The organism is Nocardia sp. NPDC049707, assembly GCF_040674855.1.
In the GTDB taxonomy this organism is placed as follows: domain Bacteria; phylum Actinomycetota; class Actinomycetes; order Mycobacteriales; family Mycobacteriaceae; genus Nocardia.
The window spans coordinates 166-56,958 of record NZ_JBFANN010000029.1; the positions used below are offsets into that span (position 1 = coordinate 166).

Below are 56,793 nucleotides of genomic sequence, written 5' to 3' on the forward strand. Positions count from 1 at the left end.
CGAACGGGTCGCTCGTAAGACTCGCTCCGTCGTGGACGGTGAAGGCAGATCGTTCAGCACCTGATGCACACGCACCGGGCAGTCGAGTTCCGTGCCTACGGCGCATGCGCTTCGACGACTCGGACGCGAGACGGGCCGCGAACGGGTCGCTCGTAAGACTCGCTCCGTCGTGGACGGTGAAGGCAGATCGTTCAGCACCTGATGCACACGCACCGGGCAGTCGAGTTCCGTGCCTGCGACGCATACGCTTCGACGACTCGGACGCGAGACGGGCCGTAGCTCCTCGCTCGTGAGACTCGCTCCGTGTAGTCGCTAGAGCAGGAAAAGTGCTTGTGCGTCAAGAAGACTAGACGCAACACGGTGTCGAGATGTCTAGACTTCGCACATGTCGGCCGATGACGTGGCGCGCGTTTTCGCGATCGAAGATAAAGTCGAGCGACTCAAGGCGGCCACCGATGGGGTGGCGGCGGCCCAACAGACCATCAACGAACTGACCCGTATCCGCAGGGCGGTGATCCGGGAACTTCATGCCGAAGGCTGGACCTTCGCCAGAATCGGTGCGGCGGCGGGACTTTCCCGTGCGCGAATCCATCAGGTGAGCACCCAGGGTCCCGCACCGGAAGGTCTGTTCTTCGGGCACGGATCGCTCACGGTAATCGCTCCGGAGGTTCGCGGTCGCCGAGTGCTCGGCGCACCGGATCCGAGTGCGGCGCAACGACTCGTGGTGCTACTGCACGAACTCGGCTTCACGGCAACGGTCGAGCACTTCCTGCCGGGCCGACCCGTGGACCTGAACCGCGACGGACTGATCGTGCTCGGCGGGCCCGAACTGTCCCCGAGCATCCGTCAACTCATCGCGGCGGATCCGCGACTGCGGCGCGCGGTGGCACGGGCCGGCGACGCTCGGCGCGGCATCGAGGATCGGGCGGCCCGGCGGGTATACCGGCCCGGCGGACCGGAACCGCACGATATCGCCTATATCGCCCGCCTCCCGCGTCCCGATGGACGCGGCACCGCCCTGATCATCGACGGCCTGCATCCGCCCGGTTCCCTCGGCGCAATCCGTTTGCTCGCAACCAGATTGGCCACGCTGCACGAACGCGCTGCCGCACATTTGTTTTCGGTGCTGGTCACCATCCGCTACGACCGTTCCACCGGCGAGCCGGTCGATGCCGATCTGCTCACACCGGTGTACCGGCATGATGCCGAGCCCAGAGCCATCTCCCGCCTCAGACGCTGAGTTGTCCGATTTCCGGAAACCTTGTGACAACAGGTTTTTCGATACTTTGAAGTACGGGCACTTGTACCGACGCCGACGGTGACGCCCTGGACATGCAGGTGTATCGCTTCCGCATCCCCGTACAACAACGTCCAGTCGCATCAGGCGCTCGATGATCGAACACCCGGCTTCGCCTACATCAGCTCGGACCGACGCGAAACCGCTGGATAAGCGGCGTGCGGGGGGGACGCGTGAGCGCACACGCCGGAAATACACTGGCATGAGCATGCCTGCCACCGGTTGACTGACGATCATGCTGCCCCTCGATGTTCGCCCGCTGTTCCCGCGGGAACGCCACGCCCTGCTGGAACTGCTCGGTTCACTCGACTCGGCACAGTGGGCCACCCCCACCGTCTGCCCAGGCTGGGCGGTGCGGGACGTGACCGCCCACATCCTCAACGACTACATGCGCCGGCTCTCGGGAAATCGCGACGGCCATCCCGGCACCGGCTTCGCCGCCGGGGAGTCACTGCCCACCTACCTGACCCGCATCAACGACGAATTCGTGCAGGCAATGCGGCAATGCAGCCCGCAGACCATGACCGACCTGCTGACCCTCCTGGGTCCGCAACTCGACGCCGTGTGGGCGACCACCAACCCAACCGGCCCCGCCTACCTGGACGTGTCGTGGGCCGGCGACACCACCACCCCGGCATGGCTGGACATCGCCCGCGAGTACACCGAGTTCTGGGTCCACCAACAACAGATCCGCGATGCCCTCGCACACCCCGGCGCCGACAGCCCAGCATTGATGCAACCGGTACTCGTCACCTTCCTGCACGCACTGCCCGTCGCGTTGCGCAACCAGGTACGTCCACCGGGCACCGCGATGACCTTCGAGATCACCGGCCCGGCCGGCGGACAGTGGTCGATCATCAGCGACGGCACCGGCTGGGACCTCACCACCGCACCGGCAGGGAACACCGTCGCGTCGGTACGCATGGACCAGGACACCCTGTGGCGGCTGGCCAGCCGCGGCATCACGACCGAGCAAGCACGCCAGCGAGCCCACCTGCACGGCGATCACGCCCTCAACCACGCCGCCACCAACCTGCTCGCAATCGTCGCCTGAACACAACCGCCCGCGGCATGGGTGCTGCCGATTGTGTCGGCACACTAGCCTGGCAACCCAACGATGTGCGGGAGGGAATCGCATTGGCCATATCTGGGTGACCGTGCCTGCCACCGGATGCCGAGCACGACGTCTCTGGCTCGCTCACGCGAGCGCTCCGCCGTTCGAAATGTATTGCGGCTACGGTTATTTCAGGCTGCGGCGCAGGCTGGGCGCAGCGTATTCATCGGCGGGCGGTCGGCGAGGGAGACCTCCGTGCTGTGCGCGGTGAAGGCATCGCCGATCAGGTGGAACTGGGTCAGGGCGGCGCCGGAATCTTGGATGCCGCTGCGGTTGAGGACGGTGCCGAGGATCTGACGGCTCATGACGCCGAGATCGGCCAGCGGGCGGTTGCGGTGGGTGCGCACACCCAGATTCACCTGACCGATCGCGGACAGGCCGAGGCGGTCGTAGGTGTCGAGGAGCAAGCCGATCTCCACGCCGTAGCCGGGGGCGAACGGCACCGAGGTGAGCAGTTCGCGGGTGCCGGCGTATTCGCCGCCGAGCGGCTGCAGCACCTGGGACAGTTCCGGACGCAATGCGGCGAGCAATGGACGGGCTACGAGTTCGGTGACGCGACCGCCACCGTGCGCGTCCACGGCACCGGCCTGGCGCAGCGGCCTGCGGTAGTAGGCCTTCACCAGATGCATATCGTCGACGAGCAGCAGCGGGCCGAGCAGCTTCGGCACGAAGGCCGGATCCGGGTCGATGAGATCGGAGTCGACGAAGGCGATAACATCGCCGCTGGTCACCGCCAGCGACCGCCACAGCACCTCGCCCTTGCCCGGCAACGGATCGAGTTCGGGGACAGCCTGTTCCCGGCTGATCACCTCGGCGCCCGCGGCCAGCGCGCATTCGATGGTGGTGTCCGTCGATCCGGAATCGAGCACGATCAGCTCGTCGACCAGGGTGCCAACGAGCGGTCGAATACTGGCCACCACAGCGGCGACGGTGTTTTCTTCGTTCAGTGCGGGCAGCACCACCGAGACAGTGCGTCCGCGCTTGGCGGCGATCAGTTCGTCGACCGTCCAGTCCGGGGTGTCCCAGGTATTCGTCGTCCCCCAGACGGGGCTCTCGTGGTGGTGGAAATTCATACCAGACCTCGCAGGGTTCGTGCGGGGGGCCGGATGCCCTGTATCGCGGCGATCATGTCCACAACGCGCCGCGTTTCGGCAACCTCGTGCACTCGGAAGACTCGGGCCCCGGCGGCCGCCGACCATGCTGTTGCCGCCAATGTGCCCTCCAACCGTTCGGATAGACCGACACCTAAAGTCTCCCCGATGAAATCCTTGTTGCTCAGCGCCATCAAGACTGGCCATCCGGTATTTACAAGAACGTCGATTCCCCGCAACAACTCGAGCCCGTGATAAGTGTTCTTGCCGAAATCATGGGTCGGATCTATCAGAATCGAATCCCGACGAACCCCGGCCGCGGCCGCCTCCTCGGCGGCGCGCCGCACGGTTTGCGTTACTTCTGCCACCACGTCGGCATAGCGCACCCGATGCGGACGGGTGCGCGGGAGCGCCCCGCCGGTGTGGCTGCACACGATGCCGACGCCGCGATCGGCGGCCACGTGCACCAGATCCGGATCGGCGCCCGCCCAGGTGTCATTGATCAGATCCGCCCCCGCAGTGACGGCGGCCTCGGCCACCTCGGCGCGCCAGGTATCGATGCTGATCAACAGCTCCGGATACTTCTCCCGGATCGCCGCGACGAACGGGACCACGCGACGAGCCTCTTCCGCCGCATCGACCACGGTGCCCGGACCGGCCTTCACCCCACCGATATCGACCAGATCGGTGCCGTCGTCGACGGCGCGCGCTACCGCATCCATGGCGGCCGCGTCGGAGAAGGTGGCGCCCTGGTCGTAGAAGGAGTCGGGGGTGCGGTTGACGATAGCCATGACCAGCGCCCGATCCGTCGCCACCGGCTTGCCGCACAAGGTTGGCAGCGGCGCTGCGGTGGGGCTGAACATGCAACCGACTGTAGCTTCCCCGCCTCCCCGGGTACTTGGGCCATACAAATAAGTGCCACTCGGTTCGCGTTCAGGTCCTGATCGAGGACTGGGCGGGCGGACCCGATGTGCTCACGGAACCAGTGATCTCGTGGTCAGCTCTTGGGCGCGCGAGCCGCGGCGACGTCGGCGGCGTATTCGTCGTAGGCCGGGATATAGCCGTCGGTGCGGCCGGCGAGCACATACAGCCTGCTGTCGGCGTCGAGCGCGTAACCCTGCTTGCGGAGTTCGACCTTGCGGCTCTTGAAGGTGGAGGTCTGCTCGAGTTCGGCGACGACCCGGATGAACAGCGGGACCGCATAGCCGGGCAATCGGGAGTAGGCCAGTTCGGCGAGTGCGCGGCCGTCGAATTCGGCGTCCGGGTGCAGCGTCACCGCCGCCATGCCCGCTTTGCCATCCGTGCCGGGGATATCCACACCGAAGACGACCGCCTGCGAGATCGCGTCGGATTCGGCGAGTGCTGCCTCGACCTCGGTGGTGGCGACATTCTCACCCTTCCAGCGGAAGGTATCGCCGAGCCGATCGACGAAGGCGATGTGGTGCCAGCCCTGATCGCGCACCAGGTCACCGGTGTCGAACCACACGTCGCCGTCCGCGAAACCGTTGCGAACCAGCTTCGCCTCGGAGGCGGCCTTATCGGTATAGCCATCGGCGGGCGAGCGGTCGGTGATCTTGGCCAGCAGCAGGCCAACCCCGCCGCCCGGCACCCGGCGCAGCCGACCGTCCTTGTCGCGCTTGGCCTTTCCGGTCGCATCGTCGTATTCGACGATGGCATAGGGCAGCGGCCCGAAGCCCGCGGTGCGATCCACCCCGAAGGCGTTGACGAAGGCGATATTCACCTCGCTGGCACCGTAGAACTCGACAATCCTGCCGATGCCGAAACGGCGCTCGAGCTCGTCCCACAGCTCGGGCCGCAGGCCATTACCGACGATGAGCCGGACCCGGTGCTGCCGATCGGTCGGCTTCTCCGGCTGATTGAGCAGGTAACGGCAGAGTTCACCGATATAGATGAACGCGGTTGCCTGCTCCCGGATGATCTCGTCCCAGAACCGGGAGGCGGAGAACTGCCTACCGAGCGCGAAGGTGCCGCCTGCGGCGAGCACCGAGGACAGCGCGACGGTCAGTGCGTTGTTGTGATAGAGCGGCAGGCAGCAATACAGAGTGTCGTTGCCGTGCAGGCGAATTCCGAGTCCGCCGAGTCCGGACATGCTCTTGGTCCAGCGCAGATGCGTCATGACACTGGCCTTGGGCAGGCCGGTGGTGCCGGAGGTGAAGATCAGGAAGGCGCGTTCCTTCGCGGTGATCTGCGCGCAGCTCGGCGGATCGGCCGGATCGGCATCCTCGGCCATTGTGTGCAGATCCTGTGAAAAGAGCACATTGGCAAGGGGTTCGGCGAGTGAGTCCAATGCCGCCCGGCATTCCTCGCCGACCACATTGAGCACGCTGTCGAGCAATCCGAAGCTGTGGGCGAGCACCTGGTCGCGCTGGTGGTGGTTCAGCAGGCCGACCGTCGCACCGAGTTTCACGGTGGCCAGCACCACGAACAGGGCTTCCGGACGGTTGGTCATCAGCACGCCGACCACGTCACCGCGGCGCACGCCACGGTCGGCCAGCACCCGCGCGTACCGGTTCACCTGCGCGTTGGCCGCGCCGTAGCTGAAGGTTGCGCCCTCGTACTTCAGGAACGGCCGGTTCGGATGCCGGTGCGCATTGCGCTGGAAGTACAGCCCGACCGACGATTTGTGATCCGGCCGCACCAGCATGCCGAGCGCACCGCGCACCATGGACGGTGCGTCGAATGCCATGGGCGGCAACCGCTTCACAATGTCGAACAGGCTGACCTTCGGTCGGGTCGCGGTGCCCACAGTGTCAGACCTCCTCGTCGAAAGTGGTACCCGGTTCCTGCACCGCCTCGGCTGCCCGCACCGGTTTCAACGCCGCGAAGGCCGCGGGCAGATCGTCGACCACGGTGATCCGGGCCATGGCCGACTGAGACACGAACTTCCGGTCGTACAGTTCATCCAACCAGTCGAAAAGACCTCGATAGAAACCGTGGTGGTCGAGTACGACCACCGGTTTATCGTGTTGGCCCAGATAACCACCGGTCCAGGTTTCGAAGAATTCCTCCAGCGTGCCGATGCCGCCAGGCAGGGCGAGGAAGGCGTCGGCGCGGTCCTCCATGAGCTGTTTACGCTGGCGCATGGTGTCGGTGACGATCAACTCGTCGGCATCGACATCGGCTACTTCCTGGTGCACCAAGCGTTTCGGGATCACTCCGACGGTGTGCGCCCCACCCGCGCGGGCACCGGTGGCGACCGCGCCCATCATCGAGACATGACCGCCGCCGGAGACCAATTGCCAACCACGCCTTGCGATCTCGGTGCCGACCCGAGCGGCGAGGGCGAGCATCGCCGGATCGGCGGTGCTGGCCGAGCAGTAGACGCAGACCGCATATCCGCGCTCGGCTGTATTCATTGATCGCTCGCTGCGCTCACTCACCACTGATCCTCCGTCCCAAGGGCGTCGGTATAGGTGGCACCGTCCGCGGTGGCCAGGATGATCTGCACGACCTCCTCGACGCTATCGGTCACATGTAGCAGGCCGAGGTCGCCCGGGGAGATCTTGCCGGAGCCGCCGAGCGAATCGCGCAGCCAGTCGACGAGCCCGGCCCAGTACTTGCTGCCGAACAGGATGATCGGGAAGCGGGTGATCTTGTGGGTCTGCACCAGGGTGAGCGCCTCGAACAGTTCGTCCAGGGTGCCGAATCCGCCCGGCAGGCAGATGAATGCCTGCGAGTACTTCACGAACATGGTCTTGCGCGCGAAGAAATAGCGGAAATTGATGCCGAGGTCGACCCATTCGTTGAGGCTCTGCTCGAACGGCAACTCGATGCCGAGTCCGATCGAGTACCCACCAGCCTCCGACGCGCCCCGGTTGGCGGCCTCCATCACGCCGGGGCCGCCGCCGGTGATCACCGCGAATCCGGCCTGTGCCAGCGCGCCGCCGATGGCCTTGGCAGCGTGGTATTCCGGATGCCCTGTCGGCGTGCGGGCCGAACCGAAGACGGTGACCGCGCGCGGCAGTTCGGCGAGCGCACCGAAGCCCTCGACGAATTCGGCCTGGATGCGCAGTACCCGCCACGGATCGGTATGCACCCAATCGCTGGGTCCGTGCCGGTCCAATAGGTTCTGGTCGGCGGTGCCACCCGGTTTGCGATCGCGGCGGAACATGATCGGTCCGCGGAATTTGGGTGTCGACTTCGGCGGGCTTGCGATCTCGTTATCGGCGGCTTCGGTGGACATGGCGCCCACGCTACCGGGCTGGTCCGCCTCCGCGAATCTATAGGCGGCTCCCCCGCCTCTCCGAACCTTTAGGCGCCAGACTCAGTCACGACAACCGTGACCTGTGCACCCAACACTGTCCGCTCTTGACAACGACACCGATCGCAAGCCAGCTCGATGTCAGCACATCGAGTTACCCATGTACTGACGAAATCAGCGGGACGGTACGGCGGAGTTGGGGACTCACTGGGTCAGGTAGGTGCGCAGGGTCGCCGCGACCGAGGTGATCTGGGCGACCGGGACGTGTTCATCGCGCTTATGGGCGAGATTGGGGTCGCCGGGACCGAAGTTCACCGCCGGGATGCCGCGGGCGGCGAAGCGCGCGACATCGGTCCAGCCGTACTTGGCGCGCACGCTGTCGGCGCCCACCACGCTGATCAAATCCTTGGCGGCGGGGGCGGACAGGCCGGGCAGTGCGCCAGCGGCAGCGTCGGTGAGCTCGAAATCGAGTTCGAGTCCGTCGAATACCGCGCGCATATGCTCGGTGGCCTGCGCGACGGTGCGGTCTGGGGCGAAGCGGAAGTTCACGTCGACCTCGGCCTCGTCCGGAATCACATTGCCCGCCACGCCACCACCGATATGGACCGCGGACAGGCCCTCGCGATAGACGCAGCCGTCGATATCGACCTCGCGGGCCTTGTAGTCGGCGAGGCGCTGGAGCACCGGGGCCATGCGGTGAATCGCGTTGTCGCCCTTCCAGGAACGCGCCGAGTGGGCGCGCACACCCTTGGTCGTGAGCCGGGCGCGGAGGGTGCCCTGGCAACCCGCCTCGATGACCCCGCCGGACGGTTCGCCGAGGATGGCCAGATCACCGACGAGCCAATCCGGGAGGTCTCGCTCGATGTGGTTGAGGCCGTTGTACTTCGCGGCGATCTCCTCGCAGTCGTAGAAGATCAGCGTCACATCGTGCACCGGTTCGGCGACGGTCGCGGCCAGATGCAGGAAGACCGCGTCACCGGATTTCATATCGACGGTGCCGCAGCCGTAGAGCTGACGCTCCCCCGCCTCGTCCACGAAGGTGCTCGGCACATTGTCGGCAATGGGCACGGTATCCAAGTGACCGGCGAGGATGACCCGAGTCGGCCGCCCAAGGTCGGTACGCGCGAGCACCACATTCCCATGCCGCAGCACCTCGAATCCCGTGGTCTGCTCGCGCAGCGCCCGCTCGACGATGTCGGCAATGGCCGTCTCGTCCCGCGAGACGCTGGGGATGTCGACGAGAGCCGCGGTCAGTGCGATGGGGTCGGCGCGCAAGTCGATGGTCACGCGCCCCAGCCTACGACCGCGATGTTGACCCGTAGCCATCGCAGCGGCGGTCACCGTCGCGACGTCGAACCAGACCGGAGGCCGCGCCGGGTGAGCGTCGAGTACGGGCTCGCCGGGCAAGCCTGGGATGGCGACATCGGCCGCTCGGGTGCGGACCGGTCGACGTGGCTCAGCACAGTCGTGGCGCGGTGGGTAACCTCTGATGACGTGAGCATTCAGGGAGCAGCAGCCGTCGGTATCGCCAATGTGACCGCGGACGGGACCGTATTGGATACCTGGTACCCGAATCCGGAGCTGGGCGCGTTCGGTGACACCGGGACCAAGCGCCTGGATGCGGCGCCCGCGGACTACGCGGCGCTGCTCGGATTCGACGAGGCACGCGGGGTGGATGTGATCGCGGTGCGGACCACGATCGCAGACCTGTCGGCCGCCCCGGTGGATGCGCACGACGTGTACCTGCGGCTGCATCTGCTCTCGCATCGGCTGGTAAAACCCCATGAGGTGAGCCTGGACGGGCAGTTCGGGCTGCTCAGCAATGTGGTGTGGACCAACCACGGTCCGGCCGCGGTGGAGGATTTCGAGGCGACGCGCGCCAAGCTGCGGGCGCGCGGCCCGGTCACGGTGTACAGCATCGACAAGTTCCCACGGATGGTCGACTACGTCGTGCCGTCGGGTGTGCGCATCGGTGATGCCGACCGGGTCCGCCTCGGTGCGCATCTGGCCTCCGGCACCACTGTCATGCACGAGGGCTTCGTGAACTTCAACGCGGGTACCCTCGGCGCCTCCATGGTCGAGGGCCGCATCTCCGCGGGCGTCGTGGTCGGCGACGGCTCCGATATCGGCGGCGGCGCCTCCACCATGGGCACCCTGTCCGGCGGCGGAACCACCATCATCTCCATCGGCGAGCGCTCCCTGCTCGGCGCCAACTCCGGCCTCGGTATCCCGTTCGGCGACGACTGCGTCCTGGAAGCTGGTCTCTACCTCACCGCGGGTACCAAGGTCACCACCCCGGACGGCACTGTGGTCAAGGCCGCCGACCTCAGCGGCCAGAACAACCTGCTGTTCCGCCGCAACTCGACCACGGGCGCCGTCGAGGTCGTGCCCCGCAAGGGCACCGGCATCGAACTCAACGCCGACCTGCACGCGAACGACTAGGCTCCCCGAATCTTCAGTCGCCGGACTCAGTCGCGGCAACTGTGACGTTGGCGGGTGGCGGTCGGGCTGTGGGCAAGTTGGCCTACCTACACCATCGCCCTCACCGGAAACCGCCCAGATGCGGCTGCTGCCCGACCCCCGGTGCCGGACCGTCGCACCCCAGGCGGGCGACTCGGCACCGGGACGATGGTCAGCGCACAGCCTTCAGTCGGTATCGCACTCGGCGGCGGCCAACTTGATCGCCGCAAGCTGTGCCTCGACTGTCACGAAATCGAAAATCACCGCTCCGGAATGGAACTCCCGCCCGAGGCCGTGCAGGAGGTCCATCCATTCCCAGCTGACCGCGATCTCCGCGTCGATGGGATCGAGCTTCGCACCGATCGCCGGTCCGGCCTTGTGCCGCAGGACGCGCAGACGCCATTGACCGAGGAAGCGTCGGAAGCGGTCCAGCGCCGCACTCGCCCGTTCGGTCTGCTGCGCGACTGTCGACAGTTGCGCATTCACCTCGCGCATCTGGTCGGCCATATCGCACAGCCCGATGGCGGTCGCGTCGCACAGTAGGGGTACCGCCTTCAGCGTGCGGGCCGGGGCCGCGCCGTCGACCACTTCGGCGGCGAAGGCCGCGACCATGCTGTTGTACAAGGCGGCCAACGAGATTCGGAACCGCAGCTCTGTCACCGCCGTACACAACCGGTCCAGTTCGGGCCCCAGGGTGTGCAATGCGGTGACCGCTTCGCTCATTGGTTCACCCATCACCCGGGCGATATTGAGCAGCACCGGATGCTCGTCGGCGACCCGCGCAGAGGCATCCCTGGCCGCGACAACGGATCGATCGATGCGGCGGGTGATGTCGGCGACCCGCGTTGCGGCGGCCATGAGCCGGCCGCACAGCTCCCGGTATTCGCCCAATCGCCCAACCATCTGAGCGAGCCTCGCATCCACCAGAGCGGTGCCCGCGAGCACGGAACCGATGGGCCCGGACACGTCCGGCCGCAGTGACGTCGCCGATACCAGATTGCCGCGGGCCGCGATCTCCGCGGGCAGAGCTTCGTGCATGAACTCGTCGTACGAGCGAAATCCGTGGCGACGCAGCGCTTCCTCGAGACCGGCCATACCGCTCGCGGCGATGCCACGGCGGTCGTTCCCGGAACGGCGCGATGCCTGCTCCGCGGTTCGCGCTTGCGCGTAAACCTGTTCGGCGAGACCGAAATACGGACTGCACGGAGCGAGCCGCACCGAGACATAGCCATCAGGCACCGGGCTCATCGTCGCGAACACCCAATACGCCGTTCCGTCCTTGGCCCGGTTCCTGACGAACGCCCCGACCGGTCGGCCATCGGCAAGCCGTTCCCACATCAGCCGGAACATTCCAGCAGGCATATCGGGGTGGCGGACGACATTGTGCGGCTGTCCGACCAACTCGTCGAGCGCATAGCCCGATACGCGGGCGAAGACGGAATTTCCCAGACCGATCACACCGCGCCGGTCAGTGGTGGAGAAGAACAGTTCCGTCGACCCCAGGACCAAGTCGCCCGCGTCGACCGGCGAGACCAGTTGATCCGCAACCTTTTCTGCATATGAAAGCACCGGGCAACCGTAGAGCAACGAGAATGCGGGACCGCAACGAGGCGGAGTGATGCACACCGCAATTCCGCTGAATTATACTGCGAGAATGCAGGATACGTCCCTTTGCAAGGGCATTCGGATATCCGACATCGGGACCGAAAGACAGTCGAATCAGTGACATAGGTCCCGTCGGTTACATCATCGCTTCTCGGGTCGAGCCGACTGGTTCGTCGTGCCGTTCGCGGATTTCGGCCGCGAACAATCACGGCTGGTTCGGCAGGTGTGATCCTGATCCGCAAAAGCGTCAGGCACAGGAGATTCCATAAGCGACCACGAAGGGAACATGATCATTTTATCGAGCGATGACCCGGATGAATCGATCCGATTCTACAACGACACGCTGGAATTGCCGCTGAAGTTCCGTGATGGCGCCCGCTTCGCTGCCCTCGACGTCGGCGTTGCAGTGCGGACTCTGCATACCCCGAGCGGCCAGGGGGGTCACACGCACTGACTACGCGGTGGCGTGGGTGGTGCCTGCTTCCAGGCCGAAGGCGATTATGCGGGTGGGGTGGATGCGGATCATCTCTCGGGAGACGCTGGTGATGTAGGGCTCTACGTCGGTCAACTGTTCCGCGGTGCCGCGGATTTCGAGGCAGCGTACGCGCCAGGGTTGGACGGAGGCGACATCGTCGACGACGAAGGCGATGCGGTTGTTGGTGGCGATATTGCGGAATTTCCAGGACCTACCCATATTCCAGCCCGCGATGTCGATGGTGCCGAGTTCGGCGTTGTAGCGGAAGCCGACCGGGCTGTTCTGGGGCGAGCCGTCGGGGCGTACGGTCGCCAGTCGGCCCAGGCGTTGGGTGGCCAGGTAGTCGATCTGTTCGGGTGTCAGCACTGCGCTCATACCGGCGACCGTAGAATCTGAACTCAAGTAGAGGTCAAGCCGGTGGCGCTGCAGTTCTCGTTCTCGGCGACACGTCCCGCAGTCGCACCCGACGGACCCGGGAACGGCGTTAGCCTGGTATATGGACGCTGTCACGGTAGTCCCTATCCCGAGCAACGAGCCGGTGCATTCCTATGCGCCGGGCAGCCGCGAGCGGGAACTGCTGATCACCAAACTCACCGAGATCGCCGCCGAATCCATCGATATTCCGCTGGTCATCGGTGGCAAACACCGGCCGGGCATCGGGACGCGGCACGATATCGTCGCCCCGCACCGACGTCGGCATGTGCTCGGCACTTACACCGACACCACGCATTCGGAAGCCCACGGCGCTATCGAGGCCGCGATCGCGGCGGCACCCGGCTGGCGCACCACGACCTTCGACGACCGGGCGGCCATCTTCCTGCGCGCGGCGGATCTGTTGGCCGGGCCGTGGCGGGAGACGGTCGCCGCCGCCACCATGCTCGGTCAATCCAAGACGGTGCAGCAGGCCGAAATCGATGCGCCGTGCGAATTGGTCGACTTCTGGCGCTTCAATGTGGCCTTCGCGCGCCAAATTCTGCAGCAGCAGCCGCAGTCGAGCGCCGGGGTGTGGAATCAGATGGACTACCGCCCGTTGGAGGGGTTCGTCTATGCGGTCACACCGTTCAACTTCACCGCCATCGCGGGCAATCTGCCGACCGCCCCCGCGTTGATGGGCAATACCGTGGTGTGGAAGCCCTCGCCGACGCAGACGCTCGCGGCCTTCTACACCATGCGGCTGCTGGAGGCGGCCGGTTTGCCACCTGGCGTCATCAATATGGTGACCGGCAACGGTGTCGAATTGTCGGAGGTCGCGCTCGCCGATCCGCGACTCGGGGGTATCCATTTCACCGGCTCCACCAAGACATTTCAGTTCCTGTGGTCCCAGGTCGGCGCGAATATCGGGCGCTACCACAGCTATCCACGCCTGGTCGGAGAGACCGGCGGTAAGGACTTCATTGTCGCGCACCCGTCCGCCGATCCGGATGCACTGCGTACCGCGCTGATTCGCGGTGCCTACGAATATCAGGGCCAGAAATGTTCGGCGGCTTCCCGCGCCTATATCGCACGCTCGATGTGGCGCACGATCGGTGACGATTTCCTCCAATTGACCCGTGAACTCAGCTACGGCGATGTCGCCGATCTGACGAATTTCGGTGGGGCACTGATCGATCGGCGCGCCTACGACAAGAATGTGGCCGCCATCGAACGCGCCAAGTCAGCGGGTATCGCCATTCCGGCGGGCGGCGCATACGACGACAGCGAGGGCTGGTTCGTCCGGCCGACGGTGCTGGTGGTCGACGATCCGCACGACGACGCCTTCGTCACCGAATATTTCGGTCCTATCCTCGCCGTGCACGTCTATGACGATGCCGAACCCGGCTCCTACGCCGCGGTATTGGCCGAGGTGGAGTCGGCGGCACCCTATGCACTGACCGGCGCGGTCTTCGCTCAGGACCGCAAGGCCATCGACCAGGCCTCGGCCGCATTGCGATTCGCCGCGGGCAACTTCTACATCAATGACAAGCCGACCGGCGCGGTCGTCGGTCAGCAGCCCTTCGGCGGTGCGCGTGCGTCGGGCACCGACGATAAAGCAGGTTCGCCGCTGAACCTGCTGCGCTGGGTCGCGCCACGCACGATCAAGGAGACCTTCGTGCCGCCGGGTGATTACCGGTATCCGCACATGGGGTCGGAATGAATCCACTGCGGCCGGTCATCCTCGCGGCCTCCGCTTCCCCGCGGATGCAGCGCATCCTGACCGGAATGCCGGTGACCGCGGAGATCGTCCGGCGCTTCGTGGCCGGCGAGGGCCGTGACGAGTTGATTGCGGTGGCGCGCGAGCTGCTGGCCGGCCGTCGGCTGATCAGCGTCGACTTTCTCGGGGAGAACACCACCGACCGGGCACAGGCCGATGCCACGGCGGCCGAATACCTTGCACTGATCAACGATCTGGCGGCATTGAACGGCTTCCGAGATATCGCGGCACGCACCGAGGTGTCGGTGAAAATGTCCGCGCTGGGGCAAGCACTGCCCGCGGACGGCCCGGCCATCGCCACCGAGAACCTGCGCATTGTGTGCACCAAGGCGGCTCAGGCCGGGGTGTGGGTCACTGTGGACGCGGAAGACCACACCACCACCGAGGCCACGCTTGCCGCGGTTCGTGAGCTGCGCGCCGAATTCCCTTGGCTCGGTGCGGTATTGCAGGCCCATCTGCATCGCACCGAGGCGGACTGCCGGGAACTGTCCGGCCCCGGATCCCGAATTCGTCTGTGCAAGGGCGCTTATCGGGAACCGCATACCGTCGCGTATCAGCGTTCCGCCGAAGTGAACGATTCCTACCTGCGCTGCCTGGAGATTCTGATGGGCGGCGACGGCTACCCGATGGTGGCCACCCACGATCCGGTGCTCATCCTCGCCGCTGAACGGCTTGCCACCGAAACCGGCCGTGGCCCAGACCGTTTCGAGCATCAGATGCTCTACGGCATCCGCGATCCCGAGCAGTTGCGGCTGGCCGCCGCGGGCAATGCCATGCGCGTATACGTGCCTTATGGCAGCCAGTGGTACGGCTATCTGACCCGCCGCCTCGCCGAACGTCCGGCCAACCTCACATTCTTTCTGCGCGCGTTGGTCAGCAAATCCTAGACAAGCGGCTGGCCGCGACGATGCCGCCTGCGCATATCCCACAGGCAGAGGTTCATCGGAAAGAGCCTGGCGAACTTCGGCAGTAGGCGGTGCACGGCACCGATCGCGCGCAGTAGTTCATTCGCGACGCGCTCGTGCCGCTCGCTCCAATCCATGTGCATCTCGGCGCGTAGGTGCGGCGGCAGCAGACCGGTCACCAAGAACCGCTGCAGCGGGGCGAATACTGTGCGGACCGGCCAGGCGACCATTTTCAGATCGATGAGATCATTGAAGTACGCGCGCGTGCGGTCATCCACGGATTTGGTCGCGAGATTGGCATTCCAGTACTCCTGGAAGGCCTTTCGGTCCCGGGGCCACATGTCCGGTCGCATCTGCAGGGTGGTGCCGAGCCGAGCGGCGTACTGGTAGAGCACATCCGCGATGTCCTCATCCATCGGTCCGTGCAGCCGCTCCTCCAGATCGACCAAGCCCCAGTACAAACAGGCGGCCACCCACAGTTGCAGTTTCGGGTCGAAGGCGTTGTATTTGATCGGAGCGCCGGGCTTGGAATGCACCGCGCGATGTGAACCGTTGACGGCCTCGCGATAATTCGCGCGGTCTTCCTCGGTGCCGAGCAGCGCCACCGCGAGATAGGTCAGCGTGGTGCGCGTCCGCTTCCATGGGTGCACATCGATCCGGCCGGATTCGACCGTGCTCTCCATGACACCGTAGGCGACCGGCCGCAGGCTCAGCTGCACGATGACATTCGCCGTTCCGCCGAGGAAGGCCGCGACACCGGTTAGGAACTCGTCCATCGTGAAGTCGTCGACAGTGCCGTAGCGGCAAGTAGGCAGCGGATCGGGCGGCTGCGCGGGTAGCGGCAAGGTCATCGTTGGCCTCGGCTTTCGGGGGTGATCACCGACAATCGAAAGGTGATGAGAAGAATTTACATTTACCTTCTCATCATCTCGATAGGCTGTCAAACGATCCCCGCACACGAGCGGTTTACCCAATCGGCTGCGGCGGCGCCCGTCGAACAAAGAACATCCGCACCGGCTTCGGCGGTCCGTCGGAGGCGTTAATGGGTGGCGCAAGCTGATGGCATGCGATGCTAGCGGTGTCATCGTGTCATGGAGCGGAAATAGGGGTGGAAGTTGTGGCGGCGTTGACCAGACTGCTGGCGATGGTTCGTAGCACCGGTCCGGAGGACCGCAATCAGACGCAGGTGCTGGACGCGGCATTGCTGGTGTTCCTGGACTTCGGTATCAAGCGGACCAGCATGGTAGAGGTCGCGCGACGGTGCGGGCTTTCGCTGGCCACGCTCTATCGGCGTTTCGCGAGCAAATCCGATCTCATCCAAGCCGTCGGGATGCGGCAGGCGCGCCAATTCGTCGAAGAGGTGGATGCGGCACAGCAGCGGCAGGTCGATCGCGATGCCGGGGCCGAGGAGCAGATCGTGGAGTTGTTCGTCGCCTTCCTGAACGGACTGCGCGGCAATAAGCTGCTCGACCGGTTACTGAAGACCGAGCCGGAGATTGTGCTGCCGTATCTCACGGTCAGGGGTGCGCCGGTGCTCGAACTCGGCCGCGACTATCTGGCCGAATTCATAACCCGACTGCAGGCGGAGGGCAAATTGCCCGAATACGATCCGGAACCGGTCGCCGAGATGATCGCCCGGACGGCGCTGTCCTTGGCGCTGACTCCGCAAACGGTCCTTCCGCTCGACGACGACGCCGCGATCCGCAAGTTCGCGCGCGACCATGTGGCGGTCTCGTTCCGGCTGTAATTCACCCACCCGTCGTCCCCATGAATCACACCAGGCGCAGGCCGAGCCGCCTGCGGATGCGCATATCCCACAGGTAGGCGTTGATCGGAAACATCCTGGCCTGCTTCGGCATTCGAGCGGTGATCGAGCCGAGGGCGCGCAGGATTCCCGCGAGTTTCCGATCGTCGTCCGCGGTCCAGGTCATGCCCATCTGGTCGCGCAGCCGCTCGGGCAGCAGCCCGGTGACCACGAAGCGGTGGAACCGGGCGAACGGTAAGCGGGCGGGCGGCGGCAGCATTTTCAGATCGATCAGCTCGTTGAAGTAGTCGCGGATCGGGGGATCGATGGTGGTCTTCGCGAGCTGCTCGGTCCAGAATTCGCCGAAGGCGACGCGGTCGGCGGGCCACGATTCCGGACGCATTTGCAGCGTGGTGCCGAGTCGAGATCCATAGCGGTAGAAGGCTTCCGCGTCAGCGTCGTTCATCGGGCCGTGCATGCGCTCGTAGAGATCGCGCGCGCCCCAATAGAGGCAGGCGGCCACCCAGAGCTGGAGTGCGGGATCGAAGGCGTTGTACTTCACCGGACTCGCCGCGGTCGACTTGACCGAGCGGTGCGACAGGTTCACGGCGTCGCGATAGGCGTCGCGTTCGGCATCGGTGCCGAGCATGGCGACCGAGAGATAGGTGAGGGTGGTGCGCAGCCGCCTGATCGGATGCAGCATGACCTTGCCGCTGTCCACGGTGCTCTCCAGCACGCCGTAGCCGACCGGCACCGTGCTGAGCTGCATGATGACATTCGCCGTACCGCCGAGAAATGCGGCGACACCGTCGAGGTGCCGCTCGATATCGAAGGCGTCCTCGCCAGGTATGTGCGCGGGTATGCGAAACGGGCCGGTCATCATCGCCCCCGCTCTCAGCTCGAGAAGGAATTACTTAAACGTTCTCACCGTCTCATGAGCGTGTCAACCGTCACGTTGTGGTCGAGGCGGCTCGCCGGGGGAACGTGGTGGTTCGATGTGGTGCCGAAGTAGCGTGAGCGAATGTCATTCGGTCCGCCGCTGCTGCTTCGTTCGCTCAATCCGCTCGCTGTTGCCGGGGGAGCGGATATACCGGATGCCGTCACCATCGACGGGGCGACATTGTCGCGCAGTGATGTGCTCGGTGCGGCGACGGCGGTGGCCGAGCGCATCGCGCGCGCCGATCGGGTGGCGGTACTGGCGCGACCGACCGTAACCACGGTGCTCGCGGTGGTCGGCTGTCTGATCGCCGGGGTGACGGTGGTGCCGGTGCCACCGGATTCGGGGACCGCCGAGCTGGCGCATATCCTCACCGACTCCGGTGCCCAGGCGTGGCTGGGGGCGGCGCCGGAGGGGTCGGATCTGCCGGTCGTTCCGGTGCGCATGCACGCGCGCTCGTGGCATACCTATCCCGAACCCGACCCTGCCACACCGGCATTCGTGCTGTACACCTCGGGGACCACCGGTCTGCCCAAGGGGGTCGTGCTGAATCGCGGTGCCATCGCGGCCGGGCTCGATGCGCTCGCCGACGCGTGGGCCTGGACGCCGAACGACATTCTGGTGCACGGTCTTCCGCTGTTCCACGTGCACGGGCTGATTCTCGGATTGCTCGGGCCGCTGCGGGTCGGCAGCCCGCTGATCCACACCGGCAAGCCGACACCGCAGGCCTATGCGGACGCGCGTGGCACGCTGTATTTCGGGGTGCCGACCGTATGGTCGCGCATTGTCGAAGATCCCGATGCGGCACGGAAATTGGCCGAGGCGCGGCTGCTCGTCTCGGGCAGTGCGCCGCTGCCGGTGCCGGTATTCGAGCGGCTGCGCGAACTCACCGGGCATGCGCCGATCGAGCGGTACGGGATGAGCGAAACAATGATCACGCTGTCCACGCGGTTCGATGGGGAACGCCGTCCCGGCTGGGTCGGCACGCCCGTCGCGGGTGTCGAGACCCGGCTGCGGGACGAGGCCGGTACGGATGTCCCGCACGACGGGGACAACATCGGTGGCCTGCAGGTGCGCGGGCCGATGCTGTTCGACGGTTACTACAACCGGGCCGAGGCGACCGCCGAATGCTGGACCGAGGATGGCTGGTTCAAGACCGGCGATGTCGCGGCGATCGATGTCGATGGTTGGCACCGCATCGTCGGCCGAGAATCGGTCGACCTCATCAAGTCCGGTGGTTATCGCATCGGTGCTGGCGAAGTCGAGACCGTGCTGCTCGGACATCCGGAGGTGGCCGAGGTCGCGGTGGTAGGCGTTCCCGATGCCGATCTCGGGCAGCGGATCGTCGCGTACGTCGTACTGCGCGGCGCCGCAACGGACTCCATCGATCAGTCGCTCATCAGCCATGTGGCCGAACAGCTTTCGGCGCACAAACGCCCACGCGAGGTCCGCGTGGTGGCTACGCTGCCGCGCAACGCAATGGGGAAGGTGCAGAAAAAGCTGCTCGGCTGAACGGAACTCCTCGCGCGCGCGGCGCATTCTGAAACATCCCGAATCCCATGGATTATCGATGTGACGCTATCGACTGCCCCGGCCCTCACGGTGGATACGGCGACAGGATGGTGCGCATCCAGTCGAGGGTGTAGCGCAGACCGTTGCCCAGGGGTGTGCTCGGTCGCCAGCCCAACAGCGCATGGGTACGGTCGAGGTCCGGGCTGTGCGCGGTTGTCGGCGCGATGATATCGGCGGGGGCGATCTCCACCCAGCCGCTACCGGCGAGGGCGACAGCGGTGCGGGCGAATTCGGCGGTCGTCACCGCGGTGGGGCCGCCGATGTCGACCGGGCCGGTCATGGTGCTGTCGAGCATCGCGACCAATGCGTCGACGGTGTCGGCGATGTAGACGAATGATCGCATATCACCGTCGATTACTTGCAGTGTCTGATCACGTAGAGCCGCGGCGCAGATCGTGGCCGCGACGCGGCCGTCGCCCGGCCACTGGTGTGGACCGTAAACCTCGAAGGGCCGCACGATGCCCACGTCCACGCCACCGTAATGGCGGGCGATGATCTCGGCGAGAAGGGTACACAACCTGTGTATGTGAAAATCGCCTGCTTGGCCGGTGTTTCGCAGGTCGCCGTCAATCTCGGGGCCGGATGCGACGACAATGCGCGCGTCGCGACTCGCGGCGAGGTCGAGAGCGGCCAGGGTTCCAGTCGAGGCCGTTCGAAGGGTATCCGTCGGCCGCCGGACGGTGGCTTTCGGACTCCCAGGGCAGGCGAGATGCGCGATATGGGTGATCGTGGCGAGGTCGTCGAATGCGCCGGGTGTGGTCACATCCGCGGTGCGGAGGGTGAAATGCGGGTGTGCCATGAGGTTTTCGACGGCCGCCCGACGGCCGGTGCTGAGGTTATCGATCGCGGTGACCCGGTCTCCGCGCGCGAGCAGTGCACGGCACAGGTGCGAGCCGAGGAATCCAGCACCGCCGGTAACGACGATGTGGTTACCGGTATGCGGGGATTCGTCCTTCATGGATGGGCGATCATTCACAAGGGCACCTCCCACCAACGGCCCCGACGTGCCGAATCAGGTGTGGCGTGCCCTGCCGCGACCAGTGTCGCGAACGCGGCCCGCTTTCGGGCACAGTTGTGTTCGCGGTGTAGTTGCATCGCGCGATGGGCGTCGGCGAGCGTCAGCGGCGGGGACGGCAGGTCGCATGTCCACGCCTTCGGCCACTCGACGGGACGTAAGGGGCACTGCGCGTTGACGCGCCGAGGTGCGGCGGGGCGGTACGGCCGGTCGACCGGCCATACGCATCCGAGTGCGATCACCACGACCACACCCCCGCCGAGTACCGCCACCACGCTGGACACCACATGCCACGGACTCACCGTCGCTCCCCCTCGCAGCCGTCCCCCAGAGGGGCGCGCATATCTTGCAGAAGGCCGTCGAGCACCCGCTGTAACAGCGTGAATTCCGTTGTGCCGCAGGCAGACAGCGATCCGTCGGTAAGCGACGGCGCGATGGGAAATTCGATGCCGCGCCGATGCGCGCGCTCGCGCGGACTCACTCTCTGCGGCGCGATCCTGCCATTGGCCACGAGGGTGTGGTACGCGACCCATTTCCAGGCACATGTCTCGATCCGGCACGCTCGATGTCGCCGCATCTGCTGGTGTGCCAGCTCGATTTCAGCGCTGCCGCAGATGGCCGGTGCAGTGGCGATCGTATCCTCGCTCAACACGCCGCCCTCGTTTCGGTACCGAGCACGGGCAGCGCGGTGCGTGCCCAAGTGCTTTGCGGGCAAACAGTTTCCAGGTCGTACCCGTGATCGCAGATCAGTGCGGGTTGATCGTTCACATGCGCCAGCTCGAAAACCACAATGACCTCGATCTCGAGGCCTGCTGCCACGGTGAGGACGTACCCGATCGGGTCGGGCTCGTCCCCTGGTGGACGGACGGTGTAAACGTATCGATACCCCAATATGCCTGCGTGCCTGCGTATTTCGCTGGCATGGCGAGGCGCGTGCAGTCCGGAGACATCCGCGCGAACGAACCCGATCGCCTTGGGCTTACCGGTGCACGGCGACGGCTCGATGGCTTGCGTGTGGGTCATGTGGGTCCCTCCCCGGAACCTGGTCGGTATACGAGATCTGTCAGGCGTCCGGGCAGGCGGAGACAACGAATCAGCGGGGTAGCGGATCGGCTCGTGAGGAGTTCACCGAGCCGAGGAGCGTGTCGTCGATGTTGTTGCGGTGCCGGCAGAATCGGGATGTTCTCACGTGTTCCGACCTGCGGTGACACCCGAACGCCTGACTCAGCACACCACCAATCTGTCGCGGATGCAGCACAATTGGGTACCCGATGAGAATTCACCCAAAAACCCACGGCCCAACCCGATAGTGCGGTACAACAGACCCGATTGCTTGACTGTTCCAATCCGTTTCCGCGACAAGGGGGAAGATAATGACTGGCACTGATGCCGACTCTGATGCCACGCCCAGCTCGACGTTACCGCGACGCCAGCTCGGCCGGTTCCTACACGACCAGCGCGACGCGAACGGCTTCACCATCGCCGCCGCCGCAAAGTTGGTCGACCTATCTGCATCGGCCTTACAACGGATCGAGGCGGGCCAGACCCAGAAAGTGCGCAAGCAGGATGTCCGCGCGCTCTGCGAGCTTTACGGCGTCGATCCCAGCGAGACCGATTCCGCCGTCGATTTGGCGGCTCTGGCCAGGACACAGGGCTGGTACCACGCGTACGGCGGCTTGTACTCCGATGCGTACAACATGTATGTCGGACTCGAAGCTGCTGCGCGGCAACAGATCACCTACCACGAGCACATTCCGGGTCTGCTGCAAACAGCCGATTACGCCCGCGCCATCATCAGCGCATACCCTGGATTCAGTAGCCGCGACGACATCGACCGTCGAGTGGAGCATCGACTGAAGCGACAAGCCATCGTTACCCGCAAGACAAACCCGGTGGCGCTGGAAGTCCTACTTCACGAGTCAGCCCTACACAGGGTGGTCGGCAACCGCAGGATCATGGCAGCGCAGCTCCGACACCTTGCCGAGATCTCGAAGTTGAATAACGTCACGCTGCGAATACATCCCTTCGAAGCGGGGCTGACTTGGGGAATGCCGTATCGCTTGTTCGCCATTCTGTATTTCGATGCAGGCACTCGGAATGACCCCATCGAGCCGCCAATCGTCTACCTGGAAGGCGGGCCGACCCCGGATGTCTACCTCGAGAAGCCTGAGGAGGTACGGCTCTATAGTGAGCTTGCGGCGGCCATTCGAAGCGTATCGCTGGATGAAGGACGGACCCGGGAGCTGATTCGCCGGGTGACGAAGGAGTTTGAGCGTGACCAGCACTGACCTATCCCAAGCACCCTGGTTCAAGAGCAGTCACAGTGGCAGCCAAGGCGCATGCGTTGAGGTGGCATGGCTCGCGGGCGGCGACGTCGGTATCCGCGACTCGAAGAACCCAACCGGTCCAGCACTGGTCTTCACCCCGGCCGAGTGGGACGCCTTCGCCGCAGGCATGCGGGAGGGCGAATTCACGGGAGCATGAAGCGTGAAAGCTAACCTGTCCCAGGCGAACTGGTTCAAGAGCAGCCACAGCGGCGGCCATACCGACTGCGTCGAGGTGGCCTGGCTCGCGGGCGGCAGCGTCGGTATTCGCGACTAGAAGACCGTGCTCACGCGACAACGAACTCCCTGGCAGGAGGTCAGGTTCCCGATCGGACACCGCCCAGGGGCCGGACTTCTGCCGCAGCGCGGGAGGTCGGTAGGAATGATGTTGCGCGCTGGCCTGCCGGACGTATGCGCCGATCACGGCCGCCCTGCTGTCGAATCCCGAAAAGGCTCGCCCGGTTTCTACGCCAGTGGCGACCAATTCGGGGCTCGCAGCGTATTGAAATTCGGCTACACCATGAACAATGGGTACGCCAGGCCAAAGCTCCGAGACTTGCCGAAAATTCCGGAGCTCGGCATTCGGAAGGCACTCCGGGGACGTCCGATCAATAGCGAAGCTGTCTTCGTACACGGCGAATGGCCGATTTGTGCAAGCTGCCACCGCCGCGCCCTGGTATTCCGCTGGATCGGCTACTTCCTTGTGCTGTGCGCGATGCTCACCATTGTGGCCCTGGTCGTTGCGCGACAACGGGATCTGGAGAACCTGCTACTTCCGCTGGCGTTTGTCGTGATCCCGGGTTGGCTTCCGATCGGCCTACTCCTCACCGTGGCCGTATTCGATCGTTCGTCAACCCACGTCCACGCCCGGATCACCGCCGACAGGCGGTACATCGTGATCCGGGCACATCCGCGCTTCGCGACCGTCGCAAGCCGAAAGAAAGACTCAGGACTTTGAATTCGCCGTCAGGCGCTGGGCGGCGGCCTCGATGCGTTCGTCGGAGGCATTCAGCGCAATGTGCATGCACTCCCCGCGCTCGGCCAAGTCACCGAGTGGTGCGAGCCGAGGAATCCAGCGCCACCGGTGACGACGATGCGGTTGCCGGTGTGCGCGGATTCTTCCTGGTCAGGCCGTGGCACCGTGGGGCATTGTGACCGGATCATCGACGACCTACGTCGTGGCGCTGCAGGTCACCGAGATAGCCCGGTGAGCACGACGTCGATGGCGCGGTTCAGGATGTCAGGCCGCACCGGTATCGTCGCTGACGCTTGAGCCAGCCCGCGGATCAGCAGATAGACCTCCTCGACCGTAACCGAAGGACGCACCGCGCCGACCTCCTGCGCCTGCCGCAGGACCTCGCCGACCACGACCTTCAGCCGTTTCGACGCGGTGGCTGCGCCGTCCGGGACCCCCTTGCGGTCGGCCAACGTCGAGACCAGTGTCAATTTCGTGGCGCCGGTTTCGATCATCACCCGCACCAGGGTGCGCCATGCCACGGCCGGGTCTGCGTCAACGACGAGCGCGTGGGCGCGTTCGGTGAGCTGATCGAAATGTCGCAGCAGCGCCGCCTCGATCAACTCCTCCTTGGTGGGGAAGTGACGAAAGACCGTGGCGATGCCGACGCCGGCCCGCCGGGCCACCTCCTCGGTCGATCCGGAGCCCCCGTGCGCACCGAAGACGTCCTCGGCCGCGGTCAGGATCCGTTCCCGGTTCTCCCGCGCGTCCTGGCGCATTCGGACCTCCCTTCAGTCTCCGGTTCGGCACTTTAATCCGGAGTCTGGACTTCGGTACAGTTACCGAAGTCCAGACTCCGATTATTTCAAAGGAACGCCATGCCAGAGCCGTCGACGCCAGCCGATGTTGTCCGCGCCGTTGCCGCCGGGGTCAACCGCTTGGTCTCCCGCAACCTCACCGAGCAGGAGAAACAGGCGCAACTGGATCATCTCGCCAGCCTCTACGCCGAACAGACCGATGTGCGACACCCCTTCGCACCGCTCGGCGACACACCGTTGCACACCCGCGCCGAGCTACGTCGCCACTTCGCCGAGGGACCGGCCCGGGTAAGCGGAGCCGACCGGTTCGAGCCGGTGGGGCAGGTCCACGAAACCGCTGATCCCGAGGTGGTCATCTACGAATTCAGCTACACCGGTTCGGCGAACGGCCGCCCTTTCTCAATCCCGTGCATCTTCGTGGTGCGGGTCCGTGATGGCCTCATCGTCGAATCCCGCGACTACAGCGACCACGTGGGCCTGGCCCGAGCCTTCGGCCGACTCGACAACCTGGCCACCGCACTGGTAGGTACTCCCCCGCCCGGTCCATAGAAGTCACCGGATGCGGCGAGAACCCCGACCCTTGCCCCGCCGCCGCATGATCAACGGGACGTGACGGAGCGTGTGTGCCGGGCCGACCACAGGCGGTCTAATGTTCTGGTCATGGAGACCGACACCTGGATGGCCATCGGGTTTACGGTCTTGGGGATTTTTCTGTTCGTCAACGGCATCTGGCAGCTACGGCAGGTGCGTGACCGTCGGCGGCATTGGAAGCGCCACCGGAGTGAGGTCATAGATTATGTCTGGGAATCGAGTTCGTCGAGTTCATCGATCCAATATTGGATTCTGCGATGGGTCGACGAGCACGGGGTGCCACGGACTGCCAAGAACCCGACCGGGAGTTCGGGCGGAACCCTGCGCAGCTTTCCGTTCCCGGTCGAGATCCTGGTCGATCCTGCGGACCCGGAGCGGGCTCAGATAGCCGGTGGCAGGCACTCGGGTGTTGCTGCGGGCATCGCCGCATTGGTGGTCGGACTCCTGTTCATCGGGTTGGGCACGCTACTCGGTGTCGTCGAAGCCTGATCGTCCTGACATTGCCGCCGAGCGGGCATCGACTGATGCCACCCGGAGAATTCATGGCCACCAGGCCGGACAAAGGGTGTCCACCGGCAACGAACGATTTATGGCATCGCATCGACGAAATGGCACCTGATGGTCGAATCACCTGGCAATACACCGATTCCGCCGTGATCGAGATTCGCGCCGTACTCATCCGCCGAGTGGGAACACTCGACATCTACCGAAGTCCATGACCCCAGCGGTGTGAGCTACATCGTGATCCGGGCACACCCGCGCTTCGCGACCGCCGCAAACCGAAAGAGAAACTCAGGACTCTGAGTTCGCCGTCAGGCGCTGCGCCGCGGCCTCGATGCGTTCGTCGGAGGCGGTCAGTGCGATGCGCACGTACTCCCCCGCGCCCGGTCCATAGAAGTCACCGGGTGCCGCGAGAATGCCGCGTTCGGCCAGCCAGTCCAGGGTGGTGCGGCACGGCTCGCCCCTGGTGGACCACAGGTAGAGGCCCGCCTCGGAGTGATCGATCCGGAAACCGGCGTCCTGCAACGCCTTTCGCAGCACATCACGACGCGCACGGTAGCGCTCCCGTTGCCGCGCTTCATGGGCGTCGTCACCGAGTGCGGCGGTCATGGCCGCCTGGATCGGGAACGGCACCATCATGCCGGAGTGCTTACGCACCTCTAGCAATTCGGTGACGAGTTCCGCATCGCCTGCCACGAATCCGGCCCGGTAGCTGGCCAGGTTGGAGGTCTTCGAGAGCGAATGCATCGCGAGCAGACCGGTGTGGTCGCCATCGCAAACCTCGGGGTCGAGGATCGAGACAGCCCGACCTTCCCAAGCCAGGCCGAGGTAGCACTCGTCGGAAGCCACGATCGTGCCGCGCTCACGCGCGAACTGCACCACCTTGCGCAGATGCTCGACACCGAGCACCTTCCCCGTCGGGTTCGACGGCGAGTTCACATAGATAAGGGCAGGCGATTGCGGACCCAACCGAGTCAGGCCATCCGCCCGCACCACCTTGGCACCGGCCAGCAGCGCACCCACCTCATAGGTCGGGTAGGCGACCTCTGGAATGACGACCAGGTCGTCCGCGCCGAGGCCGAGCAGCCGCGGCAGTCCGGCGATCAGTTCCTTGGTGCCGATCACCGGCAGCACCGCGGCCGGGTCGAGTCCGGTGATCCCGTACCGCCGCTTCAGTGCGTCGACCGCCGCGGCCCGCAGTTCGGGCGTACCGTGCGTGGTCGGATAGCCGGGCACCTCGGCGACCGAACTCAGTGCCGCGCGGATCAGCGGGTCCACCGGATCGACCGGGGTGCCGACCGACAGGTCGACGATCCCGTCCGGATGCGCGGCGGCCTTCGCCTTCACTGTCGCGATGGTGTCCCAGGGGAAATCCGGCAGCAGACCGCTGAGCGGTGTCCGACGGCTGCGGGAGTGGGCCCCTCCGTGGTTACGCAGGCTGCCTCCTCCGGGGCCGTCACTCCCGCCGCGGCGACGCGGTGACACAGAACTCACTCAGTACCCAATACTCATTCGGTCGCCATCGGCGGCAGCTGCTTGATGAGCGGCGGGTCGTAATCCACCTTGCCGACCTTCGTCGCACCGCCGGGCGAACCCAGCTCGTCGAAGAAGTCGACATTGGCATTCACGTATCCGCTCCACTGGTCCGGGGTGTCGTCTTCATAGAAGATCGCCTCCACCGGGCACACCGGCTCACATGCACCACAGTCCACGCACTCGTCGGGATGGATGTACAGCATGCGACCACCCTCGTAGATACAGTCCACGGGGCATTCTTCGATGCATGCCTTGTCCTTCACGTCAACGCACGGTTCAGCGATGATGTACGGCACTGCCGCTCTCCTAGTCTGTCCTCACAGGGATAGTCCGCCCAGCGTCACATTATCCCGATAGCCCAGGTTACTCCAGGCCAGCCTGCCCTAACTAACTTCGTCCCGCGTGCCACTCGCTGGATTCGAAACACCCCGGCATCCGCGCGTTTGCGAATCGTCGGAGCGCGACGTCCGGGAATCCGGTATCGACCCGGTGCCGCTAGCCCACCGTCAGTGGCAGCGACGTGGAGATCTTCCGTGGTGGTACCCCATAAGTGGTGGTGCGCTCGCGCACGGGCCGGCCGATACCCTCGGCGATCTCGGCGAGTTCCGCGACGGTCTTGGCGGAGCCGTGTTGCGATCCGGCCATGCGGGAGATGGTCTCCTCCATCAAGGTCCCGCCCAGGTCGTTGGCACCGCCGTTGAGCATTATCCGGGTGCCCACTGTGCCGAGTTTCACCCAGCTGGTCTGGATGTTATCGATGCGGCCGTGCAACATGATCCGCGCGAGGGCGTGCACCGCGCGGTTGTCCCGAATGGTCGGGCCCGGCCGCGCCGCACCGGCCAGGTACAGCGGTGCGCTCTGGTGCACGAACGGCAGCAGGACGAATTCGGTGAAACCGCCTGTCTCGTCCTGGATTCCGCGCAGCACCCGCAGATGTCCGACCCAGTGCTGGGGATTGTCGACGTGGCCGTACATCATCGTGGAACTCGAACGCACGCCTACCTGATGTGCGGTGGTGATCACCTCGACCCATGCGGAGGTCGGCAGCTTGCCCTTGGTGAGCACCCAGCGCACCTCGTCGTCGAGGATCTCCGCGGCCGTCCCGGGAATTGTGTCCAGCCCGGCTTCCTTCAGCGCGACCAGCCAGTCGCGGATACTCTGCCCACCGCGCGAGGCGCCGTTCACGATCTCCATCGGGCTGAACGCGTGCACATGCATCGATGGCACCCGCTGTTTGATCGCACGCACCAGATCGGCATAGCCGGTGACCGGGAGGTCGGGATCGATGCCGCCCTGCATGCAGATTTCGGTCGCGCCGTCGACGTGCGCCTCCCAGGCGCGGTCGGCGACCTCGTCCATGCTCAGGGTGAAGGCGTCGGCATCGCCCTTGCGCTGGGCGAATGCGCAAAAGCGGCAGCCGGTGTAGCAGATATTGGTGAAGTTGATATTCCGGTTCACCACGTAGGTGACATCGTCGCCATTGACATCGCGGCGCAGTTGGTCGGCGAGTGCGGCCACCGCATCCAATGCTGGTCCGTCGGCCGTTGCCAGCGCGAGGTATTCGGCATCGGTGAGCCCGGCCGGATCGTTCTCGGCGGCACGCAGCGCGGCGAGCACATCGGAGTCGAGCCGCTCGGGTGCCGTGACGGCGAGGTCCCTGGCCTGTTCGCGAATGGTGTCCCAGTCACCGAAGGCCCCGACGACATCGGTGTCGGATCGGCGGCGTTCAGGGGTTCCTCCGTGGTTACCCGGGCTGCCACCGCCGAGTGCGGAATCGCTGCGGCTCTCGGTATTGCGGCCCTCGGTATCGATCGAGGTATTGAGGTCGATGCGGCCCGCGGATTCCCACGACTCGTCCGGTTCCTGCCAGGGCAGCCCAACCGGAACCGCGTCCGGATTCGCCAGACCGGTTTTCGGATCGGTGAGCGCGGCGACGTGTACGCCGATGCGCGGATCGACCCAAGGGTTGCCCGCGCGCACGTATTTCGGGTGCGCCGAGGTGCGTTCGACGAGTTGGTAGCCTGCGGCCTCGGTGATTTCGCGCAGCGTATCTAGGTTCGGCCAGGGCCGTTCCGGATTCACGTGGTCGGGGGTGACCGGCGAGACGCCGCCCCAGTCATCGATGCCCGCATCGATCAGGGCCTGACATTCCGCGTGCGATACCAGATTCGGCGGCGCCTGCACCGGAACGTCGGGACCGAGCAGCAGCCGGGTGACCGCGATGGTGGCCAGGAACTCGGTCATACCCGCGTCCGGAACGTCGCGCATGGCGGTGTCGTCCTTGGCACGGAAGTTCTGGATGATCACTTCCTGGATATGCCCGAATGCCTTGTGCTGCTTGCGAATCGCCATGATCGACTCGGCGCGCTCGGTCAGCGTTTCGCCGATGCCGACCAGAATGCCGGTGGTGTAGGGCACCGAAAGCCGACCGGCATCGGTAATCGCGCGCAGCCGCACCGCCGGATCCTTATCCGGACTTCCGTAATGGCAGTTGCCCTTTTCGGAGAACAGGCGGGTGGCGGTGGTCTCGAGCATCATGCCCATGGACTGCGCCACCGGCTTGAGCCGCGAGATCTCCGCCCAGCTCATCACGCCCGGATTCAGATGCGGCAGCAGACCGGTCTCCTCGAGCACCATGATCGAAACGGCGCGCAAGTAATCCAGGGTGGAGTCGTAGCCGCGTTCGTCGAGCCACTGCGCGGCCTCCGGCCAGCGGTCCTCGGGCCGGTCGCCGAGAGTGAACAGCGCCTCTTTGCAGCCGAGCTCGGCACCGCGGCGCGCGATATCCAGCACCTCGTCGGGCTCCAGGAACATGCCTTTACCCTCGGCACGCAGCTTGCCCGGCACCGTGACGAAGGTGCAGTAGTGGCATTTGTCCCGGCAGAGCTTGGTCAGCGGGATGAAGACATTGCGCGAATAGCTGATGGTCTTCGGCCGACCCGCCGATTCCAGTCCGGCATCGCGCACCCGGGCGGCGCTGCGACACAGGTCGACGAGGTCCTCGCCGCGTGCGTGCAACAGCACGGCCGCCTCGTCCACATTCAGTGTCACGCCGTCGCGGGCCCGCCGCAGCGCACGGCGCATTGCCGATGGCGTAGGCGGTGTTGGCGGGACGCTCGGGGTCGCTAGCTCGGTCACGCCCTCGATCATGCGCTACACATCCGGACATGTCTCCCTTCGATGCTTCGAGCGAAGACAACCGTGCACCACGCCACAGTATTCCGCGTCAGCGATACAGTTGACTCCAGTCCTCGAGTCCGCGTCGATGCACCACTGGCCACGACTGCGAATAACCACGAAGATGTCAGCTGTCCAATGTGTCGGACCCTGGTGTAAGGATCGACGACATGCAGCTGCGGTACAACTTTCGCCTCTACCCCACTCGCAGCCAAAAGCAGTCGTTGGCACAGGCGTTCGGCTGCGCGCGAGTAGTGTTCAACGACGCATTGGCTGCGCGACGGCAGGCATACGCGGAAGGACGGTGTATCTCGAACGCGGAATTATCGAGGGCACTCACCCAAGCTAAGCAGACACCGGAGCGCGCATGGTTGGCCAAGACATCCAGTGTTGTGTTGCAGCAGGCCCTGGCCGACCTGAACACCGCCTACCACAACTTCTTCGCATCGATGTCGGGAAAGCGCAAGGGCTCTAAGATCGCAGCACCACGGTTTCGGTCTCGCCGCGACCATCGGCAATCAATCCGATTCACCCGCAACGCGCGCTTTACTGTTACCGCTGCAGACAAGCTACGGCTTCCCAAGATCGGAGACATTGCAGTCGCCTGGTCTCGGCGATTGCCGTCGCAGCCATCGTCGGTCACGATCATCAAAGATGCCGCCGACAGGTACTTCGCGTCATTCGTAGTCGAAGTGACCACTTGTCCATTGCCCACGTCGGATTCCGAGGTCGGTATCGACCTTGGTTTGACGAGATTCGCGGTTCTGTCGAATGGAAAGATCATAGACAATCCACGAGTGCTGCGCCGAGCCGAACGCAAGCTGAAGAGGGCACACCGGGCACTGTCACGCAGGAGGAAGGGCAGCAAGAACTACGCCAAGGCCCGGGTGCAGCTTGCCAGGGCCTATGGCAAAGTCGCCGACACACGCCGCGACTTCGCACACAAATATTCCACTGCGATCGTCCGCGAGAACCAAGCGGTCTACGTCGAGGATCTTTGTGTCACGGGCCTGGCACGTACTCGCCTGGCGAAGTCGGTACACGACGCCGGGTGGGGGATGTTCATCCGGATGATCGAAGAGAAGGCCGCCCGATATGGGCGGAGTTTCGCCAAGATCAGCCGATGGTACCCATCGTCCCAGGTCTGCTCGCGGTGTGGAGCAGCAGGCGGAAGCAAACCATTGCAAATCCGATCGTGGACATGCCGCTGTGGCGCAGTACACGACCGCGATCACAATGCCGCGATCAATATCCTCGCCGCTGGGCAGGCGGAGAGGCTAAGCGCCTGTGGAGCGCAGGTAAGTCCGACAGCGATGCCGGCGCAGCGTGTCGAAGCAGGAACCCACCGGTACGATTCGGCCCCACTTGGAGTCCGTGGTCTGTATACCGGCGAGGATGCCAAACATCCTGGGCTGTCTTTCCAGTACTTATGAGCGATGATAACTTCGCGCAGCATTCCAGGTTGTCCGGGCGAATTACTCCCATGCAGGTAGGTGGATTGGGGGCGGAGCGAGGACGTGCAACCATGGCTAGCATGTCGCCGCCGCACACGATCATGGCCGACCCCGCCTGGCGTCCGAGCACCAAGGCCAAGCTCTTGTGGACGATTCAGGCCGCGCTGGGGTGGGTGATTCCCGTCGTGGCACTGACCGTCTGGGTTGTCGCCGACTCCGGGCATCGCGGTGCGCAGTTGGTGGTGTTCGCGGTGGGGCTCGTGCTCGCGGCCGCGAGCATCGGGGTGATGCCGCTGTGGCGGTATGCGGTGCATCGGTGGGAGGTGACCGATGAGGCGGTGTATACCCGGATCGGGTGGTTGACGGTGGAGAGCCGGGTGGCGCCCATCTCCCGGGTGCAGACCGTCGATACCGAGCGCGGGCCGCTGGAGCGAATTCTCGGGCTGGCGACGGTGACCGTGACGACGGCGTCCTCGGCCGGTGCGGTGCGGATCTCCGCGCTCGATCTCCCGGTCGCCGAACAGACCGTCACGCGGCTGACCGAAATCGCGGCATTGCACCGCGGGGATGCGACGTGAATTCGCACCTACCGGAGACCGATCTCGTGCCGGAGACAGCGCAGCCGTGGTTGCGGCTGGATAAGCGAATGTTGTTGGTACATCCCATCAACGAGGTCGTGAAGTTCATTCCGGTGCTGATCGGATCGGTGCTTCTCGGCACCAATACCGGTAATCATCTGTGGGGGCTCATCGCGTTGGCGGCGATCGTCGGCTTCGCGCTGACGCGCTGGTTCACCACTACCTATCGGGTCGGGCCGACACATGTCGAGTTGCGGACCGGGTTGATTCAACGCAAGAAGCTGTCGGTACCGCGGTCACGGATCCGATCGGTCGATATCGAGGCCGATCTATTGCATCGGGTGCTCGGGCTGGCGGTGTTGGCGATAGGGACTGGGCAACACGCGGATTCGGGTGAGAAATTCAAGCTCGATGCGTTGGATGCGCATGTGGTGCCCGAGCTGCGGACCGTGTTGCTCGCGCACACCGCATCGGAATCCGCTGTTGGACAGCAGATTCCAATCGAGGATCCGCTCCGCAAAAACCTGCCGGTATCCGGGAGTGCTCGGGAGATCGGTCATTGGCGAGCGAGCTGGGTGCGTTACGCGCCACTGTCGCTGACCGGTTTCGCGATCATCGCACCCATCGTCGGTGTGGCATTTCAGTACGGGTTCGGCCAAATCATGTTCAGTTCGGACGCGGTGCTCCGTATCGAGGACAGCAGCGCGGTCCTCATCGCCGTCACCGTCGCACTGCTGGTCGTCGCGATCGTGGTGATTGTCAGTCTCGCGGCCTGTGCGCGTTATCTGACAACCTATTTCGGGCTGCGTGTACTCGACAACGACCGCACATTGCACCTGCGCCACGGACTGTTCACGACCCGGCAGATCACCCTGGATCTGGCTCGGTTCCGCGGCGCGACCGTCAACGAGCCGCTGCTGTTGCGCCTGGCCGGTGCCGCCGAGCTCGAAGCCATCATGACCGGCCAGAGCCCACGCCAGAAAATCCTGCCCCAGGCACCGCGTTCGGCGATCGAACGCACCCTCGCGCAATTGCTCGCCCCCCGGGGCACCAGGCCGCCCGACGATGCGACGGTCAGCACCGCACCGCTGATCGCGCACGGCCCGGCCGCGCGCCGCCGTCGATACACCCGCGCACTGAGCCCGATCCTGCTCCTCGCAGTGGCAATGCTGATCAGTTCCCGTGCCGGAGTGGACTTTTCACCATGGTGGTGGCTGCTGCCCGCACTCGCGGCCTCGATCGCCGTGGCGCTGGCCGCCGACCGTTACCGCGGCCTCGGCCACACCGTCCTGCCCGCCACCGACAGTAGTCCGGCCTGGCTCATCACCCGCTCGGGCTCGCTGCACCGGGACCGCGACTGCCTCGAAGCCCCTGGCATCATCGGCTGGACGGTCCGCCAATCCTTTTGGCAGCGCCGATCCGGCATCGCCACCGTCGTGGCCGCCACCGCAGCCGGCAAAAAGCGCTACCTCGTCGTCGACATTCCGCTCGAACAGGCCTGGTGCCTCATCGAATCGGCAACCCCCGGCCGCCTCGGCACCCGCTGAAAGCTGCACGCACATCCAGCGGCAGGTTGCCCGAGGTGGTCACTGCCTATGCGGCAGCGCATGGTGCACCGAGTCAACTTGCGGCCGAACGGGATCGGCTCGGATCGGCGAGGAAGTCGCGGAGTACGGCGGCCACCTGGTCCGGGGTTTCGACATTGGGTGCGTGCCCTGCGGTCTCGATCACTTCGATCCGCGCGCCCGCGGCGGCGTATCGGTCGATGGTGTTACGCCAACCGTAGAGGCTGTCGTATCTCCCGTGAATCACCAAGGCGGGCAGGCCGAGAGCGTGGATCTGCACATCCAGCGGCCGTGCCGCCAGCGCCCGCGGACGTTCGACCAGGACGGCGCGATAGGCGCGCCAGGACATGGCACGGTGATCCGAGCGCAGCTGGGACCAGCCCGTGCCGGTGGCATCCGGATCGAATCCGGATGCGAATCCGGTGGCCAGCGCGCGACGCAAAACCCAGCTGTTATTCAGCAGCGCATGCACGCTCTGCCCGATCGGCGCCAAGGCGAGCAGCCGCAGCACCGGGCGCATTGCCTGAAGAATTCGGAGCTCATCGCAGTCCGGGGCCTGGTCGACCACGACGACCTCGCTGACCCGACCTGACAGCTCGGCGAGTCCGAGCGCGCTGTCCGCACCCCACGAATGTCCGACCGCGGTGGCATCGGTGACATCGAGCTGCTGGAGTACCGCGGTCAGCATTTCGCTCTGCGAGCGCTGATCGAAACCGGGTTCTCCTGTGGTGCAACCGAATCCGAGCAGATCGACCCGGATCACCCGGTAGGTGTCGGCCAGCAGCGGGACCAGCCCGTCCCACCAGTGCACCGAGCCCTCGAACCCGTGCAGCAATACGATGGGCTTGCCATCGACGGGCCCGTCCTGCCGGACGTGGATTGCCCCGGCGGGCACCCGCACAAGTTCCCCGATCATGCGCCGTTCCATCTTCGCTCCGCACCTAGCTGTCTGAGACCGTCGGCTCCGAGAATAAAGCGCGACCGAGCCGAACCCGCGGCTCGACCCGACTCGCGTGGTGTCGCTGAGCGATTGCCAGCAGTCCGCCGAGTTCAATGGTGAGCGTGGTCGAGACCCCGACATCGCCGACGCGGGAGGTACCCATCGCCGATCGCCGCGTGCGGCGAATGCAGCGAGGCGACAGATATCGACTGACCGCGATCGGCGGTTTGGCGGCGTTATCGCTGGATGCGCTGACCAGCGTGGCGTATGGGCCCGAGGCGATCGTGCTGGTTCTGGTCGCGGCGGGTGCGGCGGCGGTGTCGTGGACGCTGCCGGTAACGCTGGCGATCTCGGCACTGTTGCTGGTACTGGTGCTGTCGTATCGGCAGGTTATCGCCGTACATCCGGACGGCGGCGGATCCTATGCGGTGGCGAAGAAGGATCTCGGTCGCGGTGCCAGTTTGCTCGCAGCAGCGAGTTTGGTGGTGGACTACGTGCTGACCGTCGCGGTGAGTCTCGCGGCCGGTGCGGCCAGTCTGGCCAGCGCGTTTCCGGTACTCGCTGATCATCTGCTGCTCATGACATTGACCGGACTCGCGGTGCTCACCGTGATCAATCTGATCGGGGTGGCCGAATCGGCGAAAGTGCTGATGGGGCCGGCACTGCTGTTCATCGTCTCGATCCTCGCGATGATCGTGATCGGACTGTTCCGCCCGGCGCCGGTCGCGGTGATCGGCACCGATCTCGGGCCGATCGTGCCGGTCGATACGGTCGGAATTCTGTTGCTGCTCAAGGCATTTTCGGCCGGGTGTTCGTCGCTGACCGGGGTCGAGGCGATCGCCAATGCAGTGCCATCGTTCCGCACGCCCGCGGTGCGACGGGCCCAGCACACCGAGGTCGCGCTCGGCGTGCTGCTGTGCACGATGCTGCTCGGTTCGGCGCTGCTCATCGACCGTTTTCACGCGGTGCCGCGCGGCGGTGTCACGCTGCTCGCGCAATTGTCAGCGGGGGCATTCGGGACCGGGTGGCCGTTCTACGTGACGAGTCTGGCCGTCACGCTGGCGCTGTGCCTGGCCGCGAATACCAGTTTCGGCGGACTGCCGGTGTTGCTGTCACTACTGGCGAAAGACCACCGGGTCGCGCACTTGTTCGCGTTGCGCTCCGAGCGCCCGGTATTCCGCTATGGCGTTGCGGCCCTTGCCATTCTGGCCGCCACCGTGCTGCTGATCGTGCGTGCCGAAACCCAACGCCTGCTACCGGTTTTCGCGGTCGGCGTCTTCATCGGATTCACCATCAGCCAGACGGGGCTGGTGCGGCACTGGCGTACACAGCGTGGCCCGGGTTGGATTCCGCGCGCCATGCTCAACGGCTTCGGCGCGCTGCTCACCGCTGTGGCCGCCGTGGTGCTGCTGATCGAGAAGTTCAGAGAAGGGGCGTGGCTACTGCTGATCATCGTGCCCGCGTTGATAACTCTGTTCGCCCGCACCGAAGACTATTACCGCAGCGTCGCCGATCAACTCAGCCTCGACCGAATCCCAGCCCTCCCATCGCAATCTCCGGATCAGGAACCGATGCTCATCGTCGTTCCGGTGGTCGCGGTCAGCGCGGTAACCGCCCGTGCCCTGCGCACCGCCCAAGCCTTCGACGGTGAAGTCGTTGCCGTCGCAGCCGAAATCGACGCCGCCGCCACCCGTCGACTCAGCAAGCAGTGGAAGCAATGGGATCCCGGCATTCCCCTCACCGTCCTCCCGAGCCCACATCGCAGTCTCATCAGCACCCTCGTTGGCTACGTCCGCACCCGAACCCGCACCGGCCGCCAAGTCACCGTTCTCCTGGCCCAGGTAGAAGCCGCTCGCTGGTATCACCGGTTCCTCCACAACCCGCGCGGCCCCGTCCTGGCCGCCACCCTCCGCGCCCGCACCGACGCCGTCATCGCCAGCCTGGCTATTCGCATCGACTGAGGCACCGGCGTCCGTGGGGTCACCTCCACCGACCGGATCCGAGTCACCCGAGACGGCGAATACGTTGTCCGCAACGAGGCTTTCGGCAATAACGACCCTGCCTGGATAGTCGCGGTGAACGTGGCGGAGCCCGGCGAGGTGCGGTGTGTGCGGTCTTCGCGCCGCCATCGCCACCCCGTCGCTCGGCGTCACCGAGAATCAGTGCGTGCTGAACAGGCCGGCGTTTGTTCGGAAGTAGATGTAGAGCAGGGGTGGGACCAAACCGCAGAACAGCAGGAGCAGGGTGCGCCAGTCGTTGACCAGCAAGATGTCGCCCCCTGGGCCGCTGACGGAGCAGAACAGGAATCCGAAGGTCCAGGCGACCAAGGGGAGGATCATCACGCTGACGCGCTGGGTTATCGAGCGGACTCCCATGACCAGGAGGATGTTCACTACGCCCGCCAGCACCGCGGACAGGGGGAAGGCGACGGTGTTGATGTAGGTGGGGAGGTAGAGGACTTCCAGGACGAGGGTGATCAAGGCATCCAGGACCAGGACGCTGATGATTACCGGGCCCAGAGGCAGAGTTTCGTGGGCACCGTAAGTGCGCTTCGATGCCTTGTCGAAGATGACGCTCACGGCTGCGCCTCGCTGACGCTCGGCTCCGCCGTGCGCGACGGCGCGCTGTGTTGATGGTTCACTCGCTGACGCTCACTCACGGCTGCGCCTCACTGACACTCGGCTCCACCATGCGCGACGGCGCGCTGTGTTGATGGTTCACTCGCTGACGCTCACTCACGCGACCGGCGCGAAACCGAGGAGGGTGAGCAGGTGGCTCTGCATATCGACGAACGCGTACAGCACCGACATGTAGAGGTCGTGCTGCTGCTGAGCGCCGGGGCGCAGGCTGTCCACGAAGGCAGCGATGGCGTTCTGCAGATCCCAGTTGTACATGATCGGAGTCTATTCCGAATTCACCCACCGTCGATGGGGATGTTCGCGACTACGGGGAACTCACCGGTGTAGCCCTTGCGCATCGCGGCGATCGCGAGCACCCGCTTGCGGGCGGCGAACCAGCCGATGATCAGCGCCGGGATGAGCACCATGAGGGAGGCGACGGTCCAGGTCCCGACCGGATAGTCGACGCCGGTGAGCACCACAACGAAGAACAGGAATACCAGCGTGATCAGGCCGGTCCACGGCGCACCCCACATGCGGAACTGCGGCCGCTGGAGTTTGCCCTGTTTCCACCAGCGCCACAGCTGCAGCTGGCACAGCACGATGGTGGCCCAGGACGCGATAATGCCGAGCGAGGCCATATTCAGCACGATCTCGAAGGCCCGCTCGGGCACGATGCCATTGAGCGCGATACCGCAGAGCGCGACCAAGCTGGTCAGCATGATGCCGCCATAGGGCACCCCGTTGCGGCCGATCACCCCGGTGAACTCAGGTGCGCTGCCGTTCATCGACATCGACCGCAGAATGCGCCCGGTGGAGTACAGACCCGCATTCAGACTGGAGAACGCTGCCGTCAGCACGACGACGTTCATGACGCTGCCGATAGCGGGAACCCCGAGCATGGTGAAGAAGGTGACGAACGGGCTCTCGCCGGACTTGTAGCTCGTGTAGGGCAACAACAGTCCGAGCAGCACGAGCGAGCCGACGTAGAAGACCGCGATCCGCAGGATGACCGAGTTGATCGCGCGCGGCATGATCTTCGCTGGATTCTCCGTTTCGCCCGCCGCGGTGCCGACCAATTCCACAGCGGCATAAGCGAATACGACACCAGAGGTGACCACGACCAACGGCAGGATCCCGGTCGGGAACCCGCCGCCGTGATCGGTGACGACGCTCGGACCGGTCGCCGCACCATTGACGGTGAATCGGCCGATCAGAAATACCGTGCCGATGATCAGGAACGCGCTCAACGCGGCCACCTTGACCAGAGCGGCCCAGAATTCCATCTCCCCGAACCACTTGACCGAGACCAGATTGACCGCGAGCACGAGCACCAGCGCGATGAACGCAAGCACCCATTGCGGAATATGCGTGAATCCGGCCCAGTAGTGAAAATATTGGGCAATCGCGGTGGTATCGGCGATTCCGGTCATCGACCAGTTGAGGAAGTACATCCATCCGGCGATGAATGCGGCCTTTTCACCGAAGAATTCGCGGGCATAGGAAACGAATGAACCGGACGACGGCCGGTGCAGCACCAGCTCACCGAGCGCACGCAGAATGAAGAACACGAATACACCACAGACCGCGTAGACCAGGAACAGCGCTGGTCCAGCACTCGCGAGCCGACCACCCGCCCCCAGGAACAGACCGGTTCCGATCGCGCCGCCGATGGCGATCATTTGGAGCTGACGCGGTTTGAGACTCTTGTGGTAGCCGTGATCCTCGATACTGAGGTGAGGCTTGTCGCCGACCGCTGTCATGAACCGCTATACCCTCCACATGGATGTCCGAAATCACAGAGACGGTACCCGCCGTCGAAAATTGACCCGACAGCAACCCTCAGGCAACGCCGGGAACCTACCTGCCCGCGAACAAATCGTGTTCCCGCCCATCCGGCCCCACCGGACCGCGCGTACCACGGACCAAGACGAAGTGCTCCTCCGGAAGTACCGGCTGCGCAACATTATTGGATAGCGCGAACTCACGCCCCGACGGCGCGACCGTCACCTGCGTGGTATGCGCCCGCAGCGCCGCCCGCTTGGCCGCCAGCGAATCGGATACGTCGATGGTGGTCGTCACCGTATGACTCGGCACGCTCGCGAGTTCGCCCGCGGCCGGCAACCGCCAGCCGCGCGGCAATGCGCCGGGCAACCCTGCCACGGTCCGCCGGGCCAACGCCTCGGTGTGCTGGCGCAACATATCGCCGTCGACGACCGTCCAATAGAACTTCGGGGTGTCCCAGCCCTGCTCGGCTGCCGCGGTCACCGCCGCCGAGGTGACCCAGTGCGCACGAATATGGTCCGGATGCCCGTAGCCGCCGTGTGGGTCGTAGCCGATCACCACCTCGGGCCGCAATTCCAGCACGATCGCGGTCAGCGCTTCCACCGCGGCGGCACCGGAATGCACGAAGGCCCGTGGATGCTGCGCGGCCGTGGTGCCCGCCATACCGGAGTCGCGCCAGCAGCCCGCACCGCCGAGGAAGCGCGGCGGTCCGGCCTTCAGCGCGGCCAGTGCCTTGGTCAGCTCCGCGATCCGGTAGCCACCCAATTGATCGGCGTGCTCGGCGGTCAGCAACGCCCATTCGTCGCCGATCACCTCGCCCTCTTCACCGAGGGTGCAGGTCACCACCGTCACCGGTACGCCGCGGCGGCGGTAGTGCGCGATGGTGCCGCCCGTGGTGATGGACTCGTCGTCCGGGTGCGCGTGCACCAGCAGCAGTCCACCGATCGTCATGGGATCCTGCGCCACATTGCCGCATCACCGAAGATGCCGACCTGAATGGCACCGCTCAACGACGCACCGTCGACGCGCGGTCCGGATGCGGCGACCACATTGTCCTGCACGATCGGCAGCACCGTCGCCAATGACCACAGCCGCGGCTCGGCATCGGCCAGCACCCGACCGACCTCCGCACCGCGCAACGCCTCGTCGATCGAGGGCTGCAGTCCGGGATCGCAGATGCCGGACAGATTACTCGGCGCCGTCTTGGCCGCCTCGATGGCGGCTTGCGAATCCCCATTGCTCGCAGCGGTATCCACCGGCGGGCAGCCGTAGCGTGATGCGAGCACGGTGGCCGGATCCGAACCGGCGACCTCCCAGCCGACAATGGCGTCCACGCCGCTCTCGATGAGTTCCTTGCCGTAGAGGGCGTCCGCCGCGAAACTGCGCACGCTGGCATCGATTCCGGCACTGCGCAATTGGTCCGCGGCGGTATTGGCGACCGCGAGCGCGGTGGCGTCACCGGTCACCGCGCCGATCCGAATCGCCAGTGCCTTACCGTTTTTCGCGATCGAGCGGGGGCGCGGCGCGGGTGAGGTCGGCGACTGCACCGGCGGCGTCTCTGGGGCCCGACCATAACCCGCCTCACCCAGCAGCGCGAACGCCTCCTCCGCGGACGGCCGCGGTGGCGCGGTCGGCGTGTATCTGGGATCCGACGATGTCAGGATCTGCGCGCGCACCGGCTCGACCCAGCCGCCGGTCTGCCCGGCGACGGTGGCCAGCAGCGTCGGATCGAGCAGCGCGGTCACCCCGCGCCGCACCCGCGGATCGCTGAGATCGCCACTGCGGCCATTGATGACGAATTGCAGCTCACGCGACTGCGGCATGATCGCGGTGCGCACCGACGGGATCGCCGCCAACTGCGCCTGGGTCGCGACACCGCCGTGCACCAGTGCCATCTGCGCGTCGCCGGTGCGCAGCGAATCGGCCAGCTGCGCGGGAGTTCCGCCGCGGCGCAACAGAATCTGATCCGGCGCGGCCGGAGTGCCCCAATACCGATCGTTGCGTTCGAGCAGGATCTCGTCGCGCCCACGGTCGGTCGATTTGATGCGGAAATTGCCACCCGACACCGGAACGCCCTCGACCAGGCCGGTGGCGAAACCGCCGGGCTGATCCTTGATCAGATGCGAGGGCAGCAGATTCGTGAACAGCTCACGCCAGGCCGGGTATGGCCCGGTCATCGTGACAGTGACTGTCTTACCGCCGCCCGAGGAGTTGATATCGGCAATGTGCCGATATCCCGCCGGATCGACGACACCCGGCTGGGTGATCATCTGCTGCCACAGGAACCGGAAGTCCTCTGCCGCGATCGGCGCACCATCGGACCAGTTCGCCTGGTTGCGCAGCGTATAGGTGATGGTGAACGGTTCCTGCGCGGTCACCTCGGCCGAGACCATCAGCGCGGTATCCGGCACCCATTCGGTGACGCCGGGCACCGCTGGATTCGGCACCGGCCGAAACGGGCTCGGCAACACCATCGAACTCACCGCGGCGGTGGCCGGTGACTGATCGGAACGCAGATGCGGATTGAACCCGATGCCGATGTCATCGATGGCCACCACGACGGTGTTCTTACCGGGTTTGGCCGGTGTCGTCTTCGGGCTGTCGGTGCTCTCGATCGGGGGCGGCGGGTTCGCGGTGCAGCTGGCGAGCACCACAGTGGAGGCCGCCATGATGATCAGCATCGCGCGTCGTATAGCCCCCGTGCTCACGTGCCGCACTCTACTTGGCCTCGCGCTCGCTCGACCAAATAGCATGCCGCTGGCGCTGTGTCCTCGGTTGACTCGCCGCACTCGCATGAGGTTGCCGGGCAGGCCCATCCCGATTACAGCGCAGCCCGGTCCCGCGCCTTCCGTCGCGACAGTTCGCGCCCGCGTTCGGTGGCGCCGAGGATGACCTTGCGCACCCGCACGATCTCCGGCGTGACCTCGACGCACTCGTCGGCGGCACAGAACTCCATCGCCGCCTCCAGGTCGAGCTGCAGCGGCTTGGCGAGCGTCTCCATCACATCGGCGGTCGAGCTGCGCATATTGGTCAGCTTCTTCTCGCGGGTGACATTGATATCGAGATCCTCGGCGCGCGGGTTGATGCCGACGACCTGCCCCTCGTAGGTATCCGCACCCGGCTCCACGAAGAACTGGCCGCGATCGGCCAGCTGGATCATGGCGAACGGGGTCACCGAGCCCGCGCGGTCGGAGACCAGCGAACCGGTGTGGCGGGCCCGGATCTCACCGGCCCACGGGGCGTAGCCGTGCGAGACCGCATTGGCGATGCCGGTGCCGCGAGTTTCGGTGAGGAAGTCGGTACGGAAGCCGATCAGACCGCGCGAGGGGACGATGAACTCCATCCGCACCCACCCCGCGGCATGGTTGTTCATCTGGACCATCTTGCCCTTGCGGGCGGCCAGCAGCTGGGTGATCGCGCCGAGGTACTCGTCGGGGCAGTCGATGGTCAGCTCTTCGTAAGGTTCGTGCACCTTGCCGTCGACCTGCTTGGTGACCACCTGCGGTTTACCGACGGTCAACTCGAAGCCCTCGCGGCGCATCGTTTCGACCAGGATGGCCAGCGCCAGCTCACCGCGGCCCTGCACCTCCCAGGCATCCGGGCGGCCGATGTCGAGCACCCGCAGCGAGACATTGCCGACCAGCTCGGAGTCCAGCCGCGACTTCACCATGCGAGCGGTCAGCTTGTGGCCCTGCACCCGGCCGACCAGCGGCGAGGTATTGGTGCCGATGGTGACCGAGATAGCGGGCTCGTCGACCGTGATGCGCGGCAGCGCGACGGGATTGTCGATATCGGCGAGGGTGTCGCCGATCATGATGTCCGCGATACCCGCGATCGCGACGATATCTCCGGCCACCGCGACCTCACCGGGCTGCCGCTCGACGCCGATGGTCTGCAGCAGCTCGGTGATCTTGACCTGCTTGACGCCGTCGGCGTGCATCCACGCGACGTTCTGGCCCTTGCGCAGCTCACCGCTGTAGACGCGGACCAGCGCGAGCCGACCGAGGAACGCCGAGGCGTCGAGGTTGGTGACGTGCGCCTGCAGCGGTGCCGTCGGATCGCTCTTGGGCGCCGGGATGTTCTCCAGCAGCACCTCGAACAGCGCGTCCAGATTCTCCGCGTCCGGCGCGCTGCCGTTCTCGGGACGTTCCTTGGATGCCTTGCCTTCACGGCCGGAGGCGTAGAGGACCGGCAGATCCAGCGCGAGCTCGGCGGCCTCGGCGGCCTCGTCGTCCAGATCGGAGGCGAGGTCGAGCAGCAGATCGTGGCTCTCCTCGACGACCTCTTCGATGCGGGCGTCGGGGCGGTCGGTCTTGTTCACCACCAGGATGACCGGCAGCTTCGCGGCCAGCGCCTTGCGCAGCACGAACCGGGTCTGCGGCAGCGGTCCCTCGGACGCGTCGACCAGCAGCACGACACCGTCGACCATGGACAGCCCGCGCTCGACCTCACCACCGAAATCGGCGTGGCCGGGGGTGTCGATGACATTGATCACGGTGACCGAACCGTCCGGGTGGTGCCGGTGCACCGCGGTGTTCTTGGCGAGAATGGTGATGCCCTTCTCGCGCTCCAGGTCACCCGAGTCCATCACGCGATCGACGGGCTCGGCGCGTTCGGCGAACGCGCCGGACTGGCGCAGCATGGCGTCGACCAGCGTCGTCTTACCGTGGTCGACGTGGGCCACGATGGCGACGTTGCGAAAATCGCGTGCAGACGACACGCCTCAATCCTCCTGCTGTTGGTATAGATGCCGGCTGCATCCGAAGTCGGCGTGCTCGAGCCCCTACGTGGTTACGCAGGCTTGCTCCGCTGGGTCCTGACGCTCCCGCCAGGCACCCTGGGAACAGGTGGAGATCGATACTCACCGGGCATTGCGGCCAGGTACACAATACCGGTATCCCGATGGCCTGCAGACCACGCGCCCGGCTAAGGGTATGCTAACTAGCCATGGGCAAGGTCAAGGCGAAGAAGGTCTCCAGCCTGAAACCGAAGAAGAAGTGCTGTCGCAAAAAGACGCGCTGCTTGAAGTGCCCGGTTGTCATCATGCGGATGAAACGCCTGGAAGCCGCCGGTTGCTGCGGCAAGGAACTGAAGAAGGGCCTCCAGAAGGCCCGCGCCGCCTGATCGACGAATTCGCCGCGCCCTCGGATTCAGTGATGGGTTGGCGGCACTCGGGGTACAACTCCGGTATGAGCGAACGCAGTGAGCGAACAAACAACACAGCCGCCCGAGCGGTCATGCTGGAGCTGAGCGCTAGCGAGGCGCCGGCATGAGCGAACGCAGTGAGCGAACAAACAACACAGCCGCCCGAGCGGTCATGCTGGAGCTGAGCGCTAGCGAGGCGCCGGCATGAGCGCTCCGAAACTCACCGAGGCAGAACTCACCGAGGCTTTGACCGAACTGTCGGACTGGACCCGGTCCGGCGACACCATCACCCGCACGATCGAGGCCGAGACCTTTCCCGCAGGCATCGAACTCGTACGTCGGGTCGCCGAAGTCGCCGAGAACGCGAACCATCATCCGGATATCGATATCCGCTGGCGTCGGGTGAGCTTCACCCTCTCGACCCACGACTCCGGCGGACTTACCGCACTGGACGTGTCGCTGGCTCGCGAGATAGATCGGCTTGCGGCGCAATCCGATTGACCGTGCGCCCGGACCAGATCACCCAGGCGAAGAACGCCAGCACGCCGACCACATCGACGGCGCCGAGCCAGGACAGCACCCCCGGTCGCGAAATGGTCCAGATCGACGGCTGGGCGAACGAGAGCACCCACGGCACGCCGACCAGCGTGGTGACGAGCCAATACCCGGCGAGTATCCGGGCCCCCGGCGCCTGCCGCAGCGGCCCGTACACCAGCCACAGCACCGTGGGCAGCAGCCATACGAAATGATGCGACCACGAGATGGGCGAAACCATCAGCCCGAACAGTTGCACGATGATCAGGGTGCCCAGCCGATCGTCGGGACCCAGTGCGCGCCAAGCGAAGAAGGCCAGGACGGCCACCACTACAGCGGCCGCCAGCCACCACGGCCCGGACTGGACGTCGTGGCCGAGTAGACGACTCAGCGCACCACGCAGCGACTGATTCCAGACCGAGCCCACCGGACCGATCCGATCCGCGTCACCGAGCAGCGTGCCGAAGTACCGCTCGGCGTCCTTATGGTTGATCAGAAAGCTGACCCCGACCGTCGCACCGAAAACCACCGCCGACCACGCCGCGGTCCCCCACCGCCGCCGGGCCACGAAATACAGCCCCGAAATCGCCGGTGTCAGTTTGATTCCCGCGATCACACCGATCAGGCCGCCGGACAGCCACCAGCGCGAGCTGCGCACCGCGAGCATGGCCCCGAGCACCAGGAACACATTGACCTGGCCGTAGTCGATGGTGGTCCGCACCGGCTCCATCCACACGCCGATCGCGGTCCACCAGACCACAGCGGTGCGCCACCTCGACTCGCGCATCCGCTCCGCACCGAGGATCAATTCGAAGGCGATCCACACCACCACGTACAGCGCGACGACAATAGCCAGCAGCCAGAGCACCGCGACCAGGGTGAACGGGAAGTAGTGCAGCGGGAAGAAGACCAGCGCCGCGAACGGCGGATAGGTGAACGGCAGCGGGAAGTCCGGGGTCTTCTCGGCGTAGGTGAAGTCGTAGAGGCGGTCGGTCAGCAGGTCCGCCGAACCGCCGACATAGACGTGCAGATCGACGAGGTTCATCCCGTTTTTCGTCAGCAGCATCCACAGCAGCCTGGCCAACACAGACAGACCGAGCACCGGCACAGCCAATCGGAGGCTTCGGTTCAATTCGCAGGCTTTCGAGTCGATTCCGGGAAGGCTGCAACTAGCCTAACCGCCACCGCGAGAGATCCCATCAATCCCCCGGACCGACCCCGGCATGGGCGGTCGAGCCCAGCGGAGGTACCTCGCGCAGCCACGCAAGGCTCCACTCATTCCTTATCGACACACCGTGCGCGGTCGAGCCAGGAGCCGATAGCTTGCGTGGTCACGGCGGGTTCCGAACATCACTGATAACATTTGCATCACCTTTCACTCTGGTAACACAAGACAGCGCTACGGTCTGATAACACTGATCGTCCACGACAGCAATAAGGGCACGGCGGCTGTACAACCAGCACTCCTGTCCCTAGAGTGGCCCCGAAAACGATGGCTTTTTGCATCGCTCCCGTGATGTACCCGAGGTTAAGGACGGCTAGACCAGTGCTTCGCACCCGAGGATCGCGGATCATGATGTCCGCGCTCGCCATCGCGGCGAGCGCTTCGCTCGCCGTGCCGTCGACGGCAGTCGCGGCACCGGCTCCAGCGCCCGTTGCACCGAGGAACGCCATTCCGATGATTCCGGAGGGTGTCCCGACCGATGCGATCGCGTCGCTGGCCCCGGCCATCGTCGGCGCCATCGCCGGGCCGGCCGATGCCAAGCCCATCGCGGATGCCCCGAAGAACGCCATCCTCGATCAGGTCCGCGCGCTGCTCAACGCGCTGAACCTGCCACCGCAGATCAAGTCCACGCTGGAACGGATCATCACGTTCCTGGACGGCAGTGGTGGCGGTGGCCCGGAGGTCCCGCAGAATGGCCCGGCCATCGCGCAGTTCCTCTACCCGAGCATCGGCAAGGGCTGCATCGGCCCCGGCGCCGATTCGGTCGGCACCGCACTCGCCGTTCCCGGCCCGGCCACACTGCCGCCGCCGGGACCACAGGCCGGTCAGGCCGGGTTCGTGTTCACCGCGCTCGGCACCAAGGGGCCGACGCCGGAGCAGAATCCGCCGATGACGGTCCAGTGGCTGAACGTCGACACCCGGCAGTCCGGCATCCAGCCGCTGACCGACGAGGCGAAGATCAACCCGGACGGTCCGGCCACGCTCTCGGCGATCGCCAACACCGGCTCGGGCCGGGTCGTCGCGGTCATCTCCGGTTCGTTGACCACCAAGGCCGATGACGCCGACCCGCGGACCTGCTCGTTCCTGCCGACGCTGGGCTTCTTCACCGTCGCTTAGGCTCCCCCTTCAGGCGCCGGACTCAGGCGCCTGAAGGTAAACGTTGTCGGCTGATGGCAAGAGCGCATGCAGTCGGCCCGTACCCGACGAGTTGCCCATGTGCTGACGAAATCTGCTGTTGCGAAACGTTTCGACGCACGGCGTCGAATCGTTCGGTAACTGCGTAGGCCCCCATGAACTGTGGTAGACCGAACACATGGCGACTGTCGATAGTTCGCGTCGGTCCCGTTCGATCCGGAGCAGGCGTTCGCATCGATCGATCCTGTCCTTACGCTCGGAAGGCTCGATCCTGTCCATTGGCTCGGCCTACTCGATCCTGTCGATCGGCAGTGTGGGTTCGGTGCTGTCCATCGGCGCCGTCGGCTCCTTCGGCTCGGTGATCTCTTCCTTTTCCTTCGGCAGCCTCGGCTCCGCGTTCTCCGGTATCTCCCGCTGGTCCATGTTCTCCTGGCGCGGCGACCACGAGGCCCCCGACAACCGCCCCACCCTCCGCGTCGTCCCCGACGACGAACCCGAGCTCCGCCGCGCCCCCACCTGCCACTGCCAGACTTGACCGCCTCCCCGAATATTCAGGCTGTACCAGTGGGTGCCACTGAAGTTGCGTTCAGGTCCCGCATCGAATACTTGGTCGGATTTTGGGTGTACTCGGCGAATTGCCCACGTTCTTCCGAAATCAGTTGGTCAGTTCCGGCATTCGCCGCAACTACATGACCTCGATGATCGTCACCACTGGCCATACTCGGCGGCGAGGATGTTGTTGACGTCGACGCCGATGCCGTCGATGTCGCGCTGGTCGATCTCGATCTGGTGCAGATGTGCGGCGGGATGTACGAAACCTTTGGGCGTACCCCAATTGTGCTGCCAGTACCAGGAACCCAGGCCCGCAGCCTGCGCCAGTTCGATGGTCGGCGCATTGGCGTAGATGCCGACGTTCTGTTTACCGAGCACCGACTCCCAGCCGAGGAGGTACGGCGCGATCATGGTCGCGAAATCGTTCGCGGACGGATTGTCGTCGATGGAGGCGTAGATCGGCCGGTTCTCCGGACCGCCCGCGGCGAGGTGCAGTTCGAAGCCGCGATCGGCATGCTTCTTGCCCGCCTCCAGGCCACCGCGCCAGTCGGCGGTCGGGCCCTTGCCGAACTGGTAGTTCGACACGATTGTCAGCCCGGCGGCATGCAGTCGATCGACCTCGTCGGCGCGCAGCGGCTTACCTTCCATCCATTCGGCGCCCGGACGGCGATCGGAGACGTAGCGAATGACGCCGAGGTGACCGTCATCCCGGATCGCGCCGGCAGAGGGCACGCCACCCGCGTAGTCGACGAGGGTGCCGAGCACACCCGCCGCCGCAGCGCGGGGCGCGGCGATTCCGAGGGCGGCGACCGCGGCGGTGTAGGCGAACAGCTGGCGGCGGGACACAGAAATGGAACGCATCGCAGGACTCCTTCGCGCAAACCCGACATGGACAGGTAGCAGCGTGCCCGGCGCACCTTCCCCAAGGTTCATTCGCGCGCCGGGAGCCTCGAACGTGCACTCATTTCACCACATTCACATTGGAACCGCCAGACCCACTGGAATCAGAAATTCACACTTGCCACACAGGTAAAGCGTGGGTTCTAGGCGATGCCGTCGATCCGCGCCGCGACATCGATCGTGCGGCCCGAACTATCGCTGAGCACGTCGCGCAGTACCTCGGCCACCCGCACGACGACCTGTTTCCTGATACCGCCCAGCACAGCGAGCGTGGCCGCCCGCATTCCGCGCGCCTTGAACTCGAGCCGCAGGTCATCGGCCGCGGGTGGCGGCACATCGATGACGATCAGCAGCGGGTCGGCCGCACGCGCGGTCAGCGCCAGCGGTATCTCGACCTCAGCGCGATAGTGGTTGGCCTTGAGCACGTCGACGGTGATATCCAGGCTCACCGGCAGGGTCAGATCGAAGGACAGCGGCACGTCCGGCCGCTCCGCCAACTGCGGCACTTGAACATTGCCCTGCACCGTGACCGTCGCAGAGTCACGCGGGCCGGCGCGCAGCGGCCCGACCTCGATGGGACGGCCCGCCATCCGCTCGACGAATTCGAAGACCCGATCGCGGGTCACGATGCGGGAGAAGAACTGATGTCCGAATTCGTCATAGCCGATCCAGTCGAATTCGGCCTGGTCGATGTGCTCGGAACGGACGCCGTTGATGATGGCCTCGACGTCGAAGACCCGGGCGCGCCGCGCCTGCGGTTCGGCGAGTATCGCATTCACCCGATTGGCGACCTCGCGTTGCACCACCCCGGCGATCGGATCGAGCAACCATTCCCAGGCCGATTCGATGGCCTTGGCACGTAGCACGAAGCTGACATCCCGCGAGCCGATCGGCGGGACATCGATGACGATGAGCAGCGGGTCCGCGGTGCGCGCGTGCAGCGTGAGATCGATTTCGGCGACCGCCTCCAGCCGCAACTTCCGCCCGCCGAGCAATACCTTCACCGACATCGTCAGCGGCACGGTGACCTCGAAGGTGATATGCGGGCCGTTGCGCAGAATGACCGGCTTGCCCACCTTGCCCTCGGCCATGAATCCGGCCAAACCCACTGGTCCGAGCGAGAACGGGCCGATGGTGATGCGGTGATCGGTCATCGCGCAGACCGCCGCCTCGATCCGTTCCGCGGTCACCGCGTGGGTGACGAACCGTTCCCCGAACTCGGCAAAGTCGATCCACACGGGATCAGCGGTCTTTTCCACGATTGGCAGCATCAGAGTTTCCGAAACCCTCACCTCTCAACGGACAACCGACACGGTACGCGACGCAGATTTCGGCGAGGTCGGGCCGACATCCCCCACCCAGAGGTCCCTGTCCTGCTGATGAGGGGGTAGCAGGACAGGGACCGAAAGACGGCGCTGCCGGGCGCCGCCCAGTCAATGGTAAGTGCTAGCGGTGGAGCCGCCGACAACGCATAGCCACTAGGGAGATCGGCTGAGGCCCGACACTATTCACAAACGGCCGTATCCGACCACCCCGGGTATCTCCGCCAGTGCGAAACGATGGATCGCGACCTCGCCGAATTCGTTGCCGCCCATGGTCGTCACGGTCCCGTTCGCGGCCGTGAGCACGATATTCGTGTGCTGACCGAAGGGACTTCTCTCGGTGTAGAGCAGGACGTCACCGGTGCGCGGCTGATATCCCGAACCGACCGGTGCGAAGCGACCAGCGCCCTGGTAGTACTCCTGCAGCGTGTACACGCCCGGAATTCGCCACGATCCGGAATTCGGATTGGCCAGTGGCGCACCCGCCTCCTGCAGCACCCAGCTGACGAAATCGGCGCACCACGGTTCGTCCGCACCCTCGGCGTACTTCGGACCGGCGCCCGGTGCCTCGAATTCCCGTTCGAGGACCGCGACAATCCGTCCCTGTGTGTGGTCGAGCCCGGACCTGTCGATCGCGGGAAATGCGGTCAAGCGGTCTCCGGCGATTGCGGGTTGCGCACGATCCTGCCACCAGCGCACCCCGACCACACCGGCCACGAGCAGCGCGACAACCACGAGGCCGAGCAGCATCCACCGATGCCGCCGCCGCTCGACCACCTTGCGCTCCGACATACTCCCCCTCCAAGCCTCGACTCTTGATCATTAGGACGATCGGGCCCGGCCCGAGGTTCCCGCGGATGTAGTTGGGGTTTCAACTGGACGGCTGTGGGGCAGTCTCTCGAAAGCATGGCGGCGGTTGACAATTGCCGCTCGCTGTAGCGCGCGAATCGCATCCCGGTCGAGCGGCCGACGCGATAGTCTCCGATAACACCGGGCGGGAGGTACGGCCCTGGACACACTGTGGACGTTCATGGTGCATCGGCGCGCACAACTGGTCACCGATTCGTACTTGCATGTCTCTGCGGTCGTGCAGTCGTTGTTGCTCGCGACGATCGTTGCCGTGTTGATCGGCGTACTGGTCTACCGGAGCCCGTTCGGCTCCTCGGTGGCGACGGCGCTGGCAAGCGCCATCCTCACCGTCCCGTCGTTCGCGCTGCTCGGGCTGCTGATTCCAGTCCTCGGACTCGGCATCGGCCCGACCATCACCGCGCTGGTGCTCTATGCCCTGCTGCCGATTCTGCGCAACACCATCATCGGGCTCGCCTCGGTGGACCCGGCGATCGTCGACGCCGCGCGCGGGGTCGGCATGAATCGGCTCCGGGTGCTCGCACGCATCGAACTGCCGCTGGCCTGGCCATCGATCCTGACCGGGATGCGGGTCAGCACCCAGATGATCATGGGCATTCTGGCCATCGCCGCCTATGCCAAGGGGCCCGGGCTCGGCAATCTGATCTTCTCCGGCCTGGCCCGGCTCGGTAGTCCGAATGCGGTGCCCCAGGCGCTGGCCGGCACGATCCTGATTGTCGTACTCGCGCTGATCCTCGATGGGATCTTCGTCATCGTCGGGCGTCTCACCACCTCGAGGGGAATACGTGACTGATACCGAAATCCGCGGCGACAGTAGGGCATCGGCGGTATCCGGTGTCGAGATCGTGCTCGACGAAGTCACCAAACACTATCCCGGCCAACGTGATCCGGCCGTCGACCGGGTTTCGCTGACCATCCCGGCGGGCGAAATCGTCGTTCTGGTCGGGCCGTCCGGCTGCGGTAAGACCACCACCATGCGGATGATCAACCGCCTCATCGAACCGACCTCGGGCGCCATCACGATCGGCGGACGCGATGTCTCCGGCGTGAATCCGGACCAATTGCGCAGGGGCATCGGCTATTCCATCCAGCAGGCCGGGTTGTTCCCGCATCTGACGGTCGCGAAGAACGTTGCGACCGTGCCCGGTCTGATCGGCTGGGACCGCAAGCGGGTCGCCGCGCGAACCGACGAAATGCTCGAGCTGGTCGGCCTCGATCCCGATACCTACCGCCACCGCTATCCCAGGCAGCTCTCGGGTGGCCAGCAGCAGCGTGTCGGCGTGGCTCGGGCGCTGGCAGCCGATCCGCCGGTGCTGTTGATGGACGAGCCGTTCGGCGCGGTAGATCCGATCACCCGCGGCCTGCTCCAGGACGAGCTGCTGCGCCTGCAATCCGAACTGGGTAAGACCATCGTGTTCGTCACGCACGACTTCAATGAAGCGGTGAAGCTCGGCGATCGAATCGCGGTGCTGGGCAATCAATCTCGTATTCTGCAGTACGACACCCCTGCGGCGATCCTGGCCGATCCCGCGGATGCGACGGTGGCCGGTTTCGTCGGCGCGGACGCCTCGCTGAAACAGCTCACCCTCACCCGGGTCCGTGATGTCGAACTCGGCAGCTGTCCGACTGCCCTGGAGACAGATTCGGTCGACAGCGTTCGCACCGCGCTGGCCGGACGGGCTTGGCCGTGGGCGCTGATTCTCGACGCGCAGCAGCGGCCGCTACGCTGGGTGTCGAGTGAGCAACTGGCACAGGAAGATTCATTGCGCGAGGTCGGATCTCCGGTCGGTGAGCAGTTGTCGCTGCAGTCGACACTGCAGGATGCGTTGGAGGCCTTGCTCGCCGAGCAGACCGCGACCGCGGTCGTCACCGGTCGACGTGGTGAATACGCCGGATTGATCACGATCGACACGCTTGTCGGCCATCTGTCGGCCCTGCGCGCCACCCATGTAGGCGCGGAGACGGATGCGACGACATGACCACGGCGACCACCGCACCGGCCACGGGATCGCCGACGACACTGCGTCGGGCCGAACGCATTCGGCTGCTCGTCCAGCCCGCACTCGTACTCGTACTCACCGCGGGTGTGCTGGTGTGGGCATTTCGGCGCGATCTCACCGTCACCCAGCAGGCCAGTATCAGCGTATCCAATATCGCGACCGTCACCTGGCAGCATGTGCTGATCACCGCGACGGTCGTGGTGATCGTCATCGCGGTGGCGGTACCGCTGGGCACCCTGCTCACCCGGCCCGGATATCGCCGTCTGGCTCCGCTTTTCGTCGGCATCGCCAATATCGGCGCCGCCGCGCCCGCGATCGGTCTGATCGTGTTGTGCTATCTCGCCACCCGCACCACCGGGTTCTGGATCGGCGTCGCGCCGATCGCGTTCTATTCGCTGCTTCCCGTGCTGCGCAACACGATCCTGGGCTACCAGCAGGTGGATGCCGCGGTCATCGATGCCGGACGCGGCCAGGGCATGTCGGCGCTGACGGTATTGCGCCGCATCGAATTTCCACTGGCCATCCCTTACATCCTCGCCGGCCTGCGCACCTCGCTGGTGCTCGCCGTCGGTACCGCGACGCTGTCGTTCCTGGTGAGCGCGGGTGGTCTCGGCATTCTGATCGATACCGGGTACAAGCTGCGCGATAACGTCACGCTGGTGGTCGGGGCAGTCCTTGCGGTCGCGATGGCACTGCTCGTCGACTGGCTCGGCGCGTTGGCCGAACAATACTTGGGGCCGAGGGGGTTGAAGTGAGGGCGTGGGTGCTGGGCCTGGCCGCAGTATTCATCGTGAGTGCCTGCGGATTACAGTCCGGTAGCGCGGTGCCCCTGCGAGTGGGGCCCGGCAGCATTCGTCCGGTGTCGGAACTCGACGGCGTGTCGATTACCGTGGGCTCCAAAGACTTCACCGAGCAGAACATTCTCGGATATCTCATCGAATTCGCCCTGTCCGCCGCGGGGGCGCAGGTCCGGGATCTGACGAATATCCAGGGCTCCAACAGTGTTCGCGATGCCCAACTGCACGGTCAGATCGATATCTCCTACGAATACACCGGCACCGGGTGGATCAACTATCTCGGCAACGAGACACCCGTTCCGGATGAGGTCGGGCAGTTCGAGGCGGTCCGCGATGCGGACTTGGCCGCACACGGCATCGTATGGACGGATATGGCCCCCATGAACAACACCTACGCGCTGGTGATGAGCGCGGGCACCGCGAAGGAGACCGGTGTTGTCACACTGTCCGACTATGCCCGGCTGATCGCCACCGATCCGGCCGCCGCCGCGACGTGCGTCGGCACCGAATTCAATGTGCGTCAAGACGGTTATCCCGGAATGGCGCGCAAATACGGGATCGATGTCGGCACGGTGCACAAGCAGATCGTCCAGGACGCGGTCGTCTATCAGGCCACCGCCGATGCCAAGCAGTGCCGGTTCGGTTCGGTCGCCGCCACCGACGGCCGGATTCCGGCGCTGGGGCTCGTCTTGTTGCGGGACGATCTGGGCTTCTTCCCGAAATACAATGCGGCACTGGTGATGCGGAAGTCCCTGGCCGAAGCGCATCCACAGATCGCCGACATCATGGCACCGATATCGAAGAAGCTGACCAACGAGACGATCACCGAATTGAATCGCCAGGTCGATGTGGAGGGCCGCGAACCCGCCGAGGTGGCGCGGGATTGGATGGTGGCGGAAGGTTTCGTCACCGCACGCTGACGGAAATGGGTCTGAGCGTGCACTTTTCGCGTGCAGGCTCAGACTCGTTCGCATCAGGCCCGCGGGTCGCGCCCCAGGTAGCGCAGCAACTCGGCGACCACTGTGTCACCCGGCTCGCCGTCGACGATCGCGGCGTACACACCCCACTGACGCAGCGGCGCGACGATTTCCGCCTCCGGACCGCCACCGGGCGCCGGATTCGCGGTCCGCGCGGCGGTGAGCAGGTGACCGGCGAGTTCGTCGTTCAACGGCGACGGCTGTCCGGTCGCGATCGCGATATCCCAAGCATGCACGGCCGCGTCCAGTGCGCACATGACCGCGGCGACCGGGGTCGGCAGCGCGCCGTGCGGCAGCGGAGTGGGCACAGTCTCGGATTCGTCGGTGACCGTGGCCCAGGCGATCGCGGTCTGCTCGACCGCATCGCGCACCAACTCGGCGGCCGTGCCATCGATGGCGCCCGACGGCGCGAAGGGGTTATAGGCGGGACCGGTGCCGATGCCGAGCGCCTCGGCGTAGGCGAGCTGATCGCCCACGGCGTGCTGAATCACCTGCGTGACATCCCATTCCGAGCACGAGGTCGGCAGCTGCCACTGGTCGTCGCCGATACCCTCGACCACTTCGGTCAGTGCGCGGTAGGAGGTGGCGAGGACATCACGCCAGACGGGGCGCAGGGTCGCGGTGGCGTCGGCGGCAGTGGTGATGTTCATGGCTGGCCTTTCTTGGTCCTTCTTGCTGATATCACCAAGCCTATGAGGCCATTAGGCTAGTTTCGTTCCTAATACATCGGCTTCAGCCAAAAAGGATTTCGGAGGCGACGGTGGCGGCCACCACAACGCGAGTTCTGCGCCTGCTCTCACTGCTGCAGGACCGCGCACATACCGGCCGTGAGCTGGCCGAACGGCTCGATATCACGGACCGGACGCTGCGCAATGACATCCAGCGACTGCGCGAACTCGGCTACCCGGTGCACGCCGAGCGGGGTGCGATCGGCGGCTACCGGCTCGGTCGCGGCAGCACCATGCCGCCGCTGCTGCTCGACGACGACGAGGCCGTCGCGGCGGCCGTGGCGATCGGCCTGGCCGAGGACGGCTCCACCGGTATCGCCGACATCGCCGAGAGCGCCGCCCGGGCACTGGCGAAACTCGAACAGATCCTGCCGAAACGTTTGCAACGCAAGGTGACCGCGCTGCGCAATGCGACCGCCATCGGACCGGCGACCACCGGCTCGCGGGAACCGGATGCCCCGGTCTCGGCGGCGAAACTGACCACCCTCGCGAGCGCCATCCGCGATGGCGCGACCGTGCGGATCGGTCTGGATCCCCACGCGGACAACGAAATCGAGCCCTACCGGCTGATCAACTGGCAGCGCCGCTGGTATCTGGTCGCGTACGACCTCGAAACCCATTCCTGGCGTGCGCTTCCCGTGGCCCGGGTACAGCGCGCCGTCGCCGGCTCGCGCCGCTTCGCGGCACGGTCGTTGCCCGATGACGATCTGGTGGCCTTCGTCATGCGCCATATCGCCCGCACGGGCTGGAAGGTACATGCCCGGGTGACGGTACTGGCTCCCGCTGAGACGGTGATCGCCCGCATCAACCCGGCCGTCGGCGTGGTGCAGGCCATCGACGCTGACACCTGCATCCTGCTGACCGGTGCGGATGCCCTGGAAACCATTGCCATCTACCTGAGTATGCTGATGATGGACTTCCGGGTCGACGGCCCGCCGGAACTGGTGGCACATCTACGCACCCTCGCGCGGCGTTATACCGAGTCTGTGGAACTGGCACCGTAGCGTTATCGAACGTCGTGGCAAGGCTTTTGGGTCGAAATTCGCTGAACCGAATATGTGGACGGGGGTGGATCAACTCTTGATCCCGAGGGCATCAGGAGGCAACACCATGGTGGATACCCGCCCTTCGATCGCCCGCTA

The 56,793-nt window shown here is 65.3% G+C and carries 57 protein-coding genes and 1 pseudogene (1 of these 58 only partly in view); 28 read left to right on the plus strand and 30 right to left on the minus strand.

Features of this window, described 5'->3' with window-relative positions; genetic code table 11:
* Positions 1–385: 385 nt before the first annotated feature.
* The gene (locus tag AB0J29_RS23850) at positions 386–1,240 is read left to right on the plus strand and encodes a hypothetical protein (RefSeq protein ID WP_364790146.1); all 855 of its coding nucleotides are present in this window, start codon (positions 386–388) and stop codon (positions 1,238–1,240) included.
* Between the two features lie 292 nt (positions 1,241–1,532).
* Positions 1,533–2,351, plus strand: coding sequence for a maleylpyruvate isomerase family mycothiol-dependent enzyme (locus AB0J29_RS23855; protein WP_364790148.1), 819 nt, complete (start codon positions 1,533–1,535; stop codon positions 2,349–2,351).
* Between the two features lie 191 nt (positions 2,352–2,542).
* Here the strand turns inward: AB0J29_RS23855 and AB0J29_RS23860 are convergent, their stop codons facing one another.
* The 6 genes from AB0J29_RS23860 to dapE all read right to left on the minus strand — a co-directional run bounded on the left by AB0J29_RS23860 (position 2,543) and on the right by dapE (position 9,011).
* On the minus strand, positions 2,543–3,484 hold the full coding sequence (locus AB0J29_RS23860; protein WP_364790150.1) for a glucosyl-3-phosphoglycerate synthase: 942 nt from the start codon (positions 3,482–3,484) through the stop codon (positions 2,543–2,545).
* The gene (gene folP, locus AB0J29_RS23865) at positions 3,481–4,365 is read right to left on the minus strand and encodes a dihydropteroate synthase (protein ID WP_364790153.1); all 885 of its coding nucleotides are present in this window, start codon (positions 4,363–4,365) and stop codon (positions 3,481–3,483) included. Before folP ends, AB0J29_RS23860 begins: the two co-directional genes overlap by 4 nt.
* A 134-nt stretch (positions 4,366–4,499) precedes the next feature.
* Positions 4,500–6,269, minus strand: a complete 1,770-nt coding sequence (locus AB0J29_RS23870; protein ID WP_364790156.1) for a long-chain-acyl-CoA synthetase — start codon at positions 6,267–6,269, stop codon at positions 4,500–4,502.
* 4 nt (positions 6,270–6,273) lie between these two features.
* Positions 6,274–6,879: a TIGR00730 family Rossman fold protein gene (locus AB0J29_RS23875; protein WP_364790159.1), complete on the minus strand. Its 606-nt coding sequence runs from the start codon at positions 6,877–6,879 to the stop codon at positions 6,274–6,276.
* Between the two features lie 20 nt (positions 6,880–6,899).
* Entirely contained in the window at positions 6,900–7,706 is an 807-nt protein-coding gene (locus AB0J29_RS23880; protein ID WP_364790162.1) for a TIGR00730 family Rossman fold protein, read from the minus strand.
* A 222-nt stretch (positions 7,707–7,928) separates the two neighbouring features.
* Positions 7,929–9,011, minus strand: coding sequence for a succinyl-diaminopimelate desuccinylase (dapE, locus tag AB0J29_RS23885; RefSeq protein ID WP_364790165.1), 1,083 nt, complete (start codon positions 9,009–9,011; stop codon positions 7,929–7,931).
* 207 nt (positions 9,012–9,218) lie between these two features.
* On the opposite strand from dapE, the gene dapD reads away from it, so the two are divergent.
* Positions 9,219–10,166 (plus strand): 2,3,4,5-tetrahydropyridine-2,6-dicarboxylate N-succinyltransferase, encoded by a 948-nt coding sequence (gene dapD / locus AB0J29_RS23890; protein ID WP_364790412.1) that lies wholly within the window; start codon positions 9,219–9,221, stop codon positions 10,164–10,166.
* 204 nt (positions 10,167–10,370) lie between these two features.
* Here dapD and AB0J29_RS23895 read toward each other — a convergent pair whose 3' ends face one another.
* The gene (locus AB0J29_RS23895; RefSeq protein ID WP_364790168.1) at positions 10,371–11,753 is read right to left on the minus strand and encodes a PAS domain-containing protein; all 1,383 of its coding nucleotides are present in this window, start codon (positions 11,751–11,753) and stop codon (positions 10,371–10,373) included.
* A 301-nt stretch (positions 11,754–12,054) separates the two neighbouring features.
* Between AB0J29_RS23895 and AB0J29_RS23900 the strand changes: the two are divergent.
* Positions 12,055–12,189: pseudogene (locus tag AB0J29_RS23900) on the plus strand (VOC family protein); the annotation flags it as partial.
* A 54-nt stretch (positions 12,190–12,243) separates the two neighbouring features.
* On the opposite strand, the gene AB0J29_RS23905 reads toward AB0J29_RS23900, so the two are convergent.
* Positions 12,244–12,639, minus strand: coding sequence for a PPOX class F420-dependent oxidoreductase (locus AB0J29_RS23905; protein ID WP_364790171.1), 396 nt, complete (start codon positions 12,637–12,639; stop codon positions 12,244–12,246).
* Positions 12,640–12,760: 121 nt separating this feature from the next.
* Here AB0J29_RS23905 and pruA point away from each other — a divergent pair, with 121 nt between their 5' ends.
* Complete coding sequence (gene pruA, locus AB0J29_RS23910; RefSeq protein ID WP_364790174.1) at positions 12,761–14,398, plus strand: L-glutamate gamma-semialdehyde dehydrogenase; 1,638 nt, start codon at positions 12,761–12,763, stop codon at positions 14,396–14,398.
* Complete coding sequence (locus AB0J29_RS23915; protein ID WP_364790177.1) at positions 14,395–15,342, plus strand: proline dehydrogenase family protein; 948 nt, start codon at positions 14,395–14,397, stop codon at positions 15,340–15,342. The genes pruA and AB0J29_RS23915 overlap by 4 nt, the downstream gene beginning before the upstream one ends.
* On the opposite strand, the gene AB0J29_RS23920 is transcribed toward AB0J29_RS23915, so the two are convergent.
* Positions 15,339–16,211 carry an oxygenase MpaB family protein gene (locus tag AB0J29_RS23920; protein WP_364790181.1) on the minus strand — a complete coding sequence of 291 codons (873 nt, stop codon included), beginning with the start codon at positions 16,209–16,211 and terminating at the stop codon, positions 15,339–15,341. The genes AB0J29_RS23915 and AB0J29_RS23920 overlap by 4 nt on opposite strands.
* A 266-nt stretch (positions 16,212–16,477) precedes the next feature.
* Here AB0J29_RS23920 and AB0J29_RS23925 point away from each other — a divergent pair, with 266 nt between their 5' ends.
* A complete protein-coding gene (locus tag AB0J29_RS23925; protein ID WP_364790415.1) occupies positions 16,478–17,107 on the plus strand; it encodes a TetR/AcrR family transcriptional regulator in 630 nt (209 codons plus the stop codon).
* Positions 17,108–17,132: 25 nt separating this feature from the next.
* Here the strand turns inward: AB0J29_RS23925 and AB0J29_RS23930 are convergent, their stop codons facing one another.
* Complete coding sequence (locus tag AB0J29_RS23930) at positions 17,133–17,987, minus strand: oxygenase MpaB family protein (RefSeq protein ID WP_364790186.1); 855 nt, start codon at positions 17,985–17,987, stop codon at positions 17,133–17,135.
* A 138-nt stretch (positions 17,988–18,125) separates the two neighbouring features.
* Between AB0J29_RS23930 and AB0J29_RS23935 the strand changes: the two genes are divergently transcribed.
* Positions 18,126–19,553, plus strand: a complete 1,428-nt coding sequence (locus AB0J29_RS23935; protein WP_364790189.1) for an acyl-CoA synthetase — start codon at positions 18,126–18,128, stop codon at positions 19,551–19,553.
* 85 nt (positions 19,554–19,638) lie between these two features.
* Here the strand turns inward: AB0J29_RS23935 and AB0J29_RS23940 are convergent, their stop codons facing one another.
* From AB0J29_RS23940 to AB0J29_RS23955, 4 genes are read right to left on the minus strand one after another with little or no spacing between them, the layout of a single operon-like run.
* Positions 19,639–20,571: an NAD-dependent epimerase/dehydratase family protein gene (locus AB0J29_RS23940; RefSeq protein WP_364790191.1), complete on the minus strand. Its 933-nt coding sequence runs from the start codon at positions 20,569–20,571 to the stop codon at positions 19,639–19,641.
* A gap of 14 nt (positions 20,572–20,585) precedes the next feature.
* Entirely contained in the window at positions 20,586–20,930 is a 345-nt protein-coding gene (locus AB0J29_RS23945; RefSeq protein WP_364790194.1) for a hypothetical protein, read from the minus strand.
* Positions 20,927–21,280 carry a hypothetical protein gene (locus AB0J29_RS23950; protein WP_364790197.1) on the minus strand — a complete coding sequence of 118 codons (354 nt, stop codon included), beginning with the start codon at positions 21,278–21,280 and terminating at the stop codon, positions 20,927–20,929. Before AB0J29_RS23950 ends, AB0J29_RS23945 begins: the two co-directional genes overlap by 4 nt.
* Positions 21,274–21,651 carry a hypothetical protein gene (locus AB0J29_RS23955; protein WP_364790200.1) on the minus strand — a complete coding sequence of 126 codons (378 nt, stop codon included), beginning with the start codon at positions 21,649–21,651 and terminating at the stop codon, positions 21,274–21,276. The genes AB0J29_RS23950 and AB0J29_RS23955 overlap by 7 nt, the downstream gene beginning before the upstream one ends.
* Before the next feature lie 350 nt (positions 21,652–22,001).
* Between AB0J29_RS23955 and AB0J29_RS23960 the strand changes: the two genes are divergently transcribed.
* From AB0J29_RS23960 to AB0J29_RS23975, 4 genes are all read left to right on the plus strand, one after another.
* Positions 22,002–22,916 (plus strand): helix-turn-helix transcriptional regulator, encoded by a 915-nt coding sequence (locus AB0J29_RS23960; protein WP_364790203.1) that lies wholly within the window; start codon positions 22,002–22,004, stop codon positions 22,914–22,916.
* Positions 22,903–23,112: a DUF397 domain-containing protein gene (locus AB0J29_RS23965; RefSeq protein ID WP_364790206.1), complete on the plus strand. Its 210-nt coding sequence runs from the start codon at positions 22,903–22,905 to the stop codon at positions 23,110–23,112. Before AB0J29_RS23960 ends, AB0J29_RS23965 begins: the two co-directional genes overlap by 14 nt.
* Before the next feature lie 3 nt (positions 23,113–23,115).
* Positions 23,116–23,229: a DUF397 domain-containing protein gene (locus tag AB0J29_RS23970; RefSeq protein ID WP_364790209.1), complete on the plus strand. Its 114-nt coding sequence runs from the start codon at positions 23,116–23,118 to the stop codon at positions 23,227–23,229.
* A gap of 105 nt (positions 23,230–23,334) precedes the next feature.
* Positions 23,335–23,910 carry a hypothetical protein gene (locus AB0J29_RS23975; protein WP_364790212.1) on the plus strand — a complete coding sequence of 192 codons (576 nt, stop codon included), beginning with the start codon at positions 23,335–23,337 and terminating at the stop codon, positions 23,908–23,910.
* A gap of 233 nt (positions 23,911–24,143) precedes the next feature.
* Here AB0J29_RS23975 and AB0J29_RS23980 read toward each other — a convergent pair whose 3' ends face one another.
* Positions 24,144–24,686 (minus strand): TetR/AcrR family transcriptional regulator, encoded by a 543-nt coding sequence (locus AB0J29_RS23980; RefSeq protein WP_364790215.1) that lies wholly within the window; start codon positions 24,684–24,686, stop codon positions 24,144–24,146.
* A 99-nt stretch (positions 24,687–24,785) separates the two neighbouring features.
* On the opposite strand from AB0J29_RS23980, the gene AB0J29_RS23985 reads away from it, so the two are divergent.
* Positions 24,786–25,274: a nuclear transport factor 2 family protein gene (locus tag AB0J29_RS23985; RefSeq protein WP_364790218.1), complete on the plus strand. Its 489-nt coding sequence runs from the start codon at positions 24,786–24,788 to the stop codon at positions 25,272–25,274.
* A gap of 111 nt (positions 25,275–25,385) precedes the next feature.
* Positions 25,386–25,805 (plus strand): DUF3592 domain-containing protein, encoded by a 420-nt coding sequence (locus AB0J29_RS23990; RefSeq protein WP_364790221.1) that lies wholly within the window; start codon positions 25,386–25,388, stop codon positions 25,803–25,805.
* 303 nt (positions 25,806–26,108) lie between these two features.
* Here AB0J29_RS23990 and dapC read toward each other — a convergent pair whose 3' ends face one another.
* The 3 genes from dapC to AB0J29_RS24005 all read right to left on the minus strand — a co-directional run bounded on the left by dapC (position 26,109) and on the right by AB0J29_RS24005 (position 30,503).
* Entirely contained in the window at positions 26,109–27,254 is a 1,146-nt protein-coding gene (gene dapC, locus AB0J29_RS23995) for a succinyldiaminopimelate transaminase (protein WP_364790418.1), read from the minus strand.
* Between the two features lie 71 nt (positions 27,255–27,325).
* Complete coding sequence (fdxA, locus tag AB0J29_RS24000; RefSeq protein WP_364493041.1) at positions 27,326–27,649, minus strand: ferredoxin; 324 nt, start codon at positions 27,647–27,649, stop codon at positions 27,326–27,328.
* Positions 27,650–27,848: 199 nt separating this feature from the next.
* Positions 27,849–30,503 (minus strand): bifunctional FO biosynthesis protein CofGH, encoded by a 2,655-nt coding sequence (locus AB0J29_RS24005; RefSeq protein ID WP_364790224.1) that lies wholly within the window; start codon positions 30,501–30,503, stop codon positions 27,849–27,851.
* Between the two features lie 197 nt (positions 30,504–30,700).
* Between AB0J29_RS24005 and AB0J29_RS24010 the strand changes: the two genes are divergently transcribed.
* The 3 genes from AB0J29_RS24010 to AB0J29_RS24020 all read left to right on the plus strand — a co-directional run bounded on the left by AB0J29_RS24010 (position 30,701) and on the right by AB0J29_RS24020 (position 34,109).
* The gene (locus tag AB0J29_RS24010; protein ID WP_364790227.1) at positions 30,701–31,963 is read left to right on the plus strand and encodes a transposase; all 1,263 of its coding nucleotides are present in this window, start codon (positions 30,701–30,703) and stop codon (positions 31,961–31,963) included.
* Between the two features lie 101 nt (positions 31,964–32,064).
* On the plus strand, positions 32,065–32,562 hold the full coding sequence (locus tag AB0J29_RS24015; protein ID WP_364790421.1) for a PH domain-containing protein: 498 nt from the start codon (positions 32,065–32,067) through the stop codon (positions 32,560–32,562).
* The gene (locus AB0J29_RS24020; RefSeq protein ID WP_364790230.1) at positions 32,559–34,109 is read left to right on the plus strand and encodes a PH domain-containing protein; all 1,551 of its coding nucleotides are present in this window, start codon (positions 32,559–32,561) and stop codon (positions 34,107–34,109) included. Before AB0J29_RS24015 ends, AB0J29_RS24020 begins: the two co-directional genes overlap by 4 nt.
* 73 nt (positions 34,110–34,182) lie before the next feature.
* Here the strand turns inward: AB0J29_RS24020 and AB0J29_RS24025 are convergent, their stop codons facing one another.
* Complete coding sequence (locus AB0J29_RS24025) at positions 34,183–35,043, minus strand: alpha/beta hydrolase (protein ID WP_364790233.1); 861 nt, start codon at positions 35,041–35,043, stop codon at positions 34,183–34,185.
* Positions 35,044–35,252: 209 nt separating this feature from the next.
* Between AB0J29_RS24025 and AB0J29_RS24030 the strand changes: the two genes are divergently transcribed.
* Positions 35,253–37,028: an APC family permease gene (locus AB0J29_RS24030; RefSeq protein ID WP_364790424.1), complete on the plus strand. Its 1,776-nt coding sequence runs from the start codon at positions 35,253–35,255 to the stop codon at positions 37,026–37,028.
* Between the two features lie 198 nt (positions 37,029–37,226).
* On the opposite strand, the gene AB0J29_RS24035 is transcribed toward AB0J29_RS24030, so the two are convergent.
* From AB0J29_RS24035 to typA, 6 genes are all read right to left on the minus strand, one after another.
* The gene (locus AB0J29_RS24035) at positions 37,227–37,646 is read right to left on the minus strand and encodes a hypothetical protein (protein WP_364790236.1); all 420 of its coding nucleotides are present in this window, start codon (positions 37,644–37,646) and stop codon (positions 37,227–37,229) included.
* Positions 37,647–37,802: 156 nt separating this feature from the next.
* Entirely contained in the window at positions 37,803–37,961 is a 159-nt protein-coding gene (locus AB0J29_RS24040) for a hypothetical protein (protein WP_364790239.1), read from the minus strand.
* Between the two features lie 20 nt (positions 37,962–37,981).
* A complete protein-coding gene (locus tag AB0J29_RS24045) occupies positions 37,982–39,448 on the minus strand; it encodes an amino acid permease (protein WP_364790242.1) in 1,467 nt (488 codons plus the stop codon).
* 97 nt (positions 39,449–39,545) lie between these two features.
* Positions 39,546–40,421: an N-acetyl-1-D-myo-inositol-2-amino-2-deoxy-alpha-D-glucopyranoside deacetylase gene (gene mshB, locus AB0J29_RS24050; RefSeq protein ID WP_364790245.1), complete on the minus strand. Its 876-nt coding sequence runs from the start codon at positions 40,419–40,421 to the stop codon at positions 39,546–39,548.
* Positions 40,418–42,151 (minus strand): ABC transporter family substrate-binding protein, encoded by a 1,734-nt coding sequence (locus AB0J29_RS24055; protein WP_364790427.1) that lies wholly within the window; start codon positions 42,149–42,151, stop codon positions 40,418–40,420. The genes mshB and AB0J29_RS24055 overlap by 4 nt, the downstream gene beginning before the upstream one ends.
* 140 nt (positions 42,152–42,291) lie before the next feature.
* Positions 42,292–44,190, minus strand: a complete 1,899-nt coding sequence (gene typA / locus AB0J29_RS24060) for a translational GTPase TypA (protein WP_364790248.1) — start codon at positions 44,188–44,190, stop codon at positions 42,292–42,294.
* A gap of 227 nt (positions 44,191–44,417) precedes the next feature.
* Here typA and AB0J29_RS24065 point away from each other — a divergent pair, with 227 nt between their 5' ends.
* Entirely contained in the window at positions 44,418–44,594 is a 177-nt protein-coding gene (locus AB0J29_RS24065; protein ID WP_364790251.1) for a hypothetical protein, read from the plus strand.
* Positions 44,595–44,819: 225 nt separating this feature from the next.
* Positions 44,820–45,116: a 4a-hydroxytetrahydrobiopterin dehydratase gene (locus AB0J29_RS24070; protein ID WP_364790254.1), complete on the plus strand. Its 297-nt coding sequence runs from the start codon at positions 44,820–44,822 to the stop codon at positions 45,114–45,116.
* Here AB0J29_RS24070 and AB0J29_RS24075 read toward each other — a convergent pair.
* Positions 45,055–46,281, minus strand: coding sequence for a mannosyltransferase (locus AB0J29_RS24075; protein ID WP_364790257.1), 1,227 nt, complete (start codon positions 46,279–46,281; stop codon positions 45,055–45,057). The two genes, AB0J29_RS24070 and AB0J29_RS24075, sit on opposite strands and share 62 nt — an antisense overlap.
* A gap of 441 nt (positions 46,282–46,722) precedes the next feature.
* On the opposite strand from AB0J29_RS24075, the gene AB0J29_RS24080 reads away from it, so the two are divergent.
* Complete coding sequence (locus AB0J29_RS24080) at positions 46,723–47,490, plus strand: hypothetical protein (RefSeq protein WP_364790260.1); 768 nt, start codon at positions 46,723–46,725, stop codon at positions 47,488–47,490.
* 196 nt (positions 47,491–47,686) lie between these two features.
* Entirely contained in the window at positions 47,687–48,043 is a 357-nt protein-coding gene (locus AB0J29_RS24085) for a hypothetical protein (RefSeq protein WP_364790263.1), read from the plus strand.
* Between the two features lie 170 nt (positions 48,044–48,213).
* On the opposite strand, the gene AB0J29_RS24090 is transcribed toward AB0J29_RS24085, so the two are convergent.
* The 3 genes from AB0J29_RS24090 to AB0J29_RS24100 all read right to left on the minus strand — a co-directional run bounded on the left by AB0J29_RS24090 (position 48,214) and on the right by AB0J29_RS24100 (position 51,074).
* Entirely contained in the window at positions 48,214–48,921 is a 708-nt protein-coding gene (locus AB0J29_RS24090) for a DUF1906 domain-containing protein (protein ID WP_364790266.1), read from the minus strand.
* A gap of 182 nt (positions 48,922–49,103) precedes the next feature.
* Positions 49,104–50,219, minus strand: a complete 1,116-nt coding sequence (locus AB0J29_RS24095; protein ID WP_364790269.1) for a hypothetical protein — start codon at positions 50,217–50,219, stop codon at positions 49,104–49,106.
* 249 nt (positions 50,220–50,468) lie between these two features.
* The gene (locus AB0J29_RS24100) at positions 50,469–51,074 is read right to left on the minus strand and encodes a CHAP domain-containing protein (RefSeq protein ID WP_364790272.1); all 606 of its coding nucleotides are present in this window, start codon (positions 51,072–51,074) and stop codon (positions 50,469–50,471) included.
* Between the two features lie 238 nt (positions 51,075–51,312).
* Here AB0J29_RS24100 and AB0J29_RS24105 point away from each other — a divergent pair, with 238 nt between their 5' ends.
* The 4 genes from AB0J29_RS24105 to AB0J29_RS24120 are packed head-to-tail and all read left to right on the plus strand — an operon-like array spanning position 51,313 to position 54,866.
* Positions 51,313–51,942: an ABC transporter permease gene (locus AB0J29_RS24105; RefSeq protein WP_364790275.1), complete on the plus strand. Its 630-nt coding sequence runs from the start codon at positions 51,313–51,315 to the stop codon at positions 51,940–51,942.
* Positions 51,935–53,128 carry an ATP-binding cassette domain-containing protein gene (locus AB0J29_RS24110; protein ID WP_364790278.1) on the plus strand — a complete coding sequence of 398 codons (1,194 nt, stop codon included), beginning with the start codon at positions 51,935–51,937 and terminating at the stop codon, positions 53,126–53,128. Before AB0J29_RS24105 ends, AB0J29_RS24110 begins: the two co-directional genes overlap by 8 nt.
* Complete coding sequence (locus AB0J29_RS24115; protein ID WP_364790281.1) at positions 53,125–53,904, plus strand: ABC transporter permease; 780 nt, start codon at positions 53,125–53,127, stop codon at positions 53,902–53,904. Before AB0J29_RS24110 ends, AB0J29_RS24115 begins: the two co-directional genes overlap by 4 nt.
* Positions 53,901–54,866 (plus strand): glycine betaine ABC transporter substrate-binding protein, encoded by a 966-nt coding sequence (locus AB0J29_RS24120; protein WP_364790284.1) that lies wholly within the window; start codon positions 53,901–53,903, stop codon positions 54,864–54,866. Before AB0J29_RS24115 ends, AB0J29_RS24120 begins: the two co-directional genes overlap by 4 nt.
* A gap of 53 nt (positions 54,867–54,919) precedes the next feature.
* Here the strand turns inward: AB0J29_RS24120 and AB0J29_RS24125 are convergent, their stop codons facing one another.
* On the minus strand, positions 54,920–55,573 hold the full coding sequence (locus tag AB0J29_RS24125) for a TIGR03086 family metal-binding protein (protein ID WP_364790287.1): 654 nt from the start codon (positions 55,571–55,573) through the stop codon (positions 54,920–54,922).
* A 110-nt stretch (positions 55,574–55,683) separates the two neighbouring features.
* Here AB0J29_RS24125 and AB0J29_RS24130 point away from each other — a divergent pair, with 110 nt between their 5' ends.
* Positions 55,684–56,655, plus strand: coding sequence for a WYL domain-containing protein (locus AB0J29_RS24130; protein WP_364790290.1), 972 nt, complete (start codon positions 55,684–55,686; stop codon positions 56,653–56,655).
* A gap of 106 nt (positions 56,656–56,761) precedes the next feature.
* A protein-coding gene (locus AB0J29_RS24135; protein ID WP_364790293.1) for a hypothetical protein crosses the window boundary here: on the plus strand, positions 56,762–56,793 show its beginning. The gene runs 94 nt beyond the window's last position; the window shows 32 of its 126 coding nt (coding positions 1–32); its start codon is at positions 56,762–56,764; its stop codon lies off the right edge, out of view.

Coding starts and splice junctions, on each gene's coding strand:
- AB0J29_RS23850 (WP_364790146.1), top strand. CDS start 386: ATGTCGGCCGATGACGTGGCGCGCGTTTTCGCGATCGAAGATAAAGTC.
- AB0J29_RS23855 (WP_364790148.1), top strand. CDS start 1,533: ATGCTGCCCCTCGATGTTCGCCCGCTGTTCCCGCGGGAACGCCACGCC.
- AB0J29_RS23860 (WP_364790150.1), bottom strand. CDS start 3,484: ATGAATTTCCACCACCACGAGAGCCCCGTCTGGGGGACGACGAATACC.
- folP (WP_364790153.1), bottom strand. CDS start 4,365: ATGTTCAGCCCCACCGCAGCGCCGCTGCCAACCTTGTGCGGCAAGCCG.
- AB0J29_RS23875 (WP_364790159.1), bottom strand. CDS start 6,879: ATGAATACAGCCGAGCGCGGATATGCGGTCTGCGTCTACTGCTCGGCC.
- AB0J29_RS23880 (WP_364790162.1), bottom strand. CDS start 7,706: ATGTCCACCGAAGCCGCCGATAACGAGATCGCAAGCCCGCCGAAGTCG.
- AB0J29_RS23905 (WP_364790171.1), bottom strand. CDS start 12,639: ATGAGCGCAGTGCTGACACCCGAACAGATCGACTACCTGGCCACCCAA.
- pruA (WP_364790174.1), top strand. CDS start 12,761: ATGGACGCTGTCACGGTAGTCCCTATCCCGAGCAACGAGCCGGTGCAT.
- AB0J29_RS23915 (WP_364790177.1), top strand. CDS start 14,395: ATGAATCCACTGCGGCCGGTCATCCTCGCGGCCTCCGCTTCCCCGCGG.
- AB0J29_RS23920 (WP_364790181.1), bottom strand. CDS start 16,211: ATGACCTTGCCGCTACCCGCGCAGCCGCCCGATCCGCTGCCTACTTGC.
- AB0J29_RS23930 (WP_364790186.1), bottom strand. CDS start 17,987: ATGATGACCGGCCCGTTTCGCATACCCGCGCACATACCTGGCGAGGAC.
- AB0J29_RS23935 (WP_364790189.1), top strand. CDS start 18,126: ATGTCATTCGGTCCGCCGCTGCTGCTTCGTTCGCTCAATCCGCTCGCT.
- AB0J29_RS23940 (WP_364790191.1), bottom strand. CDS start 20,571: ATGAAGGACGAATCCCCGCATACCGGTAACCACATCGTCGTTACCGGC.
- AB0J29_RS23955 (WP_364790200.1), bottom strand. CDS start 21,651: ATGACCCACACGCAAGCCATCGAGCCGTCGCCGTGCACCGGTAAGCCC.
- AB0J29_RS23960 (WP_364790203.1), top strand. CDS start 22,002: ATGACTGGCACTGATGCCGACTCTGATGCCACGCCCAGCTCGACGTTA.
- AB0J29_RS23975 (WP_364790212.1), top strand. CDS start 23,335: ATGATGTTGCGCGCTGGCCTGCCGGACGTATGCGCCGATCACGGCCGC.
- AB0J29_RS23980 (WP_364790215.1), bottom strand. CDS start 24,686: ATGCGCCAGGACGCGCGGGAGAACCGGGAACGGATCCTGACCGCGGCC.
- AB0J29_RS23985 (WP_364790218.1), top strand. CDS start 24,786: ATGCCAGAGCCGTCGACGCCAGCCGATGTTGTCCGCGCCGTTGCCGCC.
- AB0J29_RS23990 (WP_364790221.1), top strand. CDS start 25,386: ATGGAGACCGACACCTGGATGGCCATCGGGTTTACGGTCTTGGGGATT.
- AB0J29_RS24005 (WP_364790224.1), bottom strand. CDS start 30,503: ATGATCGAGGGCGTGACCGAGCTAGCGACCCCGAGCGTCCCGCCAACA.
- AB0J29_RS24010 (WP_364790227.1), top strand. CDS start 30,701: ATGCAGCTGCGGTACAACTTTCGCCTCTACCCCACTCGCAGCCAAAAG.
- AB0J29_RS24015 (WP_364790421.1), top strand. CDS start 32,065: ATGTCGCCGCCGCACACGATCATGGCCGACCCCGCCTGGCGTCCGAGC.
- AB0J29_RS24025 (WP_364790233.1), bottom strand. CDS start 35,043: ATGATCGGGGAACTTGTGCGGGTGCCCGCCGGGGCAATCCACGTCCGG.
- AB0J29_RS24030 (WP_364790424.1), top strand. CDS start 35,253: ATGCAGCGAGGCGACAGATATCGACTGACCGCGATCGGCGGTTTGGCG.
- AB0J29_RS24040 (WP_364790239.1), bottom strand. CDS start 37,961: ATGTACAACTGGGATCTGCAGAACGCCATCGCTGCCTTCGTGGACAGC.
- AB0J29_RS24045 (WP_364790242.1), bottom strand. CDS start 39,448: ATGACAGCGGTCGGCGACAAGCCTCACCTCAGTATCGAGGATCACGGC.
- mshB (WP_364790245.1), bottom strand. CDS start 40,421: ATGACGATCGGTGGACTGCTGCTGGTGCACGCGCACCCGGACGACGAG.
- AB0J29_RS24055 (WP_364790427.1), bottom strand. CDS start 42,151: ATGCTGATCATCATGGCGGCCTCCACTGTGGTGCTCGCCAGCTGCACC.
- AB0J29_RS24065 (WP_364790251.1), top strand. CDS start 44,418: ATGGGCAAGGTCAAGGCGAAGAAGGTCTCCAGCCTGAAACCGAAGAAG.
- AB0J29_RS24070 (WP_364790254.1), top strand. CDS start 44,820: ATGAGCGCTCCGAAACTCACCGAGGCAGAACTCACCGAGGCTTTGACC.
- AB0J29_RS24080 (WP_364790260.1), top strand. CDS start 46,723: ATGATGTCCGCGCTCGCCATCGCGGCGAGCGCTTCGCTCGCCGTGCCG.
- AB0J29_RS24085 (WP_364790263.1), top strand. CDS start 47,687: ATGGCGACTGTCGATAGTTCGCGTCGGTCCCGTTCGATCCGGAGCAGG.
- AB0J29_RS24090 (WP_364790266.1), bottom strand. CDS start 48,921: ATGCGTTCCATTTCTGTGTCCCGCCGCCAGCTGTTCGCCTACACCGCC.
- AB0J29_RS24100 (WP_364790272.1), bottom strand. CDS start 51,074: ATGTCGGAGCGCAAGGTGGTCGAGCGGCGGCGGCATCGGTGGATGCTG.
- AB0J29_RS24105 (WP_364790275.1), top strand. CDS start 51,313: ATGGTGCATCGGCGCGCACAACTGGTCACCGATTCGTACTTGCATGTC.
- AB0J29_RS24115 (WP_364790281.1), top strand. CDS start 53,125: ATGACCACGGCGACCACCGCACCGGCCACGGGATCGCCGACGACACTG.
- AB0J29_RS24125 (WP_364790287.1), bottom strand. CDS start 55,573: ATGAACATCACCACTGCCGCCGACGCCACCGCGACCCTGCGCCCCGTC.